This window comes from Nonomuraea sp. GTA35 (genome assembly GCF_041950525.1).
Taxonomy (GTDB): Bacteria; Actinomycetota; Actinomycetes; order Streptosporangiales; family Streptosporangiaceae; genus Nonomuraea.
Genome location: NZ_JBGNUV010000015.1, coordinates 57672 through 113714 on the forward strand (window position 1 = coordinate 57672; position 56043 = coordinate 113714).

The following is a 56043-nucleotide window of genomic DNA, read 5'->3' on the forward strand; positions in this document are numbered from 1 at the left end:
GCTGCTGCTGGCCGAGGCCGACCTGTCCTGACGCGGGCACGCCGGGGAGGCGCCGCCGCAGGCCCTCCCCGGATCAGGATCGCGATCAGGCGCCGCAGGTGCTGCCCGCGGCCGGCACCTTGCCGTCGATCAGGTACGCGTCCACGGTCTTCATGACGCAGCCGTCGCCGGTCAGGTAGGCGCCGTGCCCCTCGCCCTCGTAGGTGACCAGGACACCCGTCCTGAGCTTCTCCGTCAGGCTCGTGGCCCACTGGAACGGCGTGGCCGGGTCGCCCTTGCCGCCGATGACGACGATGGGCGCCGAGCCGGTGGCGTCGATGCGCTTGGCCGCGTCGTCCCCGCGCACCGGCCAGTACTCGCACGCCCCGCTGGTGATCCCGTCGAAGGACAGCACCGGGAAGATCCCCTTCACCCGCTCGTTGATCTTCGCCATCTGCGCGGAGGTCGGGCGCTCGGCGTAGTCCGCGCAGTTGATCGCCTGCAGGCTGGTCATCATCGTGTTGTACGTGCCGTCGGCACGGCGGCCGGTGTAGGAGTCGGCCAGGGCGAGCAGGATGGTGGCGTTGCCCTTGAGCGCGGCGGCGGTCGCCTGCTCCAGCACGGGCCAGCTCTGCTTGGCGTACAGCGGGGTGATGACGGCGAGCTGGCCCAGCCAGAACGTGAGCTCGCGGTCACCCACCTTGATCGGCCTGGTCTTGAGTCCCTCGACGAAGTCCTCGACCTTCTTGACGACGGCGGCGGGGGTGGCGCCCAGCTCGCAGCTCTGCGCCACGCAGTCCTCGGCGAACGCCTCCAGCGCCTGGTCGAAGCCCGTCGCCTGGATGACGGCGCGCTCCTCGTAGGTGACCGAGGGGTCGAAGGCGCTGTCCAGGACGAAGCGGCCGACGTTCTTGGGGAAGTGCGTGGCGTAGACGGCGCCGAGGTGGGTGCCGTACGAGAAGCCGAGGTAGTTGAGTCGCTCGTCGCCGAGCGCGGCCCTGAGCAGGTCGAGGTCCTTGGCGGCGTTGACGGTGCCCACGTGCGGCAGCACCTTGCCCGACTCCTGCCGGCAGGCCTGGACGAACTTCTTGGCCAGCGCGTCCTGGTCGGCGTCCGCGTCGGAAGCCAGCATCTCGGCGTACTCGTTGCCGCACGTGACGCCGGCGCTGCGGTCGACGCCGCGCGGGTCGAAGCTGACCAGGTCGTAGCGGGTGCCGAGCTTGCTGAACGCGGCGGCGGACATGGCCAGCGAGTCCACGCCCGACGCGCCGGGGCCGCCGAAGTTGAACACCAGCGAGCCGAGACGGTCGCCGGTGGCCTTGACCCGGATGAGCGCGAGGTCGATCTTCTCCCCGTCGGGCTCGGCGTGGTCCAGGGGGACCGGAAGCTTGCCGCACTCGACGCCGGGACCTGGGGTGAGCTGCTTGCCGTCGGGGCCGACGAGGTCGGTGCAGGTGCTCCACGCCACCGTGCCCGACGCGCCGCTCGTGGCGGACGGTGCCGAAGTGCTGCAGGAGGTGAGCACCACGGCGCCCAGGAGGAAGGTTGCGAGGGGCTTCTTCATGCGAACAAGCATGGGTTGGCGGACATATGCCGATGTAGTGGGCGGAAACACCACTTAGAGGTGACTTCGGGGAACAGCGGGAGATGACGAATGTCACCTCCCGCGCGGGGGTCAGCCGCGCCTGGGCCTCCGGACGAACCAGATGCCGAAGAAGCCGAAGCCCACGCCCGTCAGGCAGGTCCAGATCCACCAGGTGTTCTCGGGGGCGGGGCGGAAGATCAGCAGAGCGACGAAGGCGACCGCCCAGGCGGCCGTGCCGACGGCGATGGCGGCCGTGTCGTTGGTCTTGATCGGCTCGGGGTCGGGGTGCCACTGCTGCTTCACGTTGTCCAGCCTAGCTTCCAATCGGGTCTCGATCTCATTACTGGCTCTTTTCGCAGCTCATCACTACTGTCACTCTTCGCGTCGTGAGTGACACACGTAATGCGATAGACCGTTTCTTCGCAATCTCCGCACGAGGGTCCACCGTCTCCCGAGAGGTACGGGGCGGCATCGCCACGTTCTTCACGATGGCGTACATCGTCGTGCTCAACCCGTTGATCCTGGCCAACGGCAAGGACGTGGACGGCCAGTTCATCGCCGACAGCTCGACCGCTCCCGTGGCGCTCGTCGCCGCGGGCACGGCGTTCGTGGCCGGCGTGCTGACGATCCTCATGGGGGTCATCGGCAAGGTGCCGTTCGCGATGGCGGCCGGGCTCGGCCTGAACGCCTTCGTCACCTTCCAGATCGCCACGGTGATGACCTGGGAGGAGGCCATGGGCCTGGTCTTCCTCGAAGGGATCATCATCGCCGTGCTGGTGCTGACGGGGCTCAGGACGGCGATCTTCCACGCCATCCCCGCCCAGTTGAAGACCGCCATCAGCGTGGGCATCGGCCTGTTCATCGCGCTGATCGGGTTCGTGGACGCCGGCTTCGTGCGCAAGGCCGCCGGCACGCCCCTGGAGCTGGGCATCGGCGGCGCCCTGACCTCTTGGCCGATCTTCGTGTTCATCGTCGGGCTGCTGGCCACGGCGGCGATGGTGGCGCGCAAGGTCAAGGGCGCCATCCTCATCGGGATCGTCGGCACCACGATCCTGGCCATCATCGTCGAGGCGATCGCCAAGGCAGGCGCCTCGTCGGCCGACAACCCGGGCGGCTGGCAGCTCAACCGGCCCGTCGTGCCCGACCAGATCTTCGGCTTCAACAACCCGCTCGTCCTGTTCACCGAGTTCGACCCGTTCGGCGGTTTCATCCGGGTGGACGTGCTGCTGGCCGCCCTGCTCGTCTTCACCCTGCTCATCACCGACTTCTTCGACACGATGGGCACCATCGTGGGCGTCGGCCGCCAGGCGAACCTGGTGCAGGAGGACGGGACGCTGCCGCGTACCAGGGAGATCCTGCTCGTCGACTCGCTCGGGGCCGCCGCCGGCGGCGCCGGCTCCGTCTCCTCGAACACCACCTACATCGAGTCGGCCGCGGGAGTCGGCGAGGGCGCTCGCACTGGTCTCGCCAGCGTGGTCACGGGGCTGCTGTTCCTCGTGGCCATCTTCTTCGCGCCGCTCGTCACCGTCGTGCCCTACGAGGCCGCCGCGCCGGCGCTGGTCATCGTCGGCTTCCTGATGATGACGGCCATCCGGGACGTCGACTGGAACGACTTCGACATCGCGATCCCGGCCTTCCTCACCATCGTGATCATGCCGTTCACGTACTCGATCTCGAACGGGATCGGCGCCGGGTTCATCAGCTACGTGCTGATCAAGGTGGTGCGCGGGAAGGCGCGCGAGGTGCACCCGCTGCTGTGGGGCGTGGCCGCGCTGTTCGCGCTCTACTTCGCCATCGGCCCGATCCGGGCGATGCTCGGCCTCTGAGCCCGTACCTGACCGTCACACCTTCGAAGCCGTCCCGCACACGCGGGGCGGCTTCGGGGTATCAAGGGGTGGAACGACAGTTGTGTCCGGAAATATCCTGCCTTGCCGTATAGTTAGCAAAGGTAATGACTCATGCTAACCAAAACCCAGCCCAAGATGAACCTGCGCAGCGACGCAGGCCTGGCTTCAGCCCTGCGCGTGTCGCTGGCAAGGCTGAACCGACGCCTACGACGACAGGCGGCAGTGCACTCGCTGACGCCCACACAGTTCGCGACCCTCGCCGCGGTGGAACGGCATTCCGGGATAACCCCCGGCGAATTGGCCGAGCTCGAGAAGGTGCAACCGCCCTCGATGACGCGCGTGATCGCCGCTCTCGAGGAGCGCGGCCTGGTCGCCCGCACCCCGCATCCGACCGACCGGCGCCAGGTGACCGTCTCGGTGACCGAGGCCGCCGAGAAGCTGCTGAAGGAGGAGCGCCGCCGCAAGGAGGCGTGGCTGACACAGCGGTTGAAGGAGTTGTCACCGGAGGAGAGGTCGATCCTCAGGCAGGCGGCGCCGATCCTGGAGAAGCTCAGCAAGATCTAGAGCCCGAAGAACCCAGGACCGGGATGTTCCGGTCACTCAGGATTCGTAACTACCGCATGTTCGCGGCGGGCGGCACGGTCTCCAACATCGGCACCTGGCTGCAGCGCACCGCCCAGGACTGGCTGGTGCTCGACCTGACCGCCGGCCCCGGCAACGCCCACGGCAGCGCGGCGGCACTCGGCACGGCGACCGCGCTGCAGTTCCTGCCGATGCTGCTGTTCGGGATGTTCGGCGGCGTGCTCGCCGACCGCTACCCCAAGCGGCCCATCCTCATCGGCGCCCAGACGCTCATGGCCGGGCTGGCGCTCACCATCGGCATCCTCACGATGACGGGCGCCGCCCAGGTCTGGCACGTGTACGTGATGGCGTTCCTGCTCGGCATGATCTCCTGCGTGGAGGTGCCGACGCGGCAGGCGTTCGTGGTCGAGATGGTCGGCCGCGCGGACCTGCCCAACGCGATCGCCCTCAACAGCTCCATCTTCAACCTGGCCCGCGTGGTCGGCCCGGCGCTCGCCGGCGTGCTGATCTACGTGCTGGGCGGGACGGGGCCGATCTTCCTGATCAACGCGCTGACGTTCGGCGGGGTGATCTCCAGCCTGATCTTCATGCGCAAGGCCGAGCTGAACGTGACCGCGCCCGTCCCTCGGGCCAAGGGCCAGCTCCGCGAGGGGCTCCGGTACGTGCTCCAGCGCGAGGAGCTGCTCATGCCGGTGCTGCTGATCGCCTTCGTGTCGATGTTCTCGCAGTCGTTCTCGATGTCGATCGCGCTCATGGCGCGCGAGGTGTTCGGGGCCGGGGCGTCCTCGTTCGGGCTGGCGTCCAGCATGTTCGCGGTGGGGGCGCTCGGCGGGGCGCTGCTCGCGGCGCGCCGGGCGCGGCTGTCGCGCAAGGTGCTCTTCGCCGGGGCGATCGGGTTCGGGCTGTTCCAGATCGCCACCGGGGTGGCGCCGTTCTACCCCGTGTACCTGCTGCTGCTGATCCCCACGGGGATCGCGCTGATCACCATCAACACCGTCGCCAACGCCAGCGTCCAGATCGCCACCTCGCCCGACATGCGGGGGCGGGTCATGGGGATCTACATGCTGGTCTTCACCGGCGGGGCTCCCCTGGGGGCGCCGCTGATCGGGTGGTTGTCCGAGCTGGGCGGGCCGCGGACGGGGGTCATCCTGTCCGGCGTGCTGGTCCTGGCCGGGACGGGGCTGGCCGTGCTGATGACGCGGCTGATCAGCTCGCGCGTGGGCAAGCCGGCGCTCGCCATGGCATGAGTCATTCGCCCGGCGCCGTCGTCGCCGGGCCGCTGGGCGGGCACTCGTGGCATGCGGGTGCCCGCTCTTGTCGTACGGGCGGTGTGAGGGGCGGGGGCGGGCGGGGGAAGAATCGTGGGGTATGAGGCTCTTCGCGGCGCTGGTGCCGCCCGACGACGTGCTGGACGAGATCTCGCGTGCCATCGCGCCGCACGTCGGGCAGGTACCGGGGTTGCGCTGGCCCGATCGGCAGACCTGGCACATCACGCTCGGGTTCTTCGGTGAGGTGCCCGAGCCGGTGCTGCCCGAGCTGGAGATCCGCCTGGCCCGTGCCGTACGCCGCTACCCCGTGCTGAACCTGGCCTTCGACGGCTTCGGCGCCTTCTCCTCCGTGCGGCGGGCACGGGTCTTCTGGGTGGGTGTCAGCGGCGATTCCATGACCAGGCTCGCCGACTCCGTCAAGGCGGGCGCGCGCCGCGCGGGAGCGGCGCAGACCGACGAGAAGCGCTTCCACCCCCATCTCACGCTCGCCCGGGCCAAGGCCGAGACGGACCTGCGGGAGCTGGTGGAGTCGCTGTCGGGGTTCAGCGGGTCGCCGTGGCGGGCCGAGCGCGTCCGGCTCGTCCGCAGTCACACGGGGGCGCAGGTGAGGTACGAGTCACTCGCCGAATGGGCGCTGGCACCCGCCGAGCAGAGCTAGGCTCCAGGTCGTGGATCGTCCTCGCTCCTGGCTGCTGCCCGTCGTGCTCGGCCTGCTGCTGCTGATCGTCATCGTCGGCGCCCTGCTGAGCTGACGCCGCGCACGCCGTCAGGGCCGCTGCCGTGCGGAGCGGCCCGCCGGGCTGAGCGGCCCGCCGGGCCGTCGTGAAGCGGCGGCCAGGCGCGGCACTCCGGGCCCTGGGAGGGCCTACCAGGCGTAGTCCTCAGGGGCGGTGCGGTGGCCGGGGAAGATCTCGTCGAGGCGGGCCAGGGCGGCCTCGTCGAGGTCGATCTCCAGGGCGCGCAGGCTGCCTTCGAGCTGCTGCATCGTGCGCGGGCCGATGATCGGCGAGACGACCGCGCGCTGCTTGAGCAGCCAGGCCAGGGCGACGTCCGCCGGTTCCTCGCCCAGCTCGTCGCAGAACTTCTCGTACTGCTCGATCTTGTCGCGGTGCCTCTCCAGCTGCTTGAGCATGTGCTCGGCACCCGAGCGGCCCTTGTCGAGCTTGCGCAGGACGCCGCCGAGCAGGCCGCCGGCCAGCGGGCTCCACGGGATGACGCCGAGGCCGTAGTCCTCGGCGGCCGGCAGCACCTCGAGCTCCGGCGCGCGCGTGAGCAGGTTGTAGTGGGTCTGCTCGCTGACCAGGCCGAGGAAGTTGCGGCGGGCCGCCGTCTCCTGGGCCTTGGCCAGGTGCCAGCCCGCGAAGTTGGACGAGCCGACGTACAGGATCTTGCCCTGCTGCCGCAGGACCTCCATGGCCTCCCAGAACTCCTCGAACGGGGTCGTGCGGTGCACGTGGTGAGCCTGGTAGATGTCGATGTAGTCGGTCTGCAGGCGCTTCAGCGAGGCGTCGCAGGCCCGGCGGATGTTGAGCGCGGACAGCCCTCGCTCGTTGGGCCAGTCGCCCATGTCGCCGTAGACCTTGGTGGCCAGGACCGTCTTCTCCCGGCGCCCGCCGCCCTGGGCGAACCACCGGCCGATGATCTGCTCGGTGATGCCCTCGCCCTTCTGACCTCCATAGACGTTCGCCGAGTCGAAGAAGTTCAGCCCCAGCTCGTGAGCCCGGTCCATGATCGCGAAGGAGTCCTCCTCCGTGGTGCGCGGGCCGAAGTTCATGGTGCCGAGGCAGAGCGGGCTCACCAGGAGACCGCTGCGTCCGAGGTTGACGTAGTCCATGCACTCAACCCTAAGGACCTGGAGTGCACTCCAGGCCATAGACTCGCTTCATGATCTCGGAACCCCTGCCGGATCTCTCCCTCTCGTGATCGCGCTGCTGCGCGCCGCCGTGCCGATCTTCCTCGCGATGGTCGCGGGCACGGCGGGATCGCTGGTGGTCACCTCGGTGCTGGGTAACCACGACACGGTCACGCTGGCCGCGTTCGCCGTGGTCAGCGCCGTGCTCAGTGCCGCGGCCGCCGCCGTGCAGGGCGCGTTGCGCGGGCTCGGGCCGTTCGTGGCCCCGTTCAGGGAGGAGCCCGCGGCGGCCGTGCCGGTCGTGCGGGACGCGCGCTGGCTCAGCCTGGCCACGGGCATGCTGGGCGCCCTCGCGGTGCTCTGCGTGCCGCTGCTCGCCCGCGTCACCGGGGTGCCGGACGAGGTGGTGCGGGAGATGGGCGCGCTGCCGTGGCTCCTGGCGGTGTATCTGCTGGTCTTCGCCTCCACCGGCGGGGCGGGCACCATCCTGGTCGCGCTGGGGCGCAGCCGTGACGTGCTCTGGCCGACCCTGGTCTTCGGGGTGGGGGTGGGCGGGCTCACCGCCCTGCTGGTGCCGGGGCTCGGGCTGACCGGGGTGGGCATCGCCTGGGTGGTCTCCGGCGCGGGGGCGGCGGGCGTGGCCGCGATCAGCCTGCGGCGGGCGCTGGGCCGGCCCATCGGGCAGGGACGGCCCAGGACACGCGAGATCGTGAAGCTGGCGAAGGTCAGCATCCCGCTGGCCGGGACCGTGCTCGTCAAGTTCGGCGTGCTGGGGGTGGTGACCTTCGCCGCGAGCACCACGGGCCCGCGGGACACCGCCGCCCACGCGGTGCTGAGCACGCTCACCGGCCTGATCATGCTGGCCTCCCTGTCCGTCGCGCAGGCCGCGGTGCCCGAGGTGGCCCGCGCGCCCGACGCGGCCGGGGCACGGCGGGCTCAGCGGGGCGCGGCCCTGCTCGCCGTCACAGGGACGCTCGTGGTGGCGGGTTTGCTGCTCGGGCTCGGGGAGAACGTGCTGGCGCTCTTCACCGACGACGTCGCGGTGCGGGAGAGGGCGCTCGGGCTGCTCCCGCTGATGTTGCTGTCGTCGGTGCTCGACGCGGCCCAGGCGGTGCAGGGCACCGGGCTGACCGCGCTCAAGCGCTCCGCGTCCAGCCTGCTCTTCTTCGTCATCGGGTACGGCCTGCTGGTCGTGGCCGCCGTGCCCGTCGGCAGGACCTGGGGGATCGACGGGCTGTGGACGGCCATGGCGGTGGCCAACGGGCTCCTGGCGGTGTTGCAGGGCACCGGCTTCCACCGCCACAGCGCCAAGGTCGGCCAGAACCCGCGCAGCACGAGGGCGCCCGCCCGGGCACGGTAGGGGGGGCGCGTCGCGCGGCGCCGCCCTCGTCAGCTCCTGGCCACGTGGTGACGCCCACGGTGGCGATCGTGTCGGGCGGGCGCGGGTTGACTCCCTTGGTCGCGCCGTGGGTGGGGCATGATGGCTGGCGTGGGGGACTTCGTGACCAGGATGCTCGTCGTGGCGGCCATGTGCCTGCTGCCCGCCGCGCCGGCCTTCGCCGCGGCGGCTCCGGCCGACGACGGGATGGAGAAGCTGTTCACCTTCAGGGACCAGCGGATCACCGAGTCGAGCGGGCTGGCCGTGTCGCCCACGCACGACGGCGTCTACTACACCCACAACGACAGCGCGGCCACCCCGACGTTCTACGCGGTGGACGGCCAGGGGCGCACGCGGGCCACGTTCCAGGTGCGCGGCGCGCAGGCGCGCGACTGGGAGGCCATGGCGGCCACGAAGGACCCGCGGACCGGCCGCGGGGTGCTCTGGTTCGCCGACATCGGTGACAACCTCGACGGCGCCTGGCCGAACGTGTCGGTCTACAAGGTGACCGAGCCGCGGACGATCGCCGACGCCACGCTGCCCGCCACCCGCTACCGGTTCCGGTACGCCGACGGCGCGCGCAACGCCGAGGGGCTCATGGTGCACCCGCGGACCGGGCGGCTGTACGTGGTGTCCAAGGAGTTCTCCGGCTCGGTGTACGCGGCGCCGCAGGAGCTGCGTACGGACCGGGTGAACGTCCTGCGCAAGGTCGCGAGCGCGCCCCTCATGGCCACCGACGCCGCCTACGCCCCCGACGGCTCGTCGTACGTCGTGCGCACCTACTTCTCCGCCACCCTCTACCGCCCCTCCGGCGAGACGATCGGCAGGGTGACGATGCCGGAGCTGGAGCAGGCCGAGTCGATCGCCTACACCTCCGACGGGCGGTCGCTGCTCGCCGGCACCGAGGGGCCGCGCAGCCCCGTCTACCGGGTGCCCCTCCCGGCCGGGAGCACGCCCACGCCGAGCCCGGCCAGGGCCGAGGAGAAGAAGGAGCCGGCCCCGGTGGCGCGGGCCGGCGAGAGCGACGGCACGGGGTTGACCATCAGGGACGTGCTCATCTGGCTCGCCGCGGCGGCGGCCGCGATCGGCGTGATCACCTTCCTGGCCCGCCGGACACGCTGAGGGCTCAGGGCTCGCGGCGCATGGTGGCGGTGAAGATGTCGCCCCTCAGGGCGCGCTCGACCACCTCGATCGAGCGTGAGAGCCGCACCAGCCGCGGCCCCTCCTCCCGGTAGGTGTCGAGCACCGCCTCGATGGCGTGCGGCGGCAGGTGTCCCTTGAGGTCGACCGCGGCCGCCCGGTAGCCGGCGCGGGCCGCCTCGACGGCCGACCTGACGTGGTGGCGGGCCATCGCGGCCAGCGCCACGGGATGCCGTCTGAGCACCTCGTACGCCCGGTAGTCCGGCGGCACCGCGTCGAGCAGCCAGGCCACTGCCGAGGTCTCCCAGTCGGGCACGCTGGGAGGCCGGACCTCCGCGGGCCATTCCGGTGGGACGTACATACGGACATCGTACTCATGTTCGATTCGCCCGGATATGGCGGGGATGGCGGGTAACGCGGAAAATCATCATGTGACGGAGAAGATCGGAGTCGTGGGCGCCGGCATCGTCGGGCTCGCGGTGGCGCGCGAGCTGGCCACCACCAGAGGGGCCGAGGTGACCGTGCTGGAGAAGGAGGGGCGCGTCGGCGCCCACCAGACCGGGCACAACAGCGGCGTCGTGCACGCGGGGATCTACTATCCGCCGGGCTCGCTCAAGGCCAGGCTCTGCCGGGAGGGCGTGGCGCTGCTCAAGGAGTACTGCGCGGCGCACGCGCTGCCGTACGAGGAGGTCGGCAAGCTGGTCGTGGCCGCCGGCCGGGCCGAGCGGCCGCGGCTGGCGGCGCTGGCCGAGCGGGCGCGCGCCAACGGCGTGCCGGGCATCGCCGAGCTGGACGCGCTCGCGCTGCGCGAGATCGAGCCGCACGCGGTCGGCGTGGCCGCCGTCCACTCGCCGCACACGGCGATCTGCGACTTCCCGGCGGTCGCGCGCCGGCTCGCGCTGGACGTGGCCGAGCTGGGCGGGTCCGTACGCCTGGCGCACCCCGTCAGGGCGCTCAGGGAGCGGGCGGGCAAGGTCGAGGTGGTGGCGGGGAAGCGCAGGTTCGCCTTCGACCGCCTGGTGGTGTGCGCCGGGCTCGGCACCGACGCGGTGGCGGGGATGGCCGGGGCGGGCGGTGACGTGCGGATCGTGCCGTTCAGGGGCGAGTACTACGCGCTCAGGGGCGCCGCCCGGGACCTGGTGCGGGGGCTGATCTACCCCGTGCCTGACCCGCGCTACCCGTTCCTCGGGGTGCACCTGACCCGGCGGATCGGCGGCGGCGTGCTGGTGGGGCCGAACGCGGTGCTGGCCACGGCGTACGAAGGCTACCGATGGTCGAATTTCCGTAATGTTCGGCAAATTCTCGGTTGGCCGGGAACGCTGCGCATGGCCAGGACGCACTGGCGTACCGGACTCAAGGAAGTCCATGGATCCGTGGCCAAGGGCGCGTTCCTCATGGGCGCCCGCCGCTACGTGCCCGAGCTCACCGCCGCGGACCTGGAGCGGGCTCCCGGTGGCGTACGCGCGCAGGCCGTCGCCAGGGACGGAAGTCTGGTGGATGACTTCGTGGTGGATGTCCAGGGAAAGGTAGTTCTGGTGAGGAATGCCCCTTCCCCGGCCGCCACCTCAAGTCTGGCCATTGCCCGGCATATTGCCGGAATTGTCCCAGCACTCGTCCGATGAGGGCATCCTTGGATGTGATGGAATCACGCCTGCTGATAGTCGAGGACGATCCGAACATCCTCGAACTCCTCGCCGCGAGCCTGAGGTTCGCGGGTTTCGACGTGACCACGGCGAAGAGCGGTCTCGACGCCGTGGCCGCCGTGCAACGGCACCGCCCCGACCTCGTCGTGCTCGACGTCATGCTGCCCGACCTGGACGGTTTCGAGATCGTCAAGCGCTTGCGCGGCGGCGGGCTGCACACGCCGGTGGTGTTCCTCACCGCCCGTGACGAGACCGAGGACAAGATCCGCGGGCTCACGCTCGGCGGCGACGACTACGTCACCAAGCCGTTCAGCCTGGAGGAGGTGGTCGCCAGGATCCACGCCGTGCTGCGCCGTACCGCGGGGGAGACGCAGGCGGCGCCGCCGCGGCTGACGTTCGCCGACATCGAGCTGGACGAGGAGAGCCACGAGGTGTGGCGCGGAGGCAACGCGGTCGCGCTGTCACCCACCGAGTTCAAGCTGCTGCGCTACTTCATGACGAACGCCGGGCGGGTCCTGTCCAAGCCGCAGATCCTCGACCACGTGTGGGACTACGACTTCCGGGGCGAGGTGGGCATCGTCGAGTCGTACGTGTCCGTGCTCCGCCGGAAGATCGACAACCGGAGCCCGCGGCTCATCCACACCCTGCGCGGCGTCGGGTACGTCCTGCGCCTGCCGCCGAGCCCCTGATGCGCGGCTTGCCGCTGAGGATCAAGCTGATCGCGTCGATGCTGGCGCTGCTGGGCTTCGGCATGTTCTTCATCGGCGTGGTTAGCGTCTCGGTGCTGCACGGTTACCTGCTCGACCGCGTGGACAGCCAGCTCCACCTGCTCAGCGCGCGCATGGACAAGAAGGTCAGGAGCGACTGGAGGAAGGACAGGGAGACCGCCGAGCACCCGATCCTCATCGAGTCCGACGCGATCGCCCTGGTCAAGGAGCCCGGCGGCCCGTACGTGCCGATGCTGACCGACCGCGACGTGGACAAGAAGCCGATGCCCGTGCTGCCGCGCTCGCCCGATCCCGAGCCCTACACGGCGCCCGCCATCAGCGGCGACGGCGAATGGCGGGTGCTGGGCAGCGTCGTGGCCCAGCGGCGCACGCTCGTGGTCGCCGTGAGCCTGGAGGAGGTGGACGCGATCACCACCCGGCTCGTGCTCATCGAGCTGCTGGGCGGCGGCGGCATCCTGCTCATCCTGGCCGTGGCCGGGGTCACGATCGTCCGGCACAGCATGCGGCCGCTGCGCGAGATCGAGCGTACGGCCGAGGCCATCGCCGGGGGCGAGCTGGGGCGCCGGGTGCCGGACGGCGACCCGCGTACCGAGGTGGGCGGCCTGGCCAGGTCGCTGAACGGGATGCTGGCCCAGATCGAGGCCGCGTTCGCCGCCAGGTCCGCGTCCGAGGCGGCGGCCCGCCGCTCCGAGGACCGCATGCGGCAGTTCGTCGGCGACGCCTCCCACGAGCTGCGCACCCCGCTCACCTCCATCCGCGGCTTCGCCGAGTACGCCAGGCAGAACCCCGGCGCCGACCCCGTCGAGCTGATGCAGCGCGTGGAGAAGGCGGCGGGCCGGATGAGCGTGCTGGTGGACGACCTGCTCCTGCTGGCCAGGGTGGACCAGCAGCGCCCGCTGAAGATGCGCCCGGTGGACATGCTGGCGCTGGCCGCGGACGCCGTGCACGACGCCCGCATCCTCGCCCCCGACCGGCTGATCAAGCTGGACGTGGTCGGCGGCGCGGCCCTGATCGTCTCCGGCGACGAGGTACGCCTGCGCCAGGTCGTCACGAACCTCGTCACCAACGCCATCGTGCACACCGAGCCCGGCTCCCCGATCATCGTCCGGGCCGGGGCGAGCGGCGGCAAGCTCTTCGTCGAGGTCGTCGACCACGGCCCCGGCCTCACGCCCGAGCAGGTCGAGCGCGTCTTCGAGCGCTTCTACCGGGCCGACTCCGCCAGGTCCCGCCGCCGCTCCGCCGAGGACCGCGGCAGCGGGCTCGGCCTGGCCATCGTGCAGGCGCTCGTCCGCGCCCACGACGGCACCGTCACCGTGGACAGCTCCCCCGAAGGGGGCTCCACCTTCCGCGTCGAACTCCCACTCGCCTTGGAGTGAGCCTTCAGCTAACCCTCAGGTCGCTTTGTCACTCTAAGTAGGTGACGAAACCCGAGGCGCTGATCATGGTGGTGGACGACGAACCCAGCATCAGGGATCTGCTCGCCGCCAGCCTGCGCTTCTCCGGGTTCGAGGTGCTGACGGCCGCCGACGGTGAGGAGGCCGTGGAGGTGGCCGTCCGGACCTCGCCCGACCTGGTGGTGCTCGACGTGATGCTGCCCGACCTCGACGGGTTCGAGGTGGCCAGGCGGATCGACGCGCCCGTGCTGTTCCTGACCGCTCGCGACGCCACCGAGGACAAGATCGCGGGGTTGCGGGTGGGGGACGACTACGTGACCAAGCCGTTCAGCCTGGAGGAGGTGCAGGCCAGGATCCGGGCGGTGCTGCGGCGCACGCGGGGGGAGGCCGCGCCCGCGAGCAAGCTGAAGGTGGCCGATCTGGAGCTGGACGAGGAGGCGCGCGAGGTGTCGCGCGGGGGCCGTCAGGTGCGGTTGTCGCCCACCGAGTTCAAGCTGCTGCACTACTTCATGGTCAACGCCGGGAGGGTGCTGTCGAAGGCGCAGATCCTCGACCACGTGTGGAACTACGACTTCGGCGGGGACGCCGGCGTGGTCGAGTCGTACGTGTCGTACCTGCGGCGGAAGGTGGACGACGTCGAGCCCCGGCTCATCCACACGCTGCGCAGCGTCGGCTACGTCCTGCGCGAGCCACCTGCCTCCGGCTGACCACCACGCCCCAGCCTGGCAGGGCCCGCACGGAGGTGCGGCGGGTGAGGCGGAATGCGGGTCAGTCCCCTGGACCGGCCGAGAACGGGGTTAGCGTGGTCCTATGGACCTGCTGCACGCGCTGGAGTCGCTGCGGCGACCGCTGGACAGGGAGCTGTTCCCGCTGGCGGTCGGCGAGGCGGACGCCGACCGGCGCGCGCTGCGCGAGCTGACCGGCCAGCTCGACGACTACCTGCTGCCCCGCCTGCGCGCCCTGGACGCCCCGCTGCTCGCCGTCGTCGGCGGCTCGACGGGTGCCGGCAAGTCCACGCTGGTCAACTCGCTGGTCGGCACGGACGTGGCCGAGCCGGGCGTGCTGCGCCCCACCACGCTGGTGCCCACGCTCGTGGTCAGCCCCGCCGACCGCTCCTGGTTCATGGGCCAGAACGTGCTGCCCGGCCTGTCCCGCGCCACCGGCGAAGGCCCGGGTGCGCTGCGCGTGGTGACCTCGCCCGCGCTGGGAGCGGGGCTGGCGCTGCTCGACGCGCCCGACATCGACTCCGTGGTGACCGCCAACCGCGAGCTGGCCTCCCAGCTCCTCGCTGCCGCCGACCTGTGGCTGTTCGTCACCACCGCCGCCAGGTACGCCGACGAGGTGCCGTGGAGCTTCCTGCGCTCCGCCCGCGAACGCAGCACCGCACTGGCCGTCGTGCTCGACCGGGTGCCCCCGGAGGCCGTCGAGCCCGTCTCCCGCGACCTCGCCCGCCTGCTCGCCGAGAACGGCCTCGAAGGCAGCCGGCTGTTCACCGTGCCCGAGGCGGCGCTGCCCGACGAGAAGGCCAGGCTGCCCGCCGCCTTCGTCGAGGACATCTCCTCCTGGCTCACGGGCCTGGCCGCCGACGCCGCGGAACGCTCGCGGGTCGTCCGCCAGACGCTGTCCGGAGCGCTCGACAGCCTGGCCACCCGGGTGCCCTCGCTGGCCGCCGCCGTCGAACGCCAGCAGGCCGCCTTCGACGGGCTGCGCTCCATCGTGGCGGGCGCGTACGCGGGCGGGATGGCCGACTTCGACGAGGGCATGCGGGACGGCTCGCTGCTGCGCGGCGAGGTGCTGGCCCGCTGGCAGGACTTCATCGGCACCGGCGACCTCATGCGCACCCTGGAGAGCCGCGTCGGATGGCTGCGCGACCGCGTCGTCGGCTTCTTCACGGGACGGATGCCGGAGGTCCAGCTCAGGGACGCGCTGGAGAGCGGCGTCGAGGCGCTGATCAGGGGCGCCGCCGACGGGGCCGCCGAGCGGGCCCTGGAGGGCTGGTCGGCCGCGCCCGGCGGCCCAGGTCTCCTCGAACGGCTCGGGGCCGTCGAGTCCGCCCGGCTCGGCCGCGCCTCGGCCGACCTCGCCAAGCGGGCCGAGTCGGCGGTGCGGGGATGGCAGGAGTACGTCCTCGACCTGGTTCGCGAGGAGGGAGCCGAGCGGCGCACCACCGCCAGGGTGGCCTCGTTCGGGGTGAACGGTGCCGGGCTGCTGCTCATGCTGGCCGTGTTCGCCTCCACGGGCGGGCTGACGGGGATCGAGGTGGGGATCGCGGGCGGGACGAGCGTGCTGTCGCAGAAGCTGCTGGAGGCCGTGTTCGGCGACCAGGCGGTGCGGTCGCTGACCGCGCGGGCCAGGGAGGACCTGCGGGAACGGGTGCGCGGGCTGCTGGACGAGGAGGCGGCCAGGTTCACCGCCCGGCTGGAGCCGGTGGAGCCGCCCCGGGGCACGGCGGAGGCACTGCGCGCGGCAGCCGGACGCATCCGCGACCACCGCGCCGAGCTGCCCGCGGCGGTGACGGCGGAGCTGCCCGTACTGGGGGCTGCGGACGAGGCGCGGGTGAAGGACGTACCGGAGGCCGGGGACACGCCGGAGGAGAGGCCGTGAAGCTGCTGCGGCGCAAGGAAGGGCCGTCGCTCGACTCCCGGCTGGCCGCCCTGCTGGAGGCGGCCACGCTGGGCGAGGGGCGGCTGTCCGAGCGGGCGGTGTCGGGCGCGCGTGCCGTGGCGGAACGCGCCGGGGTACGCCGCGAGCTCTCCATCGACCACACGGTGGCCGCCCTGGCCGGTGCCACGGGCAGCGGCAAGTCCTCGCTCTACAACGCGCTGGCGGGTGAGAACCTGGCGGACGTGGGCGTCACCAGGCCCACGACCTCGACCGCCCAGGCGGCGCTGTGGGACGGCGAGGGCGCGGGGCCGCTGCTGGACTGGCTGGACATCCCGCGCCGCCACTCCGCCGCCGACCCGGGCCTGTCCGGGCTCGTCCTGCTGGACCTGCCCGACCACGACTCCATCCGGCTGTCCCACCGCCTGGAGGTGGACCGGCTGGTGGAGCAGGTCGATCTGCTGGTGTGGGTGGTGGACCCGCAGAAGTACGCCGACGCCGCGCTCCACGAGCGATACCTGCGCCCGCTGGCCGGGCACCGGGACGTGATGGTCGTGGTGCTCAACCAGGTGGACCGGCTGCCGGCCGACGCGGTGGAGCGCTGCCTGCGCGACCTGCGCCGCCTCCTGGACGACGACGGGCTGCCGGGGATCCCGGTGCTCGCCGTCTCGGCCCGTACGGGGCGGGGCATGGACGAGCTCCGGGCGCTGCTCGGGGAGCGGGTCTCGGAACGCAGGTCCTGGTCGGCCCGGGTGGCCGCCGACATCACCACCGCCGCCGGCAGCCTCGCCGCCGCCGGCCCTCCACAGGCTGTGGAGGGCGACGGCGACATGCCAGGCCTTCCCCCGGCCGGCGCGGGGGCGGAGGGCGGGGCGCTGGCGCTCGGGCGGGAGGAGCCCGCCGGGGCGGGGGCGTCCGGCGAGGCGCAGGCGAGGAGCGGCGGCGTCGCCAAGCGCGTGGCCGGGGCGGAGCGGGCGCTCACCGGTACGCTGTGCGCGGCGGCCGGGGTGCCCGTGGTCGTGGAGGCCGTGGCGAAGGGGCACCGGCACCGGGCCGTCGTCGCCACCGGATGGCCGGTCACCAGGTGGATCAGGAAGTTCCGCCCCGATCCCCTGCGCAGGCTGCGGCTCGGCGGCATGGCGCCCAGGGGCCGATCGGGCGGCGGGCAGCCGGGCGGGGAGATCGTCGGCCGTACGTCCGTGCCGGCGGCGTCGGCCGTGCAGCGGGCGCAGGTCGAGACGGCGGTCAGGGACGTCGGCGAGGTGGCGGCGGCCGGGCTGCCCGCGGCGTGGGCGGTGGCGGTGCGGCAGGCGGCCAGGTCACGCGCTCAGGAGCTGGCGGACGCGGTGGACCGGGCGGTGGCCACGACGTCCGCCGTCGGCACGAGGCGGCCCCGGTGGTGGCGGGCCGTGAACGTGCTGCAGTGGCTGGTGTTCGCGGCCATGCTGGCCGGTGCCCTGTGGCTGGGCGTGCTGTTCGGGATGGACTACCTGCGCCTGCCTCAGCCGCCGCTGCCGACCGCCGGGGTGGTGCCGTGGCCGACGGTGCTGCTGGTGGGCGGCGCGCTGGCGGGGGTGCTGATCGCGCTGCTGTCGAGGCTGGCGGCCTGGGCGGGCGGCAGGCGCAGGGCCCGCCGTACGGCCAGGGCGCTGCGCGAGTCCATCGGCGGGGTCGGCAGAAAGCTCGTGCTGGAGCCGGTGGAGGCGGAGCTGGACACGTACGCGCGCTTCACCGAGGCCGTGGAGCTGGCCCGCGCCTCCACCTGATCAGCGGCGCCGGAGCAGCGGGGTCGCCAGCACCGCCCCCGCCAGCGCGAACGCGGCGCCCGCCAGGAAGGGAGCGCCGTGGCCGAAGCGCTCCCCGACGACCCCGGCCACCGCCGCTCCCGCCGCGCCGCCCACCCCGAGCCCGGTCGAGACCCAGCCGAACGCCTCCGCCTGCGCGGTGGGCGCGTACTCGTCCACCAGCAGTGACGACGTCGTCAGCGCCGGGTTGAGCACCAGCCCGCCGGCGAACAGCACCACGCAGAACACCGGCAGCGGCTCGATCAGCACCAGCGGCGCCAGCGCGAGCCCGAGCAGCAGCATCAGCCCCACCAGCCGAACCCGGGCCGGGGCGCGCCACGCGCGGGCCCCGTAGGCGGCGGCCCCCGTGATGCCGCCCAGCGACAGCGCCGCCACCAGCACCCCCGTGGCGGCGGGCACGTCGCGGGCGGTGGCCAGCGCGGGCAGCCCCACCTGCAGGGCCCCGAAGGTGCCGCCGTGCAGCAGCACGACGGCCATCAGCACCAGCATCCGGCGGTCGGCGAAGGCCCGCCCCCGCTCGCGCCGGTGGCCGTCCCCGCCCGCCTGGAGCGCCCGGGCGAAGGCCAGCGTGCCGGCCCCGGCCGCCCCCGCGACCAGGCCCAGCGCGAGCGACGCCGAGGCCACCGCGATCAGCAGCCCGAACACCAGCGGCCCGGTGAGCATGGCCAGCTCCTGCACCAGGTAGACCAGGCTGTAGGCGGCAGTGCGACCCCCGTCGGCGACCCTGCGGCCCCACTCGACCCGCATGCTGACGGAGACCGGCGGCAGCCCGATGCCCGCGATCCAGGCCAGCACCACCATGGGCCACCACGGCGAGCCGGGCCGCGCGCTCGCGAGCAGCGCCAGCAGGGCCGCCACGTGCAGGAGGGCGGTGCCCGCCAGCACGATCCTGGCCCCGTGGCGGTCCATGAGCCGCCCCTGCACCGGCCGGCCCATGCCGGCCCCGACGGAGAACGCCGCCGTCGCCGCCCCGGCCAGGGCCAGCGAACCGCTCGCGCCCTGCGCCACGAGCACGATCCCGACGGGCGCCACCTGCTGCGTGAGCTGGGCCAGGAACCCGAGCCCGGCCTGCGGCGCGACCCCGGGCAGGCCGAGCAACCTCCGGTAGGGGAGGCCGCCCGGCCCGTTCCGTGTCATGTGCCGCACGCTACCCCTGAAGATCAGGAGATGGAGCAGCCGTACGCTCTCTGCGACTTCTCGTTCTGGAAGGCGATCTCCTCTTCCGGCATCGGCGTCTCCGACACCGACAGGGTGGCCACGCCGGGCTCGGTGAGGAAGCCGCCGTCCTCCCGATCGGCGAACACGCCTGAGGAGATGTCCGGATATGGGCCGAGTGTTTCAGCCCGTTCCGAGGGATCCGGCCACCTCGCGGAGGGCCGCGAGGAGCGGGCGCAGGAGGGGATGGGCGTCGGAGCCGCGGCGTACGGCGGCGAAGACGCGGCGCTCGGGGCCCGGCGTCTGCCGTACAACCACCCCGGACAGCGCCATGTCGCGCAGCGCCAGCCGTGGCACCAGCGCCACCCCGGCCCCCGCCCCGACCAGGGCGACCACGGCGCGGAAGTCGTCGGAGCAGTGCACCAGGCCCGGCGTGAAACCCGCCTGCTGGCAGGCGAAGGTGATCACGTCGTGCACCGGGTTGCCCGGGTAGGGGCCGATCCACGTCTCGGAGGCCAGCGACACCAGCGTGGCCGAGCCGGCCAGCGGATGGTCGCGGGGGAGCACCAGGTCGAACGGCTCGGCGTACAGCGGGCGGCGCGACAGCCGGGGATCGGCGGCGTCGGGAGCGCCGCGGTACTCCACGGTGACGGCCAGGTCCGCCTGGCCGTCCAGCAGCATGGCCAGGCTGTGGTCGCCCTCGGCGTCCTGCACGCGCACGCGCACGCCGGGCGACGTCTCGCGCAGGGCGGCGATGGCGGGGGAGAGCACGGCGCTGATCGCGGTGGCGAAGCAGGCCACGGTGACCTCGCCCGCCTCGCCCGTCGTGTACGCCGCCACCTCGGCCTCGGCGCGTTCGAGCTGGGCGAGGACCTGGTTCGCGTGACCCAGCATGATCCTGCCCACGGCGGTGAGGTGCACGCCGCGCCCGTCACGGGTCAGCAGGCGGTGCCCCACCTCGTGCTCCAGCGCCACGAGCTGCTGGGACACGGCGGAAGGCGTCAGGTGCAGCGCGGCCGCCGCGGCGGTGACCGTGCCGTGGTCGGCCACCGCGCGCAGCGTACGCAACCGCCGCGTGTCTATCACGCAGCGAGGATACTCAGCTCGACGACGGGCGAGGGCTCAGCCCCGTGCCTGGACGAACGCCTGGACGGCGCGGTCCACGTCCTGCTCGGAGTGGGCGGCCGAGAGCTGCACACGGATCCTGGCCTGCCCGTGCGGCACGACGGGGTACGAGAAGCCGATCACGTAGATGCCCAGGTCGAGCAGGCGTTCGGCCATGGCGCCGGCCTCGGCGGCGTCGCCGATCATGACGGGCACGATCGGGTGGTCGCCCGGCAGGATGTCGAACCCGTTCCTGGTCATCTCGCTGCGGAAGCGGGCGGTGTTGGTGCGCAGCCGCTCGCGGGCGTCGTTCGAGGTCTCCAGCAGGTCGAGGATGCGCAGCGACGCCGAGGCGATGACGGGCGCGAGGGAGTTGGAGAACAGGTACGGGCGCGAGCGCTGCCGCAGCAGCTCGCAGATCTCCTTGCGGGCCGCGACGTAGCCGCCGCTGGCCCCGCCCAGGGCCTTGCCGAGCGTGCCGGTGATGATGTCGATCCTGTCGGTGACGCCGTGCAGCTCGGGCGTGCCGCGGCCGGTCGGGCCGACGAAGCCGACGGCGTGGGAGTCGTCGACCATGACCATGGCGTCGTACTGCTCGGCCAGGTCGCAGATCTCCCGCAACGGCGCGAGGTATCCGTCCATGGAGAACACGCCGTCGGTGACGATCAGCCGCCGCCGCGCCTGCGACGCCTCCTTCAGGCGGGCCTCCAGCTCGGACATGTCGCGGTTGGCGTACCGGAAGCGCTGGGCCTTGGACAGGCGGATGCCGTCGATGATGCTGGCGTGGTTGAGCGCGTCGGAGATCACCGCGTCCTGGGCGTCGAGCAGGGTCTCGAACACGCCGCCGTTGGCGTCGAAGCAGGAGCTGTAGAGGACGGTGTCCTCCATGCCGAGGAAGTCGGACAGGCGGGCTTCGAGCTCCTTGTGCACCTCCTGGGTGCCGCAGATGAAGCGTACGGAGGCCATGCCGAACCCCCACCGGTCCAGCGCCTGCTTGGCGGCCTCGACCACGGTGGGCTCGTCGGCCAGGCCCAGGTAGTTGTTGGCGCAGAAGTTGAGCACCTCGCGGCCGGCCACGCTCACCTGGGAGCTCTGCGGGGTGGAGATCACGCGTTCGGGCTTGAGCAGGCCCGCCTCGGTGATCTCGTCGAGCGTCGTACGCAGTTGCTGGCGCACGTTCGTGAACATCACAGACTCCAATCCAGGATGACCTTGCCGGTCCGGCCGCTGGCCGCCGTGTCGAAGGCGGCGTCGAAGTCCCGGTACGAGAACCGGTCGGTGATCACGGGGGAGAGGTCGAGGCCCTTCTCCAGCAGGACGGACATGTTGTACCAGGTCTCGTACATCTCCCGGCCGTACACGCCCTTGATCGTGATCATGGAGGTGACGATGGTGGACCAGTCGACGGCGAACTCCTCGGCGGGCAGGCCCAGCATGGCGATCTTCCCGCCGTGGGCCATGCTGGCGATCATGTCGCGCACGGCCACCGGGTTGCCGGACATCTCCAGCCCGACGTCGAAGCCCTCGCGCAGGTGGAGCTGGCGCATGCCCTCGGCGATCGAGGAGCGGGAGACGTTCACAGCGAGGGAGACGCCGAGCTTGCCGGCCAGGTCGAGGCGCTCGTCGCTGACGTCGGTGATCATCACGTTGCGCGCGCCGACGTGCGTGGCCACGGCCGCCGCCATCAGGCCGATCGGGCCGGCGCCGGTGATCAGCACGTCCTCGCCGACCAGGGGGAAGGACAGCGCGGTGTGCACGGCGTTGCCGAACGGGTCGAAGATGGCCGCCACGTCGGGGTGGACGGGCACGCGGTGCACCCAGACGTTCGAGGCGGGCAGCGTGACGTACTCGGCGAAGGCGCCGTCCCTGTTGACGCCGAGCCCGATCGTGTTGGCGCACAGGTGCCTGCGGCCGGCCATGCAGTTGCGGCACTTGCCGCAGACGATGTGCCCCTCGCCGCTGACGAGGTCGCCGACGGCGATGTCCTCGACGCCCGGCGCCACCTCGACCACGTGACCGGAGAACTCGTGCCCGACGATGAGCGGGAGCTCCAGCGTGTGCCGCGCCCAATCGTCAAATTTCCGAATATGTAGGTCTGTGCCGCAGATGCCGGTCCGCAGCACCCGGATCTTCACCTCGCCGGGACCGACCTCGGGCTCGGGCACGTCCACCAGCCACAGGCCGGCCTCGGCCCGCTCTTTGACCAGCGCTTTCATGGCCCCCCACTTTCGCCGTTACGAACCTAGTGCACTGTGCCCGCCAGGCACGGGACGTGTCCATCGAGGAGTTCTTAAGTGCCCCCACAGCTCTGCTTCACGCGACCGCCTTACCTGGCAGAATTAGACAAACTCCTTGAAATAACCGGTTTGGAGGTCAGGTGCGACAGCAGGGCGGTGACGCCTCTCTCCTGCGCAGGCTCAACTCGGCGGCGATCCTGCGCGTCCTGCGCGAGAGCGAGGTGGCCACGCTGTCGGAGCTGGCGAGGGCGGCCCGCGTGTCCAGGCCGACCGCCGAGGTCGTCGTGGAGGACCTGCTCGCCGAGGGGTGGGCGGAGGAGTGCGGCGAGGAGCCGGGCGACCGCCGGCGCGGCCGGCCGGCCAGGCGCTTCCGGTTCCGCGCGGCGGCCGGGCACGTGGTGGGGGTCGGCGTGGGCGCGTCCGGGCTGCGGGCCATGGTCACCGACCTCAACGGCGCCGTCGTGGCCGCGCGCCGCGTGCCCGGCCACCCCTCGGCGCCCGCGGGCGACCGGCTCGACGCCATCGCGGAGCTGGTCGGCGCGGTGGTGGCCGAGGCGGGGCTGACGGTGCCGGACGTGGCCGCCGTGGGCGTCGGCACCACCGGGACGGTGGACGGCTCCGGCCGGGTCGTCAAGAGCGTCGCGCTGGCCGGGTGGACGGGGCTCGACCTGCGGGGCGAGCTGTCCCGCCGGCTCCCCGCGCCGGTGCTGGTGGACAACGACATGCGGCTGGCCGTGCTGGCCGAGCACTGGCGAGGGCAGGCGCGGGGCCGCCAGGACGTGGTCTACCTCTTCACCGGCAGCAGGCTGGGGCTGGGGCTGCTCATCGGCGGCAGGCCGCATCGCGGCGCGCATGCCGCCTCGGGCGAGATCGGGCGGCAGCCCGGCGACCACTGGCGGGCCTACCGGCACATGACCGACTACGCGATCTCGGTCGAGCCCGGGGAGATGCGCTCGCAGCGCGAGGCCGCCGAGTTCGCGATCCAGCGGGCCCGGGCGGGCGACGAGCAGGCCGTGCGTGCCGTCAGGGACTTCGCCCGCCATCTCGGCGAGGGCCTGATCACGGTGGTCAACCCGCTGGACCCGGAGATGGTGGTGATCGGCGGCAGCCTGGCCAGGGCCGGTGACCTGCTCATCGAGCCCATCAGGGAGAGGTTCGCGGAGGTCTGCCTCTACCCGCCGGTCGTGGTGGCCTCGGGCCTGGGCGGCGAGTGCATCGCGCTGGGAGCGGTCAGGCTGGCGCTCGAGCATGCCGACCGGCAGCTCTTTACGCCCGGGCCGTGAAGGGATCTGCCGGAAAAGAGGGAATATCAATCATGTTTGCGTAGAATCGCATGATTTAAGCTGGCTTCTTGGATAAATCGGCGCTGTCGGAAGGAACCCCCGTGGAAGACCTGCGCATCGGAGTCATCGGCCTCGGCCTGCGGACCAGCCTCGCCCTGGCGGCGCACCGGCCCGGCAAGGGCGCGGTGGTGGCCGCGCTGTGCGACTCCGACCCGGCGGTGCTCAAGAGGCAGGCGGGCAAGTTCGAGGCGGAACTCCTCACCGAGGACTACCGCGAGCTGCTCGACCGGCCCGACCTCGACGCCGTCGTGGTGAACACGCCCGACGACACGCACGAGCGCCTGGCCATCGACTGCCTGCGCGCCGGCAAGGCCGTCTACCTGGAGAAGCCGATGGCCATCACGGTGGAGGGCTGCGACAACATCCTGCGCGCCGCCCGCGAGAGCGGCACCAGGCTGTACGTCGGGCACAACATGCGGCACATGGGCGTGGTCAGGCTGATGCGCGACATCATCGCCAAGGGCGTCATCGGCGAGCCGAAGACGGTCTGGGTGCGCCACTTCGTCTCGTACGGGGGCGACTACTACTTCAAGGACTGGCACGCCGACCGCACCCGCACCACCGGCCTGCTCCTGCAGAAGGCGGCGCACGACCTCGACGTGATCCACTGGCTCGCCGGCGGCTACACGACCAGGGTGAACGCCCTGGGCGACCTCATGCTCCACGGCGACCTGCCGCGCCGCGCGCCCGGCACCCCGCGGCCCGACGGCTGGCTCCAGGAGTACGAGTGGCCACCCACCGCACGCAAGAACCTGCACCACGTCGTGGACGTCGAGGACGTGTCGGTGATGAACATGCGCCTGGACAACGGGGTCATCGCGGCCTACCAGCAGTGCCACTTCTCGCCCGACTACGTGCGCAACTACACGGTGATCGGCACCGAGGGCCGCCTGGAGAACTTCGGCGACGGGCCCGGGGACACGGTCAAGGTGTGGAACACCGGGCCCACCGGGTACCGGGACGACTGCGACATCGCGTACAAGGTGCCGGCGGCGACGGGCTCGCACGGGGGCGCGGACATGGAGATCGTCACGGAGTTCCTCAGGTTCGTCAGGGAAGGCGGGGCGACCGACACCTCGCCGGTGGCGGCCAGGATGAGCGTGGCGGCCGGGTACATGGCGACGATGTCGCTGCGGGACGGCGGCATGCCGTACGACGTGCCGGCCCTGGACGCGGACCTGGCGGCGTACTTCGACCGCGGCCAGACGGAACCGGGGAGCGCGTCCGGACAGTAGACATATGTGGATATGTCGACACGCGCCCGCATCCGTGCCGGCGACCAAGAGGCGTTCGGACGGCTCTTCGACGAATGCGCGAAGGCCGTCTACAACCATGCCTTCCGGCTGACCGGCAACTGGTCCACCGCCGAGGACGTGATGGCGCTGACCTTCCTGGAGGCCTGGCGCTTACGGGAGCGGATCGATCCCGAGGGCGGCTCGCTGCGGCCCTGGCTGCTGGGCATCGCCACCAACGTGCACCGCAACGTGCGCCGGGCCGCCCGCAGGCACGACGACGCGCTGGCCAGGATGCCCAGGGGCGAGACGGTGCCGGACTTCGCCGAGGAGGTCGTGGGCCGCATCGACGACGCCGAGCGCCTGGCCGCCGTGCGCGGGGCGTACGGGCGGCTGCGCCGCCAGGAGCAGGACGTCTTCGCGTTGTGCGTCTGGGCCGGGCTCGACTACGCCCAGGCGGCGGAGGCGCTCGGCATCCCGGTGGGCACGGTGCGCTCGCGGCTCTCGCGGGCCCGCAGGAAACTCGCCGACGCGGGGGAACCCCCTCCCGTCAGCCGACAGGTAGTAGGTGACCAAGGCCCGGCGAAGGAGGAGATCCGATGAACATGCCGGCTGAACGCGATCTTCCCGAGGGCCGTCACCGACTGCTCAAGGAGTTCGTGATGACCGAGATCGACGCGACCCCGCGCAGGCGCCGCCTGCCTCGCCTCACCGTCCTGGCCCCCGCCCTGGGGCTGGCGGCCGCCGCGGCGGTGGCGGTGCCGCTGTTCCTGGGCGGCTCGCCCGCCTACGCGGTGTCCAAGCTGCCTGACGGGCTGATCCACATCGACATCAGGGAGGCCAAGGACCCGGACAAGCTGGAGGCGGACCTGCGCGACATGGGGGCGAACGTGGTCGTGGACTACATCCCCCGGGGCAAGAAGTGCGAGCCCCAGCCCCGCAGCAGCCACTTCCTCAGCACGGAGGAGGCCCCGCTGCACGTGTTCCCCACACCCGAGGACGCCGGGCCGGGCTTCGTCATCGATCCCCGCGTGATCGGGCCGGACCGGACGGGGGTCCTGGAGTTCAGCGTGTCGGAGAACAACGGAGGGGTCGTCGCGGGGATCTGGGCCCGGGTGGGCGAGGGGCCGATCGCCGAGTGCACCCTGGTGGACACCACCGAGGCGCCGCTGTCGCACTGATCGGGGCGCGGCCCCCAGGAACGGCGCCCTCGCCGGGGCGGGGAAGGGCGAGGGCGCCTGCCGCCGCGCACGCGGCAGGCGCCGCCAGACTCAGCGCTCGGCCTCGGAAGGCTTCTTGTCCAGGTCGGGGAAGGGCGACGGCTCCTTGACCGCCTGAGTGATCTGCCGCGGCCCGTTCGGGCTCTCCGCCTCCTGGGCGTCGGCCACCGCCTCGGCCGCGGCCTCCGAGGCCTTGGCCGCCTCCTCGTCGGCCGCCGAGGTGTCGGGCACCTCGTCCCGCGTGGCCGCCGAGCGCGGCAGGGCCTCCGTGAACGCCTTCGAGACGCCCTGCAGGGCCGAGGTGACCTCGCTCGGGATCACCCAGAACGTGTTGCCGTCGCCCTGCGCGAGCTGCGGGAGCACCTGCAGGTACTGGTAGGCCAGCAGCTTCGGGTCGGGGTCGTTGCGGTGGACCGCCTGGAAGACCTGGTCGATGGCGCGCGACTGGCCCTCGGCCTCCAGGATCGCGGCCGTGCGCTGGCCCTCGGCCCGCAGGATGCGGCTCTGCTTGTCGCCCTCCGCCGTGAGGATCTGCGACTGCCGCTGGCCCTCGGCGTTCAGGATCGCCGCGCGCTTGTCGCGCTCGGCCCGCATCTGCTTCTCCATCGCGTCCTTGATGGTCTTCGGCGGGTCGATGGCCTTGATCTCGACGCGGTTGACCCGCAGCCCCCACTTGCCGGTGGCCTCGTCGAGCACGCCGCGCAGCTGGCTGTTGATGGTGTCGCGGGAGGTGAGGGTCTTCTCCAGGTCCATGGAGCCGACGACGTTGCGCAGGGTGGTGACGGTGAGCTGCTCGACGCCGGTGATGTAGTTGGCGATCTCGTACGCCGCCGCCCGCGGGTCTGTCACCTGGAAGTACAGGACGGTGTCGATCTCGACGACCAGGTTGTCCTCGGTGATGACGGGCTGGGGGCGGAAGGACACGACCTGCTCACGCAGATCGATCACGGGGTAGACGCGGTCGATGTACGGGATGACGAAGTTGAGCCCGGGTTTGAGCGTCCGGTGGTAGCGGCCGAGGCGCTCGACGTTGCGGGCACGGGCCTGCGGGATGATCCGCACCGCCTTCAGCAGGGTCATCACGGCAAAAAGTATGACGAACAGTCCGACCAGCAACAGCGGATCCATGGGTCACTCCCGGGGATATACGAGGGCTGTCGCCCCTTCGATCTCGATGATGTCGACCGTCGCCCCAGTGGGGATCACGAGCGTCTCGTCGTAGGCACGCGCCGACCATTCCTCGCCCCCGACGCGCACGCGGCCGTCGCGGCCCGTCACTTCGGACACGACGTACGCGGGTTTACCGACGAGCGCTTCCACACCGAACCGCTGCAACGGCGGCTGGTTGATATGACGCATCGCGATCGGCCTGAGCACCAGCAGGCCGGCCGCGGAGGACACCGCGAAGAAGATCAACTGCAGGGGCACGGGCAGACCGAGGGCCGCCGTGGCGGCTGTCAGCAGAGCCGCGGCGCCCAGCAGGCCGAGCGAGGCTGTGAGCGTGAATATTTCGGCCACGCCGAGGACGACCGCGAGGATTATCCAGATGATCCATTCATCCATGTCCTGGCCCTCCTGATGGGACAACGGGCCTGCATCCGCGAGTGGTTCCTCCTCCCTCTACCGTAGTCCCGATATCAGCGCTGCGGGACCCTCGCGCCTGGGTCGTCGATTTCCGCCAGCGCGCTGCCCTGCCGCCATTTCTCCCACGGCAGTTGCCAGAAACCCCAGCCGTTGTCCCATTCGAGGACGCGGTCGGTGCCCGTGATCGTGACGGGGTCGCCGCGCAGCGAGGAGGCGTAGAACCAGGCCGCCTGGTCAGGCCTGGCGTTGACGCAGCCGTGGCTCACATTCGACCGGCCCTGGGCCCACACGTTGTCCTTGGCGTGCACGTATTCCCCGCTGTTGGAAATGCGCACGGCATGGTCGATCATCAGGTCGTAATAGCCGGGATCACCTTTTTGCCGGCCGGGGGAGATCATGCGCACCGGATTTCCCTTGTCCATGGTCAGATGAATGCCGCTGGTCGTGGTGTATTCGGTGGTGGTGGCCATGCCGGCGCTGATGGCCATGCGCTGGGCGACTGTGCCGTCGCGCAGGACGACCATCTGGTGGGTCCTGGTGTCGATGGTGCTGGTCTGCCTGCGGCCGACGGTGAAGGCGAAGGTGGAGTCGGTGGCGCCGTAGAGGCCGTCGCCCGCGCGCACGCCCGCCAGGTGCGCCGTGACCGTGACCTGCTGCCTGGACGCCCACAGCCGCCGGGTGCGGTAGACCACCTGCGTGTCGGAGGTCCATCGCCAGGCGCCTTCCAGCGGCGCCTGCGCCCGCACCTCGAGCGCGCGCTCGACGGCCGCCTTGTCCTCGATGGGCGCGTCGAAGTCGATGACGATCGGCATGCCCACGCCGACCGTCTCGCCGGGCAGCGGCGCGGTGGTGGCCACCTGGAACGTCCGGGCGGCGGTGCGGGTGCGCAGGCGGCCCATCGCGACCGTGGCGGGCGCGCCCTCGCGGGTGGCGGTGGCGGTCACCGTGTATTCGGCCCCGGGCCGGAGAGTCCAGTCGGTGCGCCACGTCGTGCGCGAGTCGTCGAGCCGGCCGGGCACCGGCTCGCCGCTCTCGTAGACCAGCACCTGGGCGAGCGTGCCGCCCTGCGACCTGATCACCAGGCCGCGATCGGTCCGGGCGCGCTTGGAGTCGAAGGGCGGCCAGACCTGTACGACGGGCGGCGCCGCCGGAGGCCCTGCCGCGCCGGAACCGCAGCCACCAACCAGGAGCAAGCACCCGCAGACCAGGAGAAAGGCGACACAAAACGTCGCGGCACGCCGCATGTGACTCCTGCTTTCCGAGGGAAGGGGTGATCCCAGGGTAGCGGTGAGTCACCGTGCAAGCACACGGAGTCAGCTATCCGACAGTTCCGGAAACTTCGCCCAATGTCAGCCCGCCAGCGGTGGCCCGGATCGTCACCGTGTCGCCGTCCTGCAGGAACGTGCGCGTCTCGCCGCCCGACAGCTTGATCGGATCGGTGCCGTTCCAGGTCAGCTCGATGAGCGAGCCGCGCTCGCCCCGCTCGGGGCCCGAGATCGTGCCGCTGGCGAACAGGTCCCCGGTCCGCAGCGAGGCCCCGTTCACCGTCAGGTGGGCGAGCATCTGGTCGGGCGTCCAGTACATGGCCGAGTACGGCGGCCGCGACACGACCTCGCCGTTGAGCAGGATCTCCAGCTCGATGTCCAGGCCCCAGTCACCCTGCCTGCGCAGGTACGCGGCCGGCTCCGGGTCCTGGGCCCTGCCGGGGATCCTGGGCAGCGCCTCCAGCGGCGTGACCCAGGGCGAGACCGACGTGGCGAACGACTTGGCCAGGAACGGCCCCAGCGGCACGTACTCCCACGCCTGGATGTCCCGCGCGCTCCAGTCGTTGACCAGCGTCACCCCGAACACGTGGTCCTCGAACGCCCCCGCGGGCGAGCCCATCGTGGTCGGCACGCCCACCACGAAGCCCAGCTCCGCCTCGATGTCGAGCTTCTGGCACGGCCCGAACACCCCCGCCCCGAGCTGCCCCTGGGGCCGCCTGACCGGCGTGCCCGACACCACGACCGTGCCCGACCTGCCGTGGTAGCCGACGGGCAGGTGCCGCCAGTTCGGCTGCAGCGGCTCCGAGCCCGGGCGGAAGATCTTGCCGATGTTGCTCGCGTGGTCGATCGAGCAGTAGAAGTCGACGTAGTCGGCCACCTCGAACGGCAGGTGCAGCCGTACCTGGTCCAGCGGGATCAGGTGCCGCTCGGTGACGGACCGGTCGCCGGTGAGCTTGTTCCTGATCAGGGCCCTGGTGTCGTGCCAGGCCACGCGGCCCCTGGCCATGAACGGGTTGAGCGAGGGGGCGGCGAAGACCTCGTCGTGCAGGGCGGCGGCCAGGTCGAGCACCTTGTCGCCGTACCGGACGCCGACCCTGGGCTCCTGCCCCGGGCAGGAGAAGACGCCGTACGGCAGGTTGTCCACATCCCAGCTCATGAGATCAACCCCAGCGTGCGCAGGTCGTCGATGGGCGCGCTGGTGTTGCACGAGCCGTAGCTCACCAGCAGTTGCCGCGCCCGCCGTGCCGTGTCCTCCTGGACGGCGTTCGCCATCCGTACGAGATGGCCGACGTCGGTCGTGCGCAGCACGGGCGCCGGGTCGCGGCCCTCCACGGCCTCGCAGACGCCCAGCAGCAGGTTCAGGAAGCCGTGCCGGTCCACGCCGAGCGAGGGGTCGAAGTGGCGTACGGCGTGGTGCAGCCCGGCCGAGGCCTTGAACGGGATGCCGCTCTCCGCGCAGGACCTGATGAACTGCCCCAGGTGCTCGACGGGCGGGAACGCCTCGGCCGTCGTGCCGCCGCAGCGCACCTTCAGCCCGACGCCGTCGGGCACGTCCACGGCCATCTTGCGCGGGGGCACCTCGGCGAACAGCCGCACGCCGTCGCGCAGCTCCAGCCGGCCGGCCAGCTCCTCGACGGACGTGTCGGGCGGCAGCCGCATCTCGACGTAGTCGACCGGCAGGTCGCCCCAGTCGGGCAGCGTGCTGGTGTCCGCGATCAGCCCGATCCTGCGCGGCCGGTAGTCCATGCCGCGCAGCCGCTCCAGGCGGCTGGCCGGGCAGAGGAAGCGGTGGGTGAGCACCTCGCTGCCCCGCTCCAGGTCGCGCCGGTTGCGCTTCAGGGCCTCGTCCATGTGCAGGGACGTCGGCGGGAACAGGCCCGCGTCGTCCACCAGTGCGGTGTAAAGATTCATCGTGCCCAGGTCCAGGCGTATCCGGGGTCCTCGCAGGACAGTGCGCCCTGGCCGAGGTCGAGCGGGCGGAACGTGTCCACCATGACGGCCACCTCGCTGGTCGTCGTGACGCCGCGTGAGACGGCGTCGATCACCGCCTCCACGGCTCCCGGCTGCGGCCCGTGCGTGAAGCCGGCCGGGTGCAGCGAGATCGAGCCCACGTCGATGCCGGAGCCCGCGCGGGCCGAGTAGTCGCCGCCGACGTAGAACATGAACTCGTCGGAGTCCACGTTGTGATGGTTGTACGGGATCGGCACGGCCTCCGGGTGGTAGTCGAGCGGCCGCGGGCAGAACGAGCACACCACGAACCCCGGCCCCTCGAACGTCTGGTGCACCGGCGGCGGCGCGTGCGTCTTCTTCACGATCGGCTCGAAGTCCTCGATGTTGAACGCGAACGGATAGAGGTATCCGTCCCAGCCCACCACGTCGAACGGGTGGTTGCGGTAGACGAGCCTGGTCAGCCCGCCGCGCGTGCGGACCAGGACCGGCACCTCCTCGCCCTCGACCACGAGCGGCTCGGACGGGGCGCGCAGGTCGCGCTCGCAGTAGGGCGCGTGCTCCAGGAACTGGCCGTACTGCGACAGGTAGCGCTTGGGCGGCCTGATGTGCCCGGCCGCCTCGATGGCCAGCACGTTCGCCGGGCCGCCCTGCGGGACCCAGCGGTGGATGGTGCCGGTCGGGATCACCACGTAGTCGCCCTCGGCGGCCTCGATCACGCCGTACGTGGACTCGAAGCGCGCCCGCCCCCGCTGGACGTAGACGCACTCGTCGCCCATGGAGTTGCGGTAGAGCTCGCTGGGCTGGTCGCTGGTCGCGTACGACAACCGGACGTCGCCGTTGCCTGCCAGCGTCATCCGGCCGGTGACCAGGTCGCCCGCGCTGATGAGGTCCTGGGTGCGGAAGTGGCGCGGCGAGAGTGGCAGGTTGGGTTCGAGCCGCGTCTCCACGGCCGGCGTGACCGCGTCGGCCTTGATGATCGCGGTGGGCAGGTGGCGGTGGTAGAGCAGCGAGGAGTCGGACGAGAAACCCTCCTCGCCCATCAGCTCCTCCGCGTACAGACCGCCGTCCGGCCGTCTGAACTGCGTGTGCCGCTTGCGCGGCACCTCTCCCACGACCCGGTAGTACGGCATCGGCCCCTCCATGCCTGTCCGACTATCGGACGCAAGTGTCCTCTATATGAAACTACCGTCCGCCATCGGCGAGGAGATGTCAACCCAGAGCGGCGGCCAGCTCCGCGGCGGCGGCGACCACGCGCGGCCCCGTGGACTCCTCCAGCGGCCCGAACGTCACCACCCCCACCGACGCCTCCAGCCACGGCAGCCCGGTCACGGGCGCGGCGACGCCTCGTGCCCCCTCCTGCAACTGCCCCTCCGTCACGAAGTAGTCGTGCCGCCCCTCCCGCAGGGCGAGAATCGCCTGCCCCGCCGCGCCCTTGGCCAGCGGATGGCGCGAGCCCTCGCGGTAGGCCACGTGCATCTTCGTCCAGGACGGCTCGACCACCGCGACGGCCAGCCCGTCGTCACCCTCGGCCACGGTCAGGTGCGCGGTCGCGCCCACCTGCTCGGCCAGCCGCCGCAACGTCGGCACCGCCGCCGCGCGCAGCAGCGGCTGCACGGCCTGCGCCAGCGCCAGCACCCCGAACCCGAGATGCACCCGCCCCTCGGCGTCCCTGCGCACGAACCCCTCGCCCAGCAGCGTCGTCAGCAGCCGGTACACCACGGGGCGGCTCAGCGACAGCTCGGCGCTCAGCTCGGTCGGCGTGCGCCCGCCCTTGCCGTCGGCGAGCAGTCGGAGCAGGCGGAGCCCGCGTTCCAGGGTCTGAGCTGATTCAGCGGCCATGCGACCGATTATGGAGTCACGCTCCGCTGTGAAGAGGACGGTGAAGGGGGTACGTATCGGCGTAGAAGAGCCGGGGGGTAATGATGCGGCAAACGTGGGTTCTCCTGCTTGCCGGGTTGGCGATGTGCGCCCTTTCGCCTGCCATGCCCTCGCTCACCACGCCCATGGTCCCGGTGGCCCGCGAGACGCCCGCCGACCAGAGCCTGGTGGAGAGCACGTTCTACGTCACCGTGGGCATCGAGGTGAACCAGTCGCTGCTGCCCGTCGCCAAGGGCGTCACCTTCCGCCCCGCCTACCTCGCGGTCGGCGTCAAGGTCGACCAGGGCGGCCGCCTGTACGGCAAACCGCAGCGGTCCGGCACGTTCGTCGCCACCGTGCAGGTCTGCTCCGGGGCGTCGTGCCGTCAGCAGGACGTCACGCTCGTGGTGCTGGCCAACGTGCCGTGGGAGCCGCGCGAGCTGACCTTCCCCGGCAAGGCCGGCACGGCGCTGAGCGGTGAGATCGGCATCAACGGCGGCCCCGCCGGGGTGGTGCCCACCTTCACCGTGACCGACCACGACAAGGTGCCCGAGGGCGTGAGCATCGGCCCTGACGGCCAGGTGGGCGGCGTCCCCGCCGCGCCCGGCATCTCCGAGGTGCCGGTGCGCATCTGCGTGGCGGGCAACTGCGCCGGCGTGGTCGTCCGGCTCATCATCGTCTGAGTCTTGTGGCGGGGCCCGGTTTCCGGTCACCGTGGTCTCATGAAATCGGTCATTGTGGTCGGAGCGGGCATTTGGGGGTCGTCGCTGGCCTTGCGGCTGGCCGAAACCGGCTGGCGGGTGACGCTGGTCGAGCAGCACAGGCCGGGGCACGTACGGCAGGCCAGCGCCGGCGAGACGCGGCTGCTGCGCTGCGCCCACGGGGCCGACGACTGGTACGCCCGCCGCGCGTGGGAGGCCAGGGACGGCTGGCGGCGGCTGGGCGAGCGGGCGGGGGAGGAGCTCTACCTGGAGGCCGGGATGGTGTGGTTCGCCAGGACCCCCGGCGGGTGGGAGCACGCCAGCGCCCAGGTGCTGAAGGGTCTGGACATCGAGTGCGAGGAGCTGGATCCGGCCGACGGCGCCAGGTTCTTCCCCGACTTCAGCGGCGACGGCCTCCTTCCTGCTCTGGGAGCCGAACGCGGGCGTGATCAGGGCCAGGCGGGCCACCCAGGTGACCGCCGGCCTGGCGGCGTACGCCGGGGTCCGGCTGGTCAGGGCGCGGGCGCTGCCCGTGCCGGAGGAGAGCGCGGTCATGGTCGACGGTGAGCTCCACCGCGCCGACCGGGTGGTGTGGGCGTGCGGCGCCTGGCTGCCCCAGCTCTTCGACGGGCTGCCGATCACCGTGACCAAGCAGGACACGCTGCACTTCGCGGTGCCGCCCGCCTGGTCGGTCCCCGAGACCCCGGCCTGGGTCGACTACGACGCCTCCGCCTACGGGCACGGCGACGTGGACGGGGTGGGCATGAAGTCCACCTCCGACGCGGAGGGGCGGCCGTACGAGCCGGAGCACGGCAGCCGCGCGGTCGACCCGGACAGCGTCGAGCGGGCCGCGGGCTACCTGGGCCGCAGGTTCCCCGCGCTGGCGCAGGCGCCGGTGCTGTTCAGCCAGGTCTGCCAGTACGCGCTCACGCCGGACGCCGAGTGGCTGCTCGCCGAGACCGCACCCGGCGTGTGGCTGCTCGGCGGGGACTCGGGGCACGGGTTCAAGCACGCGCCGGCGCTGGCCGGGTACGTGGCGGGCGTCCTGGACGGCGAGCACGCGCCGGACCCGCGCTTCGGGCTGCACGAGCGCGTCCCTACCCGTGGCCTGCGGACAAGCGGCCGGACGGGGTAGGGCGCACCCCACCGGAACTCGGGGGACGGCGGGCATGATCCGGACAGGGTGCGCGACGGAGACTGCGGTATCACCACTTTTCCGGAGGTTCCGTCATGAGCACCACCACCACTGCCGTCAGGATCGAGCCGGCCCCGCCCGTCGTGCACACCGCCGCCATGCTGTGGCTGTCGGCCGTCGCGTTCGGCGCGTTCGAGGCCGTGCTGGTGATCGGCAAGCTGCTGTACGAGGGCACGCCGGTGCTCGACGTGCTGCCGCAGGGCGGGTTCCGGCTGGCCGTCTTCGCCGGGGCGGTCTTCCTGGCGCTGAAGCTGAAGGGCGGCGCGAACTGGGCCCGCTGGACGCTGGCGGGGACGCTCGGCGTGTTCGGCACGCTCTCACTGGTCAAGGAGCCGATCGAGTGGCTGCTCGCGGGCGGCTCGATCGCCGAGGCCATGACCGGGGCCGACGCGATGGCGTGGGTCTTCGCGGCCAGCCGGGTGCTGCACGTGCTGGCCGTGCTGGGGGCGCTGGTGCTGATGTTCCAGCCCAGGGCCGGCGCCTACTTCAGGTCGGCGTGAGCGGTGGCCCGCGGCTCCGGCGCGCGCAGGTTGCGCACGCCGGGCGACAGCAGCGCGGCCAGCGTGGAGATCACCACGATGACCGCGCAGCCGAGCAGCGACTCCCGGGTGCCGAACCAGCCTGCCGCGGGCCCGGCCAGCAGCAGCCCGATCGGGCCGAACATCAGCGAGCCGAGCAGGTCGTACGAGCTGACCCGCGACAACGACTCGGCCGGGATCTCGCGCTGCATCGTGGTCTGCCAGAGCACGCCGAACACGTCGAAGCACACGCCGAGCACGAACGCCCCGCCCACGATCGCCCACAGCGGCGCGTCCAACCCGAGCAGCAGGTACGGCAGCGCGGCAGGGAAGCAGAGCAGCACCCCGACCAGGATCGGGCGGCGCGGCCGCACCCGCAGCGACACCAGCACGCCGACGATCGTCCCGACGGCCTCGCCCGCCAGGAAGCCCGACCAGGCCAGCGGCCCGCCCAGGCTCTCCTTGGCCAGCAGCGGCCCGAGCACGCCGTGCCCGGCCTGGATGGCCATGACGAGCAGCGAGAACTGCGCGACCACGACCCAGATCCACTGCCGGGAGCTGAACTCCCGCCAGCCGTCACGCAGGTCGGCCAGCACCGAGTGGGCCTCGCCCCGTGAGCGGTCGCCGGGCGCCAGCCGCAACATCGCGATCAGCACGCCCGCGACGGAGAACATCGCGCCGCTCGTGATCAGCGCCCAGCCCCCGCCGACCAGCACCACCGTGCCGCCGCCGAGCACCGCGCCGGCCACCCGCGAGGCGTTCGCGCCCAGGCCGAGCAGCGCGTTGCCGGTCTGCAGCCGCTCCGGGGGGACGACCTCGGGGATGATGCCGGTGAGCGCCGGGAACGTGACCGCCGTGGCCACCCCGGCCAGCGCCGCCGCCGAGATCAGCGCGGGCATCGGGGTCCAGCCGGTGAGCAGCATGACGCCCAGCGCGAAGAACCCGGCCGCCATGAGGAGCTCGCCCGCCATCATCACCCGCTGGCGCGGGAGGCGGTCCGCGATCACGCCGCCGACCAGCATGAACGCGATCATGGGCAGAGCCTCGGCGGCGAGCACCGCCGACAGCGTGGAGGCGGTCGCGCCCGGCAGGTTGAGCACGCCGAACGCCAGCGCCACGGGGGCGAACGCGCTGCCGAGCATGGAGATCGTCCGCGCCGACAGCAGCAGCGCGAAGCGGCGGTCCCGGAGCAGGCCGAGGTCGCGGAGAAAACTATGCATCGGCGCAAACTCCCTAAAAGCAGCCAAACCCCGCTATTCTGCCGCAACTCGCACCCGCTGTCGTGTGGATATTTATTGTCACGCCGGCAACAAGACCGGTCGCGGAATGTGCTTGAGCCGGGCAAGAATCACGCCTGCTTCTCCCGTAATTTGCTAGGTCCTGCTCACGGTGAGGGGGACCAGGCATGCGCGAGATGCTGATCGCACAGGTGGCCCGGTGGGCCCGGGAGATCCCGCAGGCGCCCGCGTACACGTTCGTCGACCACCTCGGGGGCGGCACGCGGCACACGCTCACCTGGAGGCGTGCCGACCTCAAGGCCAGGGCGCTGGCCGTGCGGCTGCGCGAGCTGGCGGCGCCGGGCGAGCGCGTGGCGGTGCTCGTGCCGCAGGGGCTGGACTACGTGGTGGCGATGCTGGGCGCGATGTACGCCCGGCTCGTCGCGGTGCCGCTGTTCGCGCCCGGGCTGCCGGGGCACGGCGAGCGGCTGGCCGGGGCGTACGCCGACGCCGACCCCCTGATCGTGCTGACCACGGCCCCCGCGCTGCCCGGCGTCACGGACTTCCTGGCCACCGCCCACGCCCCCAAGCACGTGCTCGCCGTGGACACCGTCTCCGACCTGCTCGCCGACGAGTGGGAGCCCGAGCCGGCCGGGCCGGACGACCTGGCCTACCTGCAGTACACCTCCGGCTCCACCCGCACGCCCGCCGGGGTCGAGATCACCCACGGGAACCTCACCGCCAACGCCACCCAGCTCTGGGAGCTGTTCCGGGCCAGGCCCAGGACGTCGGTGGCGGCGCTGTGGCTGCCGCTCTTCCACGACATGGGCCTGGTCGCCACCGTCGCGATGCCGATGATGGGCGGGAACCAGGCGGCGTTCATGGATCCGGTGGCGTTCGTCATGCGGCCGGTGCGGTGGTTGCGGCTGCTGTCGGAGTTCGGGGACGTGTTCACCGCCGGGCCCAACTTCGCCTACGAGTACACCGCCGCCCGCGTCACCCCCGAGGAGAAGGCCGGGCTGGACCTGTCCGGGGTGCGGGTCATGCTGAACGGCGCCGAGCCGGTGCGGCCGGGGGCGATCGAGGCGTTCGACGCGGCGTTCGCCGGGTGCGGGCTGCGGCCCGAGGCGCACACGCCCGCGTACGGGCTGGCCGAGGCCACCGTCTTCGTCACCGCCGCCGGGCGGGACGAGCGGCCCGTGATGACCGTCTTCGACCGCGACGCGCTGCGGGACGGGCGCGCGGTGCCCGCCGCCGCGGGGTCGTGCCTGGTGTCGTGCGGGCGTCCCCACGGGCAGCAGGTGCGCATCGTGGACCCCTCCGGGCGGGCCCTCCCGGACGGCGAGGTGGGCGAGATCTGGGTGCAGGGGCCGAACGTGGCCCGCGCCTACTGGCGCGATCCCGCGCGCAGCGCGGAGGTGTTCGGGGCGGTGCTGGAGGGCGCGGACGGGACCTGGCTGCGCACCGGGGACCTGGGGGTCCGGCACGACGGGCGGCTGTACATCACCGGGCGGATCAAGGACCTGGTCATCGTGGACGGGCGCAACCACTACCCGCAGGACATCGAGGCCACCGCGCAGGAGGCCCATCCGGCGGTGCGGCGGGACCGGGTGGCGGCCTTCTCCCTGCCCTTCGACGAGGGCGAGCGGCTGGTCGTGGTGGCCGAGCGGTCGCGGGCCGGGGAGTCCGCCGGCGCGGAGGAGGTCGGGCGGGCGGTACGAGCCGCCGTCCGGAAATATCACGATCTAGCGGTGCACGACTTCGTGCTGACCGGGGCCGGGACCGTGCCGAGGACGTCGAGCGGGAAGATCGCCCGGCAGGCGTGCCTCCAGGCGTACCTGGAGGGTCTGTTTGTTTGAGTCGGCGGGCCGCCTGGTCTACCGGGGCCGGTGGACCCTGCTGGCGCTGACCCTGGCGGCCGCCGTCCTCGCCGCGCCGTTCGGCCTGGAGCTGTTCGGCCGGATGGCCGACGGCGGCTTCGAGGACCCGCGTGCCGACTCCACCACCGCCGCCCGCTGGAACGACGAGTGGTACGGCGGCCACGCCCCCGACGTCGTCGTCCTCTACCGGCACCCCTCGGTCAAGGTGCGCGACGCCCGGTACAAGGCCGCCGTGCACCGCTCGCTGCGAGCCCTGCCGGGACGGCACGTGCGCGCGATGGCCACGTACTGGACGACCAAGTCCAAGAAGCTGGTCTCCGAGGACGGGCACTCGACGTACGCGATCGTCACGCTCAAGGGCGACGAGCAGCGCGCCTACGCCGCCATCGCCGACCGGCTCAGGAACGTCGACAACCTCTACGTGTCGGTCGGCGGCTCCGTGCCCCTCCTCGACGAGCTCAACGACCAGACCGCCGCCGACCTCACCCGCGCCGAGGCCATCTCCATGCCCGTGCTGCTGGTGCTGCTCGTCGTCGTCTTCGGCAGCCTCGTGGCCGCCGGGCTGCCGCTGGTCGTGGGGCTGCTCGCGGTGCTCGGCGCGCTGGTGCTGCTGCGGCTGCTCACCTCCGTCACCGAGGTGTCCGTCTTCTCGCTGAACGTCGTCACCATGCTCGGGCTCGGCCTGGCCATCGACTACTCGCTGTTCGTGCTCAAGGCGTTCAGGGAGGAGATCGCCCGCGGGGCCACGAACGAGCAGGCCGTGGTGCGCACCATGGCCACGGCCGGGCGCACCGTGGCCTTCTCCGGGCTGACCGTCGCCACGGCGCTGCTGGGGCTGCTGCTGTTCCCGCAGATGTTCCTGCGCTCGATCGGGCTCGGCGCCGCCGCCGTGGTGCTCGTCGCGGTGGGGGCCGCGCTGATCGTGCTGCCCGCCGTGCTCGGCGTGCTCGGGCCGCGCGTGAACGCGTTACGCATCACGCCCGACTTCGGGCCGCGCGGGGAGGGCGGGCTGTGGCACTCCGTGGCCTCCAGCGTGATGCGCCGGCCCGTGCTGTACCTGGTGGCGGTGAGCGTCGTGCTGGTCGCGCTGGCGGTGCCGTTCCTGCACGTCAAGTTCGGGAACGTGGATCACAGGGTGCTCCCGGCCGCCTCCGAGAGCCGCCGCGTCGCCGAGACCCTCGACCGGGACTTCGCCCGCAACGCCATGGCCGCGATCGACGTGCACGTCCTGGTCGAGCGCTCCTTCACCGGCACGCCGCCGCTTCCGGGGCCGCTCGGGCAGGGCCACACGCCGATCAGCGCCGTCACCCCCGTGAGCCCCGTGGACGTCCGGCCGCTGGCGCGGCGGCTGGAGCGGCTGCCCGGCGTCACGGACGTCGAGGTGGCGGGCCTGTCGCAGGCGAACGGGGCGGTGCGGCTGGCCGTGCGGTACGCCTCGGACCCCATGTCGGACGAGGCCAGGGCCCTCGTACGGTCGATCCGCGCCCTCTCGCCCGAGCCGAACGTGCGGCGGGTCGTGGTCGGCGGGCCCACGGCGGCGCAACTGGACCTCCAGGACAGCCTGGTCGCCACGCTGCCGTGGATGGCGCTCGTGGTCTGCTCGGTCACGGGGGTGCTGCTGTTCGCCGCGTTCGGGTCGCTGGTGCTGCCCGTCAAGGCGCTGCTGATGAACGTGCTGTCCATCGGGGCCTCGTTCGGCGTGATCGTGTGGGCCTTCCAGGACGGTCACCTGGCCGCCGCCCTGAACTTCACCTCCACCGGGTCCATCGAGGCCACCGTGACCGTGCTCATCCTGGCCGTGGTGTTCGGGCTGTCCATGGACTACGAGCTGTTCCTGCTGTCGCGGGTGCGGGCGGAGTGGCTGCGTACGGGGGACAACACCGCCGCCGTCGCCGCCGGGCTGCAGCAGACGGGCGGGGTGATCACCAGTGCGGCGCTGCTGTTGCTGGTCGTGATCGGGGCCTTCTCCACGGCCGGGATCACGATCGTGAAGCTGCTCGGGGTGGGGATGTTCGTGGCGATCGTGGTGGACGCGACGCTGGTGCGGGCGCTGCTGGTGCCTGCGTCGATGCGGCTGATGGGCGGGGCGAACTGGTGGTTGCCGCGGTCGTGGCGCGCCTTCCACCACCGCATCGCACTCCGCGAGGCCACCCCGGCACCCGCCTCGGCATCGGCCCTCGCCGCGGCTCCGGCCTCCGCACTGGCCCCGGCACCGGCGTCGGCACCTGTGCCGCGCCCCGCCGCCGGTACGCCGTCCGGCGTGAGGCTGCCGCGGGCGATCACGCCGACTCCTGAGGACGCGCCGCCCGCGGTGACCGTGAACGGCCGGCCGGCCGTCTTCGGGGCGGACACCGATCCCGTGCCGCTCCCCGCCGCGCCCGCGCGACCGGGCGCGTTCGCGCTCCGGGAGCTCCCGGCCGAGTCCGGTGAAGGTGCTGCCGCTGGTGAGGGTGATCGGGCCGGGCGGCGGGCGGGGTGGGTGCGGGTGGTGGACAGGCGCGCCCGGGTGGTCCGGGCGTTGCCGGGCGGCGGCTGGACGTGGGTGGAGGTGGACGAATGAGCCTGACCGCCACCGGGGCGCGGCGGCGGCCCGTCAGGGCCTGGGCGCTGTTCCTCGTCACGGGCCTGGCCGGTTTCATGACCACGCTGGACAACACGGTCGTCACCGTCGCGATCCCCAGCATCCAGCGCGACCTCGGCGCGGGCCTGGCCGCCCTGGAATGGGTGGCGACCGGGTACATCCTGACCTTCGCGGGCCTCATGCTCGCCGGCGGGCGGCTGGCCGACGTCCACGGGCATCGGCGGGTGCTGCTGGCGGGGCTGGGGGCGTTCACGGTGGCCTCGCTCGGCGCGGGCCTGTCCGGCTCCGTCGGGGTGCTGGTCGCGGCCCGGCTGGCGCAGGGGGCCGGGGCGGCGTTGATCCTGCCCGCGACGCTTGCCGTGCTGGCCGGGCGGGAGGAGCGGCAGCGTTCCATGGGGGTGGCCGTGTGGATGGCCTCCGGGGCGGCGGCGCTGGCGCTCGGGCCGGTGGCGGGCGGCTACCTCAGCGAGCATGCGCACTGGAGCTGGGTGTTCCTGGCCAACGTGCCGCTGGGCGTCGCGATCATGGCGCTGGTCGCCGTGGCTGTCCCCGAGGGCGCGGGCGATCCTGACCGCCCTCGTGCTCGTGTGGCCGCCGGATCGGGTGGCGCCGACCGTTCGCGTGCCCGTGCAGCCGGCGGGCGGGAACTGGACGTGGCCGGGGTGGCGGCGTCGGTGGTGTTCCTGGCGGCCGGGACGTTCGCGTTGATTCATGGTGGGGCGCACGGGTGGACGTCGCCCGCCGTCGTGGTGGCGGTGCTCGGGTGCGCGGGCGGCGGGGTGGCGTTCGTGGTGGCCGAGCGGCGGGCCCGGGAGCCGATGGTGGAGCCGGGGCTGTTCAGGGTGCGGAGCTTCGCGGGCGGGGTGGCGGCCCAGGTGCTCTGGGGGCTCGGGGTGAACGGGGTGTTCTTCTATACGGCGATCTTCCTGCAGGGGGTGCTCGGGTTCACGCCGACGGACTCCGGGGTGGCGTTCGTGCCGCTGGCGCTGCTGGTCGTGATCGTCACGCCGGTCGTGCCGCTGGTGGAGCGGTGGCTGGGGGCCGGGCGGACGGTGGCCGCCGGGCTCGTGCTCGTGGCCGCCGGGATGGCGCTGGCCGCGACGCTGGAGGCGGGGGACGGGTGGGGGCGGCTGCTGCCCGCCGTGTGCGCCATCGGGGTGGGCTCGGCGCTGACCATGCCCCTGGGGTCGGCGGTGCTGGGCGCCGTGCCGGAGGCGAGGGCCGGGGTGGCGGGCGGGATCTTCTCCGTGAGTCGCGAAATTTCGGGACTCTTCGGGATCGCGGCCGTCGGGGTGATCGTGCACGCCGCGGGCGATTTCGCCACCGGGTACGCGGTAGGGCTGCTGGCGGCGGCCGGGCTGGTGCTGGCCGGGGCGCTGATCAGCCTGGTGACCCTCCCATGAGGCCGCGGTCGCCGACCCGGGAGGCGGCGGGGACATGAGGGTGGCGGTGCTGGGGCTCGGGTCACGAGGGGACGTGCAACCGTGTGCGGCGCTCGCCCTGGAGCTGGCCGCGCGCGGGCATGCGGTCACGCTGGTCGCGGCCCGCCGATACGCCTGGCTCGCCCCGCGCGGCGACGAGGACGTCCCGCCGAGCGACCGGTACGGCGCGACGGCGGGGCCCGGGGTGGCGTTCGCCGCGTTGAGCGTGGATCCGCCGGCGGTCGTGGAGAGCGAGGAGGGGCGGCGGTGGCTGGGGAGCGGCCCGCTGGGGTTCGTGCGCGGGTTCAGGACCGTCGTCGAGCCGCTGGCCACCACCCTGGTCAAGGAGGTGGACGCCGCCTGCGCGGACGCGGACCTGGTGCTCGCCCCCGCCCTGGGCGCCTTCGGCCGCCACCTGCACGACCGGTACGGCATCCCGTACCGGATCCTGCACTTCCAGCCCAGCGAGCCGACCCGCGAGTTCCCCAACCCGCTGGTGCCGCCGGCGACCCTGGGCCCGCTGGGGAACCGGGCCAGCTACGCCGTGATCGAGCGGCTCGGCTGGCTGGTGCTCGGCCGCATGGTGAACCGGCTGCGGTCGAGCGTCCTGGGCCTGCGGCCGCTGCGCGGGAGCCCGTTCGCGGCGGATCGGCGGGCGCGGGTGCCGGTGTTGTGTGGGGTGAGCCCGCTCGTCGTGCCCCGGCCCGCGGACTGGCCCGGGCACGTGCACCTGACCGGCTACTGGCGGCTGCCGGCCGCGGAGGCGGACGGCGGCATCGAGGACTTTCTGCAGGCGGGGCCCGCGCCGGTGTTCGTGGGGTTCGGGAGCATGGTGCCGGGCGAGCCGGAGCGGGTGGCGGCCGAGGTGGCCGGGGCGCTGCGGCGGGCGCGGATGCGGGGCGTCGTGCAGGGGCTGCCGGTGGCCGAGGACGACGACGTGCGGGTGGTGGGGGAAGTGGCGCACGAACGGCTGTTCCCGAGGATGGCGGCCGTCGTGCACCACGGCGGCGCCGGCACCACGGGGACGGCCCTGGCGGCGGGGGTGCCGAACGTGGTCTGCCCGTTCTTCTCCGACCAGCCGTTCTGGGGCAGGCGGGTGGCGGCGCTGGGGGTGGGGCCGCGGCCGTTGCCCGTGACCGGGCTGACCAGGGACGAGCTGGCGGCGCGGCTGATCGCCGTACATGAATATCGGGAGAACGCCGCACGACTGGGACGGCTACTACGTGTTGAGCATGGCGTGAAGAACGCCGCGGATCTCATTGATCGTCCTTGATCGTCCGGATATGGTTCATATGCCCACGATCACCCCCTGGAAGTTAGGTGCCATGAGACGGCGGCTACGGCAGGTCTTCATCATCGGTCTCACCCTTTCGCTGCTGGGGATCGGTGTCCCCGCCTACTCGGAGGACGGCGACAGGAACTGCAACGACGAGCTGCCCCCCGGCACCCCGTCGTACGTGGTGTGCACCTGGCTGAACACGCCGGAAGAGGCCCTGGACACCGCGCTTTTCTGGCTCGGCAACGACGGCGAGAACATGGAGAACGCCGCCCCGATCCCGCCGATCATGATCGACTGTGGTGAGGCGGGCAACGAGTGCCCGACCGACGCCGAGGGCGACGGCCAGCTCCACGACGTCGACTCCCCTGACGTGCCGGGCGCCGAGGACGGCGGCACGCCGGAGTGCCAGAACGGCGAGCAGTGCTACGTCGACCCGAACTCGATCACCGCCGCCGAGAAGACCGCCGCCCAGGCCACCCCGGCCGGCCAGGCCACGCAGACCATGGCTCAGACCCAGACCACCATGCGGGTCTGGATCGAGACCGAGCTCGCCGACGACTACAAGGCCGGCAAGCTCACCGAGGCCGCCAAGAAGATCGCCGCGCTGGTCGCCACGCAGCCCGGGGTCGTGGGTGTCAGGTTCACCTCGCAGCTCGGCTACAACGAGACCTTCGCCACGGCGGAGGAGCTGGACAAGTTCGTCTCCGAGACCGCGACCGCGCTGCGCACGCTGCTGCCGGGCAAGAAGCTGGCCGCGCACACGGTGGTGCCGGTGCTCGGCTGCGGCGCGGACCAGGCCTGCACGGCCGAGCTGACCAAGAAGTACCCGCTGCTCGACCCCGAGCGCATCGGCGCCTGGCTGAGCAAGGGCTACCTCGACCAGCTCGCCCTCGACAGCGGTCACTTCGCCACCGAGTACGCGACCTGGAAGATCGACGCCACCGCCGCCCAGCGCAACCAGTGGGCCCAGGTCCAGGCCCGCGCCTGGGACGCCTACGCGCAGATCGCCGCCGAGGACGCCTCGTTCGCCGCCGCCGGTTCCTCCGCGCTGACCGAGGAGCAGGTCACCAAGGCGATCGCCGAGCGGATCGCCGCGCCGCTGCGCGAGGACGCCGCCGAGACCGTCACGCTGTGGTCGCGCTGGCAGAACGACCAGGGGCAGGTCAGCCGGGTGTACGGCGAGAAGTGGGCCGCCAACACCACGTGGGAGCAGCTCAAGAAGCTCGGCACGATCAAGCCGCGCCTGGCCACCGTCTACGACCCGGCCCACCCCGAGGTGGACCTGGCGACGGACCTGAAGAACCTGTCTGAGGTGTTCGGCCAGGTGTACCTGCACACCTCCTGACCCCCGAACCAGCGCGAGGGCCGGGCGCCGCCTGAACGGCGGAGCCCGGCCCTCGCGGTTTTCAGCCGAAGTAGCCGTTGACGGTGGCGTTGGCCTGGTCGAGCGAGTTGACGTCGGCCTTGAAGGAGAAGATCGCGTCCATCGTCTCCGTCATCGTCGCGGTGATGTCGGCCCAGTGCTCGGCGATCGGGGCCAGGTGCGTGGTGCCCTCCTCGACGTGCATGGTGAACGGCTTGACGTCGATCCCCGCGTCCTTGAACGCCTGCTCCGCCTTCACCGTGGCCGTCTTGATCGCCGGGAAGACGATCGCCTCCTTGGCCACGATCTCCTCCTGGCACGCCGGCGAGCCGAGGAACTTCACCCACGCCCACGCCGCGTCGGGGCTGTCGGTGGAGGCCGAGATGTTGTCGGCCAGGCCGTTGAAGAGGCTGGCCCGCTTACCGGTCGGCCCGATCGGGGTGGGGGCGAGGGCCGACTTGACGCCCTTCAGGTTCCAGTACGTCTTGGTGTTCCAGCTTCCCTCGGTGACCATCGCGTACTTGCCCGCCCCGTACGCGTCGATCTGCCCGACACCGGAGCTGGCGATGTCCATGGTCGGCATGTACCCCTTGTCGATGAGCGAGGTGAACCACTTGATGGTCTCCTTGAACTTGGGGTCGGCGTAGTTGAACTTGCTCGGCCACGGGTTCCGGTCGCCGTACTGCCACCCGTTGCTCATCGCGTACTGGCTCCACTCGGTCTGCCCGAAGCCCGCGCCGCTGCCGGCCAGGCCGAGGCCGTAGGTGGCGACGCTCTTCTTGTCGAAGCCGGGCTCGTCGCCGCGCTTGCCGTTCTTGTCCACGGTGAGGCGGGCGATCATCTTCTCGTACGTGCCGCCGTCCTGCGGGTTCCAGTTGAGCTCGGCCATCTCCTCGGGCTTGATGCCGGCTTCCTTCAGCTTGTCGGTGTTGTAGATCACCGCCACGGTGTCGAAGTCCTTCGGCAGCCCGTACCGCTTGCCGTCCTTGGCGACCCACAGGTCGGCCAGGCCGTCCTGGTAGATCGACAGGTCCACCTTGTCCTTGGTGACGTTCTCGTCGAGGGGCAGGATCTGGCCCTGGGCGGCGAACTCGGGGTAGCGCGACAGGTGGCCGACGAACACGTCGGGGGCGGTGCCGGAGACGAAGGCGGTGGTCAGCGTGTTCCAGTAGTCGTCCCAGCCGTACTGGGTGATCTTGACGGTGTAGTTCGGGTTCGCCTTGTGGAAGGCGTCGGCGCAGGCCTGGTACTGGGGCTGCTGGGCGGTGTCCCAGAGCCAGTAGTCGATCGTGACGGGCCCGGCGGCGGCCTGCGGCTCCTCCTGGGCGCCGCATCCGGCCAGCAGCAGCACCGCCGCGCCCGTGACGGCAAGACAACGCTTCATCACAACAACCTTCCGTGGTGGGGGGGACGGCGCTCACTTGACGCCGGTGTAGCCGATGGAGTCGATGACGCGGCGGCCGAGCAGGGCGAACAGCACCATGATCGGCAGTGCGGCGAAGAGGGTGGCGGCCATGAGGCCGGCCCAGTCGGGGCTGCCCTGCGGCGTCTGCGAGCGGAAGATGCCCAGCGCCACCGTGAGCACCCGCACGTTCTCCGCCTTGCCGACCAGCAGCGGCCAGAAGTAGTCGTTCCAGCTCGTGATGTAGGTGAGGATGGCCAGCGTGGCGATGGGCCCGCGGCTCATGGGCAGCACGATGCGGAAGAACGTGCGCACGTGCCCGGCGCCGTCGATGCGGGCGGCCTCCTCCACGCTGGCGTTGATGCCGAGGAAGAACTGCCGCAGGAAGAACACCGCGAACGGCGTCATGAGCAGGTGCGGCAGCACGATCCCGAGGAAGGTGTTGAGCAGCCCCAGCTCCTTGATCAGCACGAAGTTGGGCAGCGTGGTGAAGATCGGCGGCACCATGAGCGCGGTGACGAAGAGCGTGAAGACGGCGTTCCTGCCGGGCCAGCGCAGCCGCGCGAAGGCGTAGGCGGCCAGCGCGCCGAAGAAGACCTGCCCGGCCGTGGTGATCGTGGAGACGATGATCGAGTTGCGCAGGTAGAGCCAGAAGTTGACGGTGCCGCTCGACCCGCCCTCCGCCACCGCCTCCGCGGTGCTCGACAGGCCGAGCACCCGGCGGTAGGCGCCGAGCGTGAAGTCCACGGGCAGCAGGTCGGCTGCCCCCGCGGCCAGCGCGCGGGTGTTGGAGAAGGACGTGCGCAACATCCAGTAGAAGGGGAACAGCGTCACCAGCATGACCAGGACGAGCACGGCCCAGCCCGCCGCCCTGCCCCATCGGATCCGGGCCATCACGCCCCCCTCAGATCGGACTCGCCGGCGCGGGAGAGGCGCAGCTGCAGGTACGCGACCCCGGCGAGCAGCACGAACAGCACGGACGACAGCGCGGCGGCGTAGCCGAAGTTGAACCGGTTGAACGCCAGGTCGTAGATGTAGAAGTAGATGACCCTGGTGGCGTTGATCGGCCCGCCCGCCGTGGTGACGGCGATCGTGTCGAAGACCTGGAAGGAGCCGATCACGCTGAGCACCATGACCAGCGCCATCACCGGCCGCAGCAGCGGCAGCGTGACCCGCCAGAACGTGCGCCACTCCGAGGCCCCGTCGATGGCGGCGGCCTCGTACACGCTGGGCGGGATCATCTGCAGCCCGGCGAAGATGAGCAGCGCGGTGTAACCCATGTGCCGCCAGGTGTTGATCCCCGCGATGGTGGGGATGGCCAGGTCGGAGCCGAAGAACGCGACCCGGTCGAAGCCCAGCCACTCGATGAGGTTGTTGACCACGCCGAGCTGGAAGTCCAGCATCCAGAACCACAGCAGGGCCACGATCACGTTGGCGACAAGGTAGGGCAGCAGGACGATCCCGCGCACCAGCATGGACTTCGTCAGCCGGTACAGCAGGACGGCCAGCAGCATGGAGATCACCGTCTGCGAGACGATGTTGAGCACCACGTACTCGGCGGTGACCTTCAGCGCGTTCCAGAACAGGCGGTCGCCGAACAGCTTCTCGTAGTTCTCCAGCCCGATGAAGCGGGGCGGCGTGAGGACGTTGTACCTGGTCAGGCTGAGATACGCGCCGCGGATCGCGGGCCAGAGGTAGAAGAGCGCGAAGCCGATCGCGGCGGGGAGGACGAACAGGACGGCGACGGGCAGATCACCGAGTCGGCGTCGAAAGGGCGGTGGGGGAGTCCTGGGCACTGTCCCGGGCACTGTTCCGGATGGGGTGCGGGGGGCGGCGCGGACGGTATCACTGGTCAACTGACCTCCTAGTGCCCGCCGGCGGTTGTTCAGCGGTGCAACAGCAGATGCTGGAGAGCGGTGACGGCCGCTCCCCTGGCCCACTCGTTGAAGGCGAAGGGCTTGACGGCGACCCGTACGGGGCCGGCCGTCCAGTGCGTGTGCGCGGCGAGGGCGGTGTGGAACGCCTGCGCGCACACGTCGTACATGTGGACCGACTCGCCGGACAGGACGACGAGCTCGGGCCCGGTGATGTTGGCGACGGTGGCGACGACCTGGCCGAGCGCGGCGCCGGCCTCGTCGAGCACGCGGCGGGCGACGGGGTGTCCGTCGGCCGCCAGCGCCAGGCAGTCGTCGAAGGTGAGCTCGGGCCGGGCGATCGTGGTGGCGATCGAGCGGCGGATGGACGGGGAGGAGGCGTACGCGCGGGCGCAGCCGCGGTGGCCCCGCTCGCACAGGGGTCCGCGGTCGTCGATCTGCAGGTGGCCCACCAGCCCGCTGGCGCCCGACTGCCCGGTCACCAGCCGGTCGCCGATGACGAGCCCGCAGCCGATGCCCGCCCCGACCGTGACCAGCGCGAACGACGAGTGCCCCACGCCCTCGCCGAACCACTGCTGCACGGCCGTCAGCGCGCGCACGTCGTTGTCCAGCACGGTCGGCACGTTCACGGCCCGCTCGACCAGCTCGGCCAGCGGTAGCTGGCTCCAGCCGAGGAACGGCGAGGTGTGCACGACGGGGTCGCTCGGCGTGGCGGTGCCGGCCAGGCTGATGCCGACGGCCGACAGGGGCCGCTCCGGCACGGTCAGCTCCTCGACCGCCTCGACGATCCGGCCGAGCACGTGGTCGATGTCGTGGTCCGCGAGCGGCCTGGACGTCTCGCCGTGCACGGTGGCCGCCAGGTCGGTGCGTACGGCGAACAGCTCGTCCTCGGTGAGCTTGATCCCGACGAACGACATGCGCGAGGCGTCCACCTGCAGCGGCTGCGAGGGCCGCCCGACGGTCGCCGGGCCCTCCTCGCCGGTCGCCTCCAGCAGGTAACCCGCCTCGATGAGCGGCCTGGTCAGCTTGGTCAGCGCGGACGGCGACAGGGTCAGCCGCCGTGCCACCTCCGCCCTGGACAGGGGGCCGTGCACGAGCAGCTCGACGAACACGGAGCGCATGGCGTCGGTGAGCCGCACATGGTCCGTGGCGGTGTGTGAGAACACGGGGCCATGGTTGGGGTTATTTGTTCGCCTTGTCAAGTAAAAGCGTGGTGTGGATCACAGCTTCTCTCGTCCTGCGCCTGCCTTTCATTGACCAAGTGCATTAAAGCGGGTTAGTCTCCAGCCGCCTGATCGAACCAGCAGCTCGGGGGACGCCGATGCCTGTAATCCCGCTCGACGACCACCATTGGGCGCTCACCACGCCCACCTCCACGTACGTCGTAGGCGTGGAGATCGACCCGGACACCGGTGAGGCCGCGCCGCGGCAGACGTACTGGGGCCCACGCCTCTCCGCCGAGGCCGCGCGGCAGGTCACCGGCCTGCCAGGGCGGCACGTCTCCAGCTTCTCCACGCCCGCGGAGATCGAGGAACTGCTGCCGGTGGACGGCGGCAAGCGGTGGGGCTCGCCCTCGCTGCAGGTCGCGTTCGGCCACACGCGCTCCCTGGAGCTGCGCTTCGCCGGGGCGCGGCGGCACGACGAGGGCGGCGGCGCCGAGCGGCTGGACGTGCTGCTGGCCGACGCCCACCACCCGTTCGAGGTCGTGCTGTCGCTCCGGGTACGCGACGACACCGACGTCATCGAGCGCTGGACCACCGTCAGGGCCGGCGCCGAGGTCACCGTCACCCGCCTGGACTCCGGCAACTGGTTCGTCCCCGACGCCCCGGCCTACCGCTACAGCGGCGTCTTCGGCGCCTGGGCGGAGGAGTCGCAGCTCCAGCGCGGCCCGCTGCCGGTCGGCGAGCTGGTCTTCACCAGCCGCCAGGGCATCACCAGCCACGTGGCGAACCCGTGGGTGATGATCGACGCCGGCGAGGCCACCGAGGAGCACGGCGAGGTCTGGGGCGTCGCCCTGGCCTGGAGCGGGAGCTGGCGCCTGACCACCACGCAGCGGCCGGAGGGCGGCGTCTGCGTCTCCGGCGGCTTCGGCCACGACGGCCTGCGCTGGACGCTCGGGCCGGGCGAGGAGCTCGTCACGCCGTCCGTGCTGGGGCTCTACAGCACCGGCGGGTTCGGCGGGGCCAGCCGGGCCTGGCACGCGTACGCCCGCGGGCACGTGCTGCCGACCCCCTTCGAGGAGCGGCCCGTGCTGTACAACTCGTGGGAGGCCACGACGTTCGCCGTCACCGAGGCGCAGCAGCTCGAACTGGCCAAGACCGCCGCCTCGCTGGGCGTCGAGCTGTTCGTGATCGACGACGGCTGGTTCGGCCGCCGCGACGACGACACCACCTCGCTGGGCGACTGGTTCCCGCATCGCGAGCGGTTCCCCGACGGGCTGCGCGGCATGCTCGACGGCATCCGCGACCTGGGCCTGCGCGTCGGGCTGTGGGTGGAGCCCGAAGGGCTGAGCAAGGAGAGCGAGCTCTACCGGGCGCACCCCGACTGGGCGCTGCACCTGGAGCACCGCCGCCGCGACGAGAAGCGCGGCCAGCTCGTGCTCAACTTCGCCCGCGACGACGTACGCGAGTGGGCGCTCGGCTGGCTCGACGAGCTCGTCACCGAGCTCGGCCTCGACTACCTCAAGTGGGACATGAACCGCCCGTTCACCCAGGCCGGCTGGCCGGAACGGGCCGGCGACCAGGACCGGGTCTGGATCGAGCACACCCGCGGCGTCTACGAGGTGATGCGGACGCTGCGCGAGCGGCACCCCGGGCTGCGGATCGAGTCGTGCGCCGGCGGCGGCGGGCGCATCGACTACGGGATCCTGCGCTACACCGACGAGGTCTGGCCGTCGGACAACACCGACGCCCGCGACCGGCAGACCGTGCAGCACGGCTTCTCCCAGCTCTACCCGGCCAGCGCCATGTCCGCCTGGGTCACCGACTCGCCCAACCCGACCACCAAGCGCGCGATGCCGCTGCGTTACCGCTTCCACGTGGCGATGGCGGGCGTGCTGGGCGTCGGCGGGAACCTGTCGGAGTGGACCTCCGGCGAGCTGGAGACGGCCGCCGAGCTGATCGCCCAGTACAAGCGGGTACGCAGGACCGTGCAGCACGGGGCGCAGTACCGGCTGGCCGGCACGCCGGGGCAGGAGCGCTCCGCCGTGCAGTACGTGCGGGACGACCAGGTCGTGGTGCTGGTCTACAACCCGCTCGGCAACGCCAAGCGCGGGCCGCGCACGCTCCGGCTGACCGGGCTCGACCCGGAGGCGCTGTACGAGCTGGAGGCCGACGGCTCCCGCTGGCACGGCGGCACGCTCATGGGCGCCGGCATCAGGCCCGCCGCCTGGGAGCCGATCGGGGCCGACCACCGCAGCGAGCTGGTGGTGCTCAGGAAGCTGTAGATCGGCTGGGCATGTCCTGGCCGTTAGGGTCTCGTGGAGTGTCCAGTGGACCTGTCGCCGCTCGGGCGGGGCATGAGAGTTTGAGCCATGGGACGGGTCGCCGGCCGCATCGGCGGTGGTGGCCCGGCGTGGGGGTTTCACTCGTCATGAAGGGGGCTTCACCATGGTCGAGAACTTCGCCGAACTGCCCGCTCCGTCGTCCGTACGGCTCATCGACTTCGAGGAGGCGCGGGTCGTCCCCGGCATCGTGCCCAGGTCATTCATCCTCATCGTCAGCGGTACGAAGCCGTACCTCAACATGACGGTCTCGCTCTCCCCGCTGGTCTACATCCAGCAGCCGGAGTACTGGGGCATCGAGGTCATCGGGTCGCTGCCCGGCATCGGGCTGCCCGCCACGGCCCCCTACACGGTGTCGCTGCCGCTCGACGGCATCCTCGGCACCAAGGGGATCGAGGTCATCGGGGCCGGCAACCGCAAGACCTTCGACGTGCCGTAGGGGGGCGATCTCTCGTATGACGCAGGCTTGGGACGCGATCGCCGGCGAGGCCGTGCGACGCGCCCTGGCCTGCGTGGACGGGCCCGCCTACACCGTCCTGCCCGGCGGTGCCCGGCTGCCGCAGACCTCCGACCCGGCCGTCGTCGGCGGCATGCTGGAGCGGCTGGAGGTGGAGCCGGGGCACCGGGTGCTGGAGATCGGCACCGGGTCCGGGTTCTCCGCGGCCGTGCTGTCGCGGCTGGTCGGGCCGGGCGGGCACGTCACCTCCATCGACATCGACGCGCGGCTGACCGGGCGGGCCGCGCGCCTGCTGGCGGACGACGGGTGCCGCAACGTGCGGCTGGTGACGGGCGACGGCACGCGCTGGGCGCCGGAATCGCGTTACGACCGGGTGATCGCGTGGGTCACGCCCGTACGCGTCCCGGACGTGTGGGTGCGGCGGGCCGCGCCTGGCGCGGTGATCGTCACCCCGGTGCACCTCGCCCCGCTGGCCCGCGCCATGGCCGTGGTACGGCTCCGCCGCGGCGCCGGCCCCGACCGGCTCGCCGCCGACCTGCTGATGCCGGGCGGCTTCGCCGAGGCCAGGCCCGAGCCGCACGACCAGTGGCCGGTGCCCTCCTACGGCGTGGACGCGCTCACCCGCGACGCGGCGGGCCGGATGTGGTGGGTGGCGGCCGAGTGGCTGCGCGCCCACGAGCCGGCCGTCGGCATGCGGCTGCTCGAACTGATGATCACCGATGGGCGCGGGGGCACCGGATGGCTGGGCGCCGTCGACCTGCACGCCTACCTCATGGCGGCCCGGCCGGAAGGGCTGACCACGGCCGCCCTCGGCGACCAGGGCTGGGGCGTCGGCTGCTCGGACCCGGGGGGCGTGGCGCTGGCGGGCCTCTCGGGCGACCTGTTCGTGGCGGGCGCCTCCGCCGCGGCCGAGCGGCTCGACGGGTGGGCGCTGGAGTGGCGCGAGCGGGGGCGGCCCGGCATGGCCGACCTGGTGCCGCGCCTGCACCGGCGCGGCTCCGGGTGGGACGTGCGGGCGGCCGTCCCCTGAGAGCCTTCTCCCCGGATCAGGCCCCGAGCGCCTTGCGGATCATCGGGTACGAGCTCTTGAACTCCCTGATCCAGTACGGCCAGGTGTGCGTGCCGTTCCCGTACAGGTGGAGCGTGTGCGGGATGCGCAGCCGCTTGAGCCGCTTGCTCAGCGCCTTGCCCGTGTACGCCGAGATCGGCTCGCCCAGGTGCGCCGGATGCCACGGCGAGCCCGGCGGGTCGAGCGGGCCGTTGAAGCTGTTGGTGCCGCTGGAGAGGTAGAGGCTGACGCCCTTGAGGTTCGCGGCGAGGGCCAGGGGGTCGTTGGCGGCCCACACCCGCTTGTCGCGTTTCGGGTCGCCCCACAGCGCCAGCGGGTCCTGCTTCTCGCTGGCCTGGGCGTTCATGATGACCGCCGGGATGCCGGGCAGGCGGGTGGCCAGGATGCCGCTGTACGCCCCGGCGAAGCGGAACATGCCGGGGTGGCGGGCGGCGTACTTGACGGCGCCGTACGCGCCCATCGACAGGCCCGCGATCGCGCGGCGGCTGCCGGCGCGGTAGCCGATCTCCAGCAGCCGGCGCACCTCGTAGGTGTGGAACGTGGCCCACGCGGGCGGCCCGCCCCTGCCGCCGTTGTACCAGTCCGTGTAGTTGCCGGCGCGGCCCGCCTCCGGCATGACGACGATGGCGTCCAGGTCGGCGGTGTAGGTGGAGACGTCGGTCATGCGGGTCCACGAGGTGTAGTCGTCCGCGCCGCCGTGCAGCAGGTACAGCACCGGCCACGTGCGTCCGGCGCTCTTCGACCACCCCTGGGGGAGGAGCAGCCGGACCGGCAGCATGCGGCCGACCGACGGCGAGGAGATCAGGATGTCCAGGGTGCGGGCGTCGAGGCGGCGCTCGCGCACCACGCGGGCCTGCCCGGGCAGCGCCTTCTGCCACGGCAGGTGACCGGTGTCCTGGGCGGGGGGCCGCGTCGGCTTCGCGCTGGGCTGCTCCGAGGCCGAGCCCTCGGGGACGAGCGACCAGTCGGGGTCGGCGCGGGCGGTGGAGACGCCCGGGGCGGACAGGACGAGCAGCGGCACCGCCGCCACGGCCAGCAGGCGGCGCATGCTTGATGACATGGTCGGGCTCCTTCGCCGGCAGTGCAGGCGAGGGTAGGCGGTGGGGCGGCGGCACGGCTATGAGCGTCCGTACGAAATTCTGCCTCTCGTTACGTCACGCCGGATAAATCATCACCGCCGTGACAAAACGCGGCCGAGGAATGTTCCGTCCGGGCCTGACCCTCGCCCCGGGCCCGTGGGTATCTTGGCCGATCACCCCACATGCATGGGAGCGCTGATGGACGTACCCGGCGAAGGTGAGATCCGCCGCTTCCTCGTCGAGCGGCTCGGCGAGCACGTGGACCCCGACCGGCCCCTGGGCGAGTACGGGCTCTCCTCGCGCGAGTCGGTGGCCGTGGCGGCCGAGCTGGGCGAGCTGCTGGGCCGGGAGCTGAGCCCGACGCTCCTGTGGGAGCACCCCACCGTCAACCGCCTGGCCCGCGCGCTGGCCGCCCCCGGCACCCCCGTGCGCGCCGCGCCCCCTGCCGGCGAGCCCGTCGCCGTGGTCGGCGTCGGCTGCCGCTTCCCCGGCGCGCACGGGCCACGGGCGTACTGGGAGCTGCTCATCGAGGGGCGCGACGCGGTCGGCGAGGTGCCCGCCGGGCGGTGGGAGGCGTTCGGGACGGCGATCGCGGGGCGGCGGGAGGCGTCCGGGACGGGGGCCGCGGAGCGGTGGGAGGCGTTCGAGGCGGCGGCCGCGGGGGCCGGCCGGTACGGCGGGTTCCTCGACGACGTGGCCGCGTTCGACGCGGAGTTCTTCGGCATCGCGCCGGGCGAGGCGGCGGCCATGGACCCGCAGCAGCGGCTGCTCCTGGAGACCGCCTGGGAGGCGCTCGAACACGGCGGCATCGCCCCCAGGTCGCTGGCCGGCACGCGCACCGGCGTGTGGACCGGGATCTCCGGCAACGAGTACGCGTACCTGACCACCGCCGACCTGGCCTCCGTGGACGCCTGGACGGCCACCGGCGCCGCGCTCGGCATGGGCGCCAACCGCCTGTCCTACCTGCTCGACCTGCGCGGCCCCTCCATGGCGGTGGACACCGCCTGCTCCTCCTCCCTCGTCGCCACCCACCTGGCGGTCTCCAGCCTGCGCGCGGGCGAGTGCGACCTGGCGCTGGCCGCCGGCGTGAACCTGCTGCTGTCCCCGGTGATCACCCTGGCCTTCGACCGGGGCGGCGGCACCGCGCCCGACGGGCGGTGCAAGGCGTTCGACGCCTCGGCCGACGGGATGGTGCGGGCCGAAGGGTGCGGGGTGGTGGTGCTCAAGCGGCTGGCGGACGCCATCCGGGACGGGGACCGCGTGCTCGCCCTGGTCGGCGCCACCGCCGTCAACCAGGACGGCCGCTCCAACGGCCTCGTCGCCCCCAACCCGGAGGCGCAGGAGGCGCTGCTGCGGCAGGTGTACGGGGATCGCGGGCCCGACTACATCGAGGCCCACGGGACGGGCACGTTCCTCGGGGACCCGATCGAGGCCCGCGCCATCGCCGCCGCCATCCGCACGCCGGTGCTGCTCGGCTCCGCCAAGACGAACCTCGGCCACCTGGAGGCCGCCGCCGGCGTCGCCGGGCTCATCAAGGCCGTGCTCGCCCTGCACCACGGCGTCATCCCGCCCAGCCTGCACTTCCGCCGCCCGAACCCGCACATCCCCTGGGACACGCTGGAGGTCGTCACCTCGCCGACCCCCTGGCCACGGGCGGACGCGCGGGCGGGGGTGTCGGCGTTCGGGTTCGGCGGCACGAACGCGCACGTCGCCCTGGACGTCTACGGCGTACAGACGGACGGCCCGCCGCGGACCA

At 72.1% G+C, this 56043-nt stretch carries 52 protein-coding genes (2 of these 52 running past the window's edge); 30 read left to right on the forward strand and 22 right to left on the reverse strand.

All coding sequences use genetic code 11. The annotated features are described in order from the left end of the window. A protein-coding gene (locus ACBJ32_RS46260) for a sacsin N-terminal ATP-binding-like domain-containing protein (RefSeq protein WP_375132272.1) crosses the window boundary here: on the forward strand, positions 1–31 show its 3' portion. It extends 3005 nt beyond the left edge of the window; the window shows 31 of its 3036 coding nt (coding positions 3006–3036); its start codon lies beyond the left edge, outside the window; its stop codon occupies positions 29–31. Positions 32–85: 54 nt separating this feature from the next. Here ACBJ32_RS46260 and ACBJ32_RS46265 read toward each other — a convergent pair whose 3' ends face one another. Together ACBJ32_RS46265 and ACBJ32_RS46270 are read right to left on the reverse strand one after the other, a co-directional pair. Next, positions 86–1543, reverse strand: a complete 1458-nt coding sequence (locus ACBJ32_RS46265; RefSeq protein ID WP_375132273.1) for an alpha/beta hydrolase — start codon at positions 1541–1543, stop codon at positions 86–88. Between the two features lie 111 nt (positions 1544–1654). After that, positions 1655–1867 (reverse strand): DUF2530 domain-containing protein, encoded by a 213-nt coding sequence (locus tag ACBJ32_RS46270; RefSeq protein ID WP_357893562.1) that lies wholly within the window; start codon positions 1865–1867, stop codon positions 1655–1657. Between the two features lie 59 nt (positions 1868–1926). Between ACBJ32_RS46270 and ACBJ32_RS46275 the strand changes: the two genes are divergently transcribed. From ACBJ32_RS46275 to thpR, 4 genes are all read left to right on the forward strand, one after another. Beyond that, complete coding sequence (locus tag ACBJ32_RS46275) at positions 1927–3390, forward strand: NCS2 family permease (RefSeq protein WP_375132491.1); 1464 nt, start codon at positions 1927–1929, stop codon at positions 3388–3390. A 132-nt stretch (positions 3391–3522) separates the two neighbouring features. Next, a complete protein-coding gene (locus ACBJ32_RS46280) occupies positions 3523–3975 on the forward strand; it encodes a MarR family transcriptional regulator (protein WP_357893566.1) in 453 nt (150 codons plus the stop codon). A 23-nt stretch (positions 3976–3998) separates the two neighbouring features. Next, positions 3999–5240, forward strand: coding sequence for an MFS transporter (locus tag ACBJ32_RS46285; protein ID WP_375132274.1), 1242 nt, complete (start codon positions 3999–4001; stop codon positions 5238–5240). A gap of 121 nt (positions 5241–5361) precedes the next feature. After that, on the forward strand, positions 5362–5919 hold the full coding sequence (thpR, locus tag ACBJ32_RS46290; protein WP_375132275.1) for an RNA 2',3'-cyclic phosphodiesterase: 558 nt from the start codon (positions 5362–5364) through the stop codon (positions 5917–5919). A gap of 207 nt (positions 5920–6126) precedes the next feature. On the opposite strand, the gene ACBJ32_RS46295 is transcribed toward thpR, so the two are convergent. After that, positions 6127–7095 carry an aldo/keto reductase gene (locus ACBJ32_RS46295; protein WP_375132277.1) on the reverse strand — a complete coding sequence of 323 codons (969 nt, stop codon included), beginning with the start codon at positions 7093–7095 and terminating at the stop codon, positions 6127–6129. A gap of 85 nt (positions 7096–7180) precedes the next feature. On the opposite strand from ACBJ32_RS46295, the gene ACBJ32_RS46300 reads away from it, so the two are divergent. Both ACBJ32_RS46300 and ACBJ32_RS46305 read left to right on the forward strand, forming a co-directional pair. Beyond that, positions 7181–8473, forward strand: a complete 1293-nt coding sequence (locus ACBJ32_RS46300) for an MATE family efflux transporter (RefSeq protein WP_375132278.1) — start codon at positions 7181–7183, stop codon at positions 8471–8473. Positions 8474–8602: 129 nt separating this feature from the next. Then, positions 8603–9613, forward strand: a complete 1011-nt coding sequence (locus ACBJ32_RS46305; protein ID WP_375132279.1) for a hypothetical protein — start codon at positions 8603–8605, stop codon at positions 9611–9613. Positions 9614–9617: 4 nt separating this feature from the next. Here ACBJ32_RS46305 and ACBJ32_RS46310 read toward each other — a convergent pair whose 3' ends face one another. Beyond that, a complete protein-coding gene (locus ACBJ32_RS46310; protein WP_185100420.1) occupies positions 9618–9992 on the reverse strand; it encodes a hypothetical protein in 375 nt (124 codons plus the stop codon). 43 nt (positions 9993–10035) lie between these two features. On the opposite strand from ACBJ32_RS46310, the gene lhgO reads away from it, so the two are divergent. The 6 genes from lhgO (at position 10036) to ACBJ32_RS46340 (ending at position 17763) form a co-directional block, all read left to right on the forward strand. After that, entirely contained in the window at positions 10036–11253 is a 1218-nt protein-coding gene (lhgO, locus tag ACBJ32_RS46315) for an L-2-hydroxyglutarate oxidase (RefSeq protein ID WP_375132280.1), read from the forward strand. 17 nt (positions 11254–11270) lie between these two features. Further along, positions 11271–11963, forward strand: a complete 693-nt coding sequence (locus ACBJ32_RS46320; RefSeq protein WP_357893580.1) for a response regulator transcription factor — start codon at positions 11271–11273, stop codon at positions 11961–11963. Continuing rightward, positions 11963–13378, forward strand: a complete 1416-nt coding sequence (locus ACBJ32_RS46325) for a sensor histidine kinase (RefSeq protein WP_375132281.1) — start codon at positions 11963–11965, stop codon at positions 13376–13378. Before ACBJ32_RS46320 ends, ACBJ32_RS46325 begins: the two co-directional genes overlap by 1 nt. Positions 13379–13443: 65 nt before the next feature. Next, the gene (locus ACBJ32_RS46330; protein ID WP_357893634.1) at positions 13444–14103 is read left to right on the forward strand and encodes a response regulator transcription factor; all 660 of its coding nucleotides are present in this window, start codon (positions 13444–13446) and stop codon (positions 14101–14103) included. 103 nt (positions 14104–14206) lie between these two features. Next, entirely contained in the window at positions 14207–16000 is a 1794-nt protein-coding gene (locus ACBJ32_RS46335; RefSeq protein ID WP_375132282.1) for an ABC transporter, read from the forward strand. Continuing rightward, on the forward strand, positions 15997–17763 hold the full coding sequence (locus ACBJ32_RS46340; RefSeq protein ID WP_375132283.1) for a YfjP family GTPase: 1767 nt from the start codon (positions 15997–15999) through the stop codon (positions 17761–17763). Before ACBJ32_RS46335 ends, ACBJ32_RS46340 begins: the two co-directional genes overlap by 4 nt. On the opposite strand, the gene ACBJ32_RS46345 is transcribed toward ACBJ32_RS46340, so the two are convergent. From ACBJ32_RS46345 to tdh, 5 genes are read right to left on the reverse strand one after another with little or no spacing between them, the layout of a single operon-like run. Beyond that, positions 17764–18939, reverse strand: coding sequence for an MFS transporter (locus tag ACBJ32_RS46345; RefSeq protein ID WP_375132284.1), 1176 nt, complete (start codon positions 18937–18939; stop codon positions 17764–17766). Positions 18940–18962: 23 nt separating this feature from the next. Then, positions 18963–19106 (reverse strand): hypothetical protein, encoded by a 144-nt coding sequence (locus tag ACBJ32_RS46350; RefSeq protein ID WP_375132285.1) that lies wholly within the window; start codon positions 19104–19106, stop codon positions 18963–18965. 34 nt (positions 19107–19140) lie between these two features. Next, positions 19141–20043 (reverse strand): LysR family transcriptional regulator, encoded by a 903-nt coding sequence (locus ACBJ32_RS46355; protein WP_375132286.1) that lies wholly within the window; start codon positions 20041–20043, stop codon positions 19141–19143. A 36-nt stretch (positions 20044–20079) separates the two neighbouring features. Beyond that, a complete protein-coding gene (locus tag ACBJ32_RS46360) occupies positions 20080–21249 on the reverse strand; it encodes a glycine C-acetyltransferase (RefSeq protein WP_375132287.1) in 1170 nt (389 codons plus the stop codon). Then, on the reverse strand, positions 21249–22277 hold the full coding sequence (gene tdh / locus ACBJ32_RS46365) for an L-threonine 3-dehydrogenase (RefSeq protein ID WP_375132288.1): 1029 nt from the start codon (positions 22275–22277) through the stop codon (positions 21249–21251). The genes ACBJ32_RS46360 and tdh overlap by 1 nt, the downstream gene beginning before the upstream one ends. A gap of 161 nt (positions 22278–22438) precedes the next feature. On the opposite strand from tdh, the gene ACBJ32_RS46370 reads away from it, so the two are divergent. From ACBJ32_RS46370 to ACBJ32_RS46385, 4 genes are all read left to right on the forward strand, one after another. After that, positions 22439–23581 (forward strand): ROK family protein, encoded by a 1143-nt coding sequence (locus ACBJ32_RS46370; protein WP_375132289.1) that lies wholly within the window; start codon positions 22439–22441, stop codon positions 23579–23581. 101 nt (positions 23582–23682) lie between these two features. Beyond that, positions 23683–24876: a Gfo/Idh/MocA family protein gene (locus ACBJ32_RS46375; protein ID WP_375132290.1), complete on the forward strand. Its 1194-nt coding sequence runs from the start codon at positions 23683–23685 to the stop codon at positions 24874–24876. A 12-nt stretch (positions 24877–24888) separates the two neighbouring features. Beyond that, positions 24889–25476, forward strand: a complete 588-nt coding sequence (locus ACBJ32_RS46380) for an RNA polymerase sigma factor (RefSeq protein ID WP_375132291.1) — start codon at positions 24889–24891, stop codon at positions 25474–25476. Further along, on the forward strand, positions 25473–26054 hold the full coding sequence (locus ACBJ32_RS46385; RefSeq protein ID WP_375132292.1) for a hypothetical protein: 582 nt from the start codon (positions 25473–25475) through the stop codon (positions 26052–26054). The genes ACBJ32_RS46380 and ACBJ32_RS46385 overlap by 4 nt, the downstream gene beginning before the upstream one ends. 90 nt (positions 26055–26144) lie before the next feature. Here ACBJ32_RS46385 and ACBJ32_RS46390 read toward each other — a convergent pair whose 3' ends face one another. The 7 genes from ACBJ32_RS46390 to ACBJ32_RS46420 form a co-directional block, all read right to left on the reverse strand. Beyond that, positions 26145–27221: an SPFH domain-containing protein gene (locus tag ACBJ32_RS46390; RefSeq protein ID WP_357893606.1), complete on the reverse strand. Its 1077-nt coding sequence runs from the start codon at positions 27219–27221 to the stop codon at positions 26145–26147. Between the two features lie 3 nt (positions 27222–27224). Beyond that, a complete protein-coding gene (locus ACBJ32_RS46395; protein ID WP_357893608.1) occupies positions 27225–27656 on the reverse strand; it encodes an NfeD family protein in 432 nt (143 codons plus the stop codon). A gap of 74 nt (positions 27657–27730) precedes the next feature. After that, a complete protein-coding gene (locus tag ACBJ32_RS46400) occupies positions 27731–28870 on the reverse strand; it encodes an Ig-like domain-containing protein (RefSeq protein ID WP_375132293.1) in 1140 nt (379 codons plus the stop codon). Between the two features lie 124 nt (positions 28871–28994). Then, the gene (fahA, locus tag ACBJ32_RS46405; RefSeq protein ID WP_357893612.1) at positions 28995–30098 is read right to left on the reverse strand and encodes a fumarylacetoacetase; all 1104 of its coding nucleotides are present in this window, start codon (positions 30096–30098) and stop codon (positions 28995–28997) included. Next, positions 30095–30853, reverse strand: a complete 759-nt coding sequence (locus tag ACBJ32_RS46410) for a hypothetical protein (RefSeq protein ID WP_357893614.1) — start codon at positions 30851–30853, stop codon at positions 30095–30097. Before ACBJ32_RS46410 ends, fahA begins: the two co-directional genes overlap by 4 nt. Continuing rightward, complete coding sequence (locus tag ACBJ32_RS46415; protein ID WP_357893615.1) at positions 30850–32022, reverse strand: homogentisate 1,2-dioxygenase domain-containing protein; 1173 nt, start codon at positions 32020–32022, stop codon at positions 30850–30852. Before ACBJ32_RS46415 ends, ACBJ32_RS46410 begins: the two co-directional genes overlap by 4 nt. 79 nt (positions 32023–32101) lie before the next feature. Then, positions 32102–32731, reverse strand: coding sequence for an IclR family transcriptional regulator (locus tag ACBJ32_RS46420; RefSeq protein ID WP_185100440.1), 630 nt, complete (start codon positions 32729–32731; stop codon positions 32102–32104). A 143-nt stretch (positions 32732–32874) separates the two neighbouring features. On the opposite strand from ACBJ32_RS46420, the gene ACBJ32_RS46425 reads away from it, so the two are divergent. The 4 genes from ACBJ32_RS46425 to ACBJ32_RS46440 all read left to right on the forward strand — a co-directional run bounded on the left by ACBJ32_RS46425 (position 32875) and on the right by ACBJ32_RS46440 (position 35145). Further along, positions 32875–33432: a hypothetical protein gene (locus ACBJ32_RS46425; protein ID WP_375132294.1), complete on the forward strand. Its 558-nt coding sequence runs from the start codon at positions 32875–32877 to the stop codon at positions 33430–33432. A gap of 39 nt (positions 33433–33471) precedes the next feature. Further along, on the forward strand, positions 33472–34017 hold the full coding sequence (locus ACBJ32_RS46430; RefSeq protein ID WP_375132295.1) for an NAD(P)/FAD-dependent oxidoreductase: 546 nt from the start codon (positions 33472–33474) through the stop codon (positions 34015–34017). Further along, positions 33899–34585 (forward strand): NAD(P)/FAD-dependent oxidoreductase, encoded by a 687-nt coding sequence (locus ACBJ32_RS46435; RefSeq protein WP_375132492.1) that lies wholly within the window; start codon positions 33899–33901, stop codon positions 34583–34585. Before ACBJ32_RS46430 ends, ACBJ32_RS46435 begins: the two co-directional genes overlap by 119 nt. Before the next feature lie 95 nt (positions 34586–34680). Continuing rightward, positions 34681–35145: a hypothetical protein gene (locus tag ACBJ32_RS46440; protein ID WP_375132296.1), complete on the forward strand. Its 465-nt coding sequence runs from the start codon at positions 34681–34683 to the stop codon at positions 35143–35145. Here the strand turns inward: ACBJ32_RS46440 and ACBJ32_RS46445 are convergent. Continuing rightward, entirely contained in the window at positions 35127–36383 is a 1257-nt protein-coding gene (locus ACBJ32_RS46445) for an MFS transporter (RefSeq protein ID WP_357893622.1), read from the reverse strand. The two genes, ACBJ32_RS46440 and ACBJ32_RS46445, sit on opposite strands and share 19 nt — an antisense overlap. A gap of 185 nt (positions 36384–36568) precedes the next feature. Here ACBJ32_RS46445 and ACBJ32_RS46450 point away from each other — a divergent pair, with 185 nt between their 5' ends. The 5 genes from ACBJ32_RS46450 to ACBJ32_RS46470 are packed head-to-tail and all read left to right on the forward strand — an operon-like array spanning position 36569 to position 44886. After that, entirely contained in the window at positions 36569–38239 is a 1671-nt protein-coding gene (locus ACBJ32_RS46450) for a fatty acyl-AMP ligase (RefSeq protein ID WP_375132297.1), read from the forward strand. Continuing rightward, positions 38232–40820 (forward strand): MMPL family transporter, encoded by a 2589-nt coding sequence (locus ACBJ32_RS46455; protein ID WP_375132298.1) that lies wholly within the window; start codon positions 38232–38234, stop codon positions 40818–40820. Before ACBJ32_RS46450 ends, ACBJ32_RS46455 begins: the two co-directional genes overlap by 8 nt. Continuing rightward, positions 40817–42244 (forward strand): MFS transporter, encoded by a 1428-nt coding sequence (locus ACBJ32_RS46460; RefSeq protein WP_375132299.1) that lies wholly within the window; start codon positions 40817–40819, stop codon positions 42242–42244. The genes ACBJ32_RS46455 and ACBJ32_RS46460 overlap by 4 nt, the downstream gene beginning before the upstream one ends. A gap of 34 nt (positions 42245–42278) precedes the next feature. Then, complete coding sequence (locus ACBJ32_RS46465) at positions 42279–43535, forward strand: glycosyltransferase (protein ID WP_375132300.1); 1257 nt, start codon at positions 42279–42281, stop codon at positions 43533–43535. A 52-nt stretch (positions 43536–43587) separates the two neighbouring features. Continuing rightward, entirely contained in the window at positions 43588–44886 is a 1299-nt protein-coding gene (locus tag ACBJ32_RS46470) for a hypothetical protein (protein ID WP_375132301.1), read from the forward strand. A gap of 61 nt (positions 44887–44947) precedes the next feature. Here the strand turns inward: ACBJ32_RS46470 and ACBJ32_RS46475 are convergent, their stop codons facing one another. The 4 genes from ACBJ32_RS46475 to ACBJ32_RS46490 form a co-directional block, all read right to left on the reverse strand. Beyond that, positions 44948–46288, reverse strand: a complete 1341-nt coding sequence (locus ACBJ32_RS46475; protein ID WP_375132302.1) for an ABC transporter substrate-binding protein — start codon at positions 46286–46288, stop codon at positions 44948–44950. Between the two features lie 33 nt (positions 46289–46321). Next, on the reverse strand, positions 46322–47200 hold the full coding sequence (locus ACBJ32_RS46480) for a carbohydrate ABC transporter permease (protein ID WP_375132303.1): 879 nt from the start codon (positions 47198–47200) through the stop codon (positions 46322–46324). After that, positions 47200–48102 (reverse strand): carbohydrate ABC transporter permease, encoded by a 903-nt coding sequence (locus ACBJ32_RS46485; protein ID WP_375132304.1) that lies wholly within the window; start codon positions 48100–48102, stop codon positions 47200–47202. The genes ACBJ32_RS46480 and ACBJ32_RS46485 overlap by 1 nt, the downstream gene beginning before the upstream one ends. Positions 48103–48191: 89 nt before the next feature. Beyond that, positions 48192–49346 (reverse strand): ROK family protein, encoded by a 1155-nt coding sequence (locus ACBJ32_RS46490; protein WP_375132305.1) that lies wholly within the window; start codon positions 49344–49346, stop codon positions 48192–48194. Positions 49347–49501: 155 nt separating this feature from the next. On the opposite strand from ACBJ32_RS46490, the gene ACBJ32_RS46495 reads away from it, so the two are divergent. The 3 genes from ACBJ32_RS46495 (at position 49502) to ACBJ32_RS46505 (ending at position 53169) form a co-directional block, all read left to right on the forward strand. After that, positions 49502–51625, forward strand: a complete 2124-nt coding sequence (locus ACBJ32_RS46495) for an alpha-galactosidase (RefSeq protein ID WP_375132306.1) — start codon at positions 49502–49504, stop codon at positions 51623–51625. A gap of 163 nt (positions 51626–51788) precedes the next feature. After that, entirely contained in the window at positions 51789–52121 is a 333-nt protein-coding gene (locus ACBJ32_RS46500; RefSeq protein WP_253756020.1) for a hypothetical protein, read from the forward strand. 16 nt (positions 52122–52137) lie between these two features. Next, positions 52138–53169, forward strand: a complete 1032-nt coding sequence (locus ACBJ32_RS46505) for a protein-L-isoaspartate O-methyltransferase (RefSeq protein WP_375132307.1) — start codon at positions 52138–52140, stop codon at positions 53167–53169. 16 nt (positions 53170–53185) lie between these two features. On the opposite strand, the gene ACBJ32_RS46510 is transcribed toward ACBJ32_RS46505, so the two are convergent. Next, positions 53186–54268: an alpha/beta hydrolase gene (locus ACBJ32_RS46510; RefSeq protein WP_375132308.1), complete on the reverse strand. Its 1083-nt coding sequence runs from the start codon at positions 54266–54268 to the stop codon at positions 53186–53188. 217 nt (positions 54269–54485) lie between these two features. Here ACBJ32_RS46510 and ACBJ32_RS46515 point away from each other — a divergent pair, with 217 nt between their 5' ends. Continuing rightward, a protein-coding gene (locus ACBJ32_RS46515; RefSeq protein WP_375132309.1) for an SDR family NAD(P)-dependent oxidoreductase crosses the window boundary here: on the forward strand, positions 54486–56043 show its start. Its footprint extends 4142 nt past the window's final position; the window shows 1558 of its 5700 coding nt (coding positions 1–1558); the start codon lies at positions 54486–54488; the stop codon falls past the right edge of the window.

Bases quoted from the DNA above. Each gene is read 5' to 3' on its own strand.
- ACBJ32_RS46495 (WP_375132306.1), top strand. From the start codon at position 49,502: ATGCCTGTAATCCCGCTCGACGACCACCATTGGGCGCTCACCACGCCC.
- ACBJ32_RS46325 (WP_375132281.1), top strand. From the start codon at position 11,963: ATGCGCGGCTTGCCGCTGAGGATCAAGCTGATCGCGTCGATGCTGGCG.
- ACBJ32_RS46510 (WP_375132308.1), bottom strand. From the start codon at position 54,268: ATGTCATCAAGCATGCGCCGCCTGCTGGCCGTGGCGGCGGTGCCGCTG.
- ACBJ32_RS46440 (WP_375132296.1), top strand. From the start codon at position 34,681: ATGAGCACCACCACCACTGCCGTCAGGATCGAGCCGGCCCCGCCCGTC.
- ACBJ32_RS46470 (WP_375132301.1), top strand. From the start codon at position 43,588: ATGAGACGGCGGCTACGGCAGGTCTTCATCATCGGTCTCACCCTTTCG.
- ACBJ32_RS46335 (WP_375132282.1), top strand. From the start codon at position 14,207: ATGGACCTGCTGCACGCGCTGGAGTCGCTGCGGCGACCGCTGGACAGG.
- ACBJ32_RS46320 (WP_357893580.1), top strand. From the start codon at position 11,271: ATGGAATCACGCCTGCTGATAGTCGAGGACGATCCGAACATCCTCGAA.
- ACBJ32_RS46385 (WP_375132292.1), top strand. From the start codon at position 25,473: ATGAACATGCCGGCTGAACGCGATCTTCCCGAGGGCCGTCACCGACTG.
- tdh (WP_375132288.1), bottom strand. From the start codon at position 22,277: ATGAAAGCGCTGGTCAAAGAGCGGGCCGAGGCCGGCCTGTGGCTGGTG.
- ACBJ32_RS46285 (WP_375132274.1), top strand. From the start codon at position 3,999: ATGTTCCGGTCACTCAGGATTCGTAACTACCGCATGTTCGCGGCGGGC.
- thpR (WP_375132275.1), top strand. From the start codon at position 5,362: ATGAGGCTCTTCGCGGCGCTGGTGCCGCCCGACGACGTGCTGGACGAG.
- ACBJ32_RS46395 (WP_357893608.1), bottom strand. From the start codon at position 27,656: ATGGATGAATGGATCATCTGGATAATCCTCGCGGTCGTCCTCGGCGTG.
- ACBJ32_RS46480 (WP_375132303.1), bottom strand. From the start codon at position 47,200: ATGGCCCGGATCCGATGGGGCAGGGCGGCGGGCTGGGCCGTGCTCGTC.
- ACBJ32_RS46465 (WP_375132300.1), top strand. From the start codon at position 42,279: ATGAGGGTGGCGGTGCTGGGGCTCGGGTCACGAGGGGACGTGCAACCG.
- ACBJ32_RS46450 (WP_375132297.1), top strand. From the start codon at position 36,569: ATGCGCGAGATGCTGATCGCACAGGTGGCCCGGTGGGCCCGGGAGATC.
- ACBJ32_RS46380 (WP_375132291.1), top strand. From the start codon at position 24,889: ATGTCGACACGCGCCCGCATCCGTGCCGGCGACCAAGAGGCGTTCGGA.
- ACBJ32_RS46310 (WP_185100420.1), bottom strand. From the start codon at position 9,992: ATGTACGTCCCACCGGAATGGCCCGCGGAGGTCCGGCCTCCCAGCGTG.
- ACBJ32_RS46425 (WP_375132294.1), top strand. From the start codon at position 32,875: ATGCCCTCGCTCACCACGCCCATGGTCCCGGTGGCCCGCGAGACGCCC.
- fahA (WP_357893612.1), bottom strand. From the start codon at position 30,098: ATGAGCTGGGATGTGGACAACCTGCCGTACGGCGTCTTCTCCTGCCCG.
- ACBJ32_RS46475 (WP_375132302.1), bottom strand. From the start codon at position 46,288: ATGAAGCGTTGTCTTGCCGTCACGGGCGCGGCGGTGCTGCTGCTGGCC.
- ACBJ32_RS46280 (WP_357893566.1), top strand. From the start codon at position 3,523: ATGCTAACCAAAACCCAGCCCAAGATGAACCTGCGCAGCGACGCAGGC.
- ACBJ32_RS46500 (WP_253756020.1), top strand. From the start codon at position 51,789: ATGGTCGAGAACTTCGCCGAACTGCCCGCTCCGTCGTCCGTACGGCTC.
- ACBJ32_RS46330 (WP_357893634.1), top strand. From the start codon at position 13,444: ATGGTGGTGGACGACGAACCCAGCATCAGGGATCTGCTCGCCGCCAGC.
- ACBJ32_RS46360 (WP_375132287.1), bottom strand. From the start codon at position 21,249: ATGTTCACGAACGTGCGCCAGCAACTGCGTACGACGCTCGACGAGATC.
- ACBJ32_RS46460 (WP_375132299.1), top strand. From the start codon at position 40,817: ATGAGCCTGACCGCCACCGGGGCGCGGCGGCGGCCCGTCAGGGCCTGG.
- ACBJ32_RS46390 (WP_357893606.1), bottom strand. From the start codon at position 27,221: ATGGATCCGCTGTTGCTGGTCGGACTGTTCGTCATACTTTTTGCCGTG.
- ACBJ32_RS46345 (WP_375132284.1), bottom strand. From the start codon at position 18,939: ATGACACGGAACGGGCCGGGCGGCCTCCCCTACCGGAGGTTGCTCGGC.
- ACBJ32_RS46265 (WP_375132273.1), bottom strand. From the start codon at position 1,543: ATGAAGAAGCCCCTCGCAACCTTCCTCCTGGGCGCCGTGGTGCTCACC.
- ACBJ32_RS46445 (WP_357893622.1), bottom strand. From the start codon at position 36,383: ATGCATAGTTTTCTCCGCGACCTCGGCCTGCTCCGGGACCGCCGCTTC.
- ACBJ32_RS46430 (WP_375132295.1), top strand. From the start codon at position 33,472: ATGAAATCGGTCATTGTGGTCGGAGCGGGCATTTGGGGGTCGTCGCTG.
- ACBJ32_RS46505 (WP_375132307.1), top strand. From the start codon at position 52,138: ATGACGCAGGCTTGGGACGCGATCGCCGGCGAGGCCGTGCGACGCGCC.
- ACBJ32_RS46415 (WP_357893615.1), bottom strand. From the start codon at position 32,022: ATGCCGTACTACCGGGTCGTGGGAGAGGTGCCGCGCAAGCGGCACACG.
- lhgO (WP_375132280.1), top strand. From the start codon at position 10,036: ATGGCGGGTAACGCGGAAAATCATCATGTGACGGAGAAGATCGGAGTC.
- ACBJ32_RS46295 (WP_375132277.1), bottom strand. From the start codon at position 7,095: ATGGACTACGTCAACCTCGGACGCAGCGGTCTCCTGGTGAGCCCGCTC.
- ACBJ32_RS46420 (WP_185100440.1), bottom strand. From the start codon at position 32,731: ATGGCCGCTGAATCAGCTCAGACCCTGGAACGCGGGCTCCGCCTGCTC.
- ACBJ32_RS46410 (WP_357893614.1), bottom strand. From the start codon at position 30,853: ATGAATCTTTACACCGCACTGGTGGACGACGCGGGCCTGTTCCCGCCG.